Annotated in this window: 52 protein-coding genes, 21 tRNA genes, 3 rRNA genes and 1 riboswitch; of the genes, 10 read left to right on the top strand and 66 right to left on the bottom strand. The window is 44.1% G+C overall.

Annotated features, from left to right (window positions below):
* The 13 genes from DYI25_RS21910 to DYI25_RS21850 form a co-directional block, all read right to left on the bottom strand.
* A 16S ribosomal RNA gene (locus DYI25_RS21910) occupies positions 1-85 on the bottom strand; the annotation flags it as partial.
* A 120-nt stretch (positions 86-205) separates the two neighbouring features.
* A tRNA-Gly gene (locus DYI25_RS21905) sits at positions 206-279 on the bottom strand.
* A gap of 20 nt (positions 280-299) precedes the next feature.
* Positions 300-376 (bottom strand) — tRNA-Pro (locus DYI25_RS21900).
* Between the two features lie 17 nt (positions 377-393).
* Positions 394-470: transfer RNA gene (locus DYI25_RS21895), tRNA-Arg, on the bottom strand.
* A 63-nt stretch (positions 471-533) separates the two neighbouring features.
* Positions 534-619 (bottom strand) — tRNA-Leu (locus DYI25_RS21890).
* Between the two features lie 58 nt (positions 620-677).
* A tRNA-Leu gene (locus DYI25_RS21885) sits at positions 678-762 on the bottom strand.
* Between the two features lie 67 nt (positions 763-829).
* Positions 830-905: transfer RNA gene (locus DYI25_RS21880), tRNA-Lys, on the bottom strand.
* A gap of 5 nt (positions 906-910) precedes the next feature.
* Positions 911-985 (bottom strand) — tRNA-Gln (locus DYI25_RS21875).
* A 6-nt stretch (positions 986-991) separates the two neighbouring features.
* Positions 992-1,067 (bottom strand) — tRNA-Asp (locus DYI25_RS21870).
* A 29-nt stretch (positions 1,068-1,096) separates the two neighbouring features.
* Positions 1,097-1,171, bottom strand: a tRNA-Glu gene (locus tag DYI25_RS21865).
* A gap of 15 nt (positions 1,172-1,186) precedes the next feature.
* Positions 1,187-1,277, bottom strand: a tRNA-Ser gene (locus tag DYI25_RS21860).
* A 16-nt stretch (positions 1,278-1,293) separates the two neighbouring features.
* Positions 1,294-1,368, bottom strand: a tRNA-Asn gene (locus DYI25_RS21855).
* Between the two features lie 119 nt (positions 1,369-1,487).
* Positions 1,488-1,961: a SprT family protein gene (locus tag DYI25_RS21850; RefSeq protein ID WP_213372843.1), complete on the bottom strand. Its 474-nt coding sequence runs from the start codon at positions 1,959-1,961 to the stop codon at positions 1,488-1,490.
* 95 nt (positions 1,962-2,056) lie between these two features.
* Between DYI25_RS21850 and cmpA the strand changes: the two genes are divergently transcribed.
* Positions 2,057-2,176 (top strand): cortex morphogenetic protein CmpA, encoded by a 120-nt coding sequence (gene cmpA / locus DYI25_RS21845; protein WP_213372841.1) that lies wholly within the window; start codon positions 2,057-2,059, stop codon positions 2,174-2,176.
* Positions 2,177-2,207: 31 nt separating this feature from the next.
* On the opposite strand, the gene DYI25_RS21840 is transcribed toward cmpA, so the two are convergent.
* The 14 genes from DYI25_RS21840 to acpS all read right to left on the bottom strand — a co-directional run bounded on the left by DYI25_RS21840 (position 2,208) and on the right by acpS (position 14,587).
* Positions 2,208-4,376 (bottom strand): Tex family protein, encoded by a 2,169-nt coding sequence (locus DYI25_RS21840; RefSeq protein WP_213372854.1) that lies wholly within the window; start codon positions 4,374-4,376, stop codon positions 2,208-2,210.
* Between the two features lie 212 nt (positions 4,377-4,588).
* Entirely contained in the window at positions 4,589-5,188 is a 600-nt protein-coding gene (locus tag DYI25_RS21835) for a PP2C family serine/threonine-protein phosphatase (RefSeq protein WP_213372839.1), read from the bottom strand.
* Positions 5,185-5,979, bottom strand: coding sequence for an RNA polymerase sigma factor SigB (gene sigB, locus DYI25_RS21830; protein WP_213372837.1), 795 nt, complete (start codon positions 5,977-5,979; stop codon positions 5,185-5,187). The genes DYI25_RS21835 and sigB overlap by 4 nt, the downstream gene beginning before the upstream one ends.
* Positions 5,957-6,430, bottom strand: coding sequence for an anti-sigma B factor RsbW (gene rsbW / locus DYI25_RS21825; protein ID WP_213372835.1), 474 nt, complete (start codon positions 6,428-6,430; stop codon positions 5,957-5,959). Before rsbW ends, sigB begins: the two co-directional genes overlap by 23 nt.
* A complete protein-coding gene (locus tag DYI25_RS21820) occupies positions 6,427-6,759 on the bottom strand; it encodes an anti-sigma factor antagonist (protein ID WP_213372833.1) in 333 nt (110 codons plus the stop codon). The genes rsbW and DYI25_RS21820 overlap by 4 nt, the downstream gene beginning before the upstream one ends.
* 58 nt (positions 6,760-6,817) lie before the next feature.
* Entirely contained in the window at positions 6,818-7,828 is a 1,011-nt protein-coding gene (locus tag DYI25_RS21815; RefSeq protein ID WP_213372831.1) for a PP2C family protein-serine/threonine phosphatase, read from the bottom strand.
* A gap of 11 nt (positions 7,829-7,839) precedes the next feature.
* Positions 7,840-8,241 carry an anti-sigma regulatory factor gene (locus DYI25_RS21810; RefSeq protein ID WP_041967777.1) on the bottom strand — a complete coding sequence of 134 codons (402 nt, stop codon included), beginning with the start codon at positions 8,239-8,241 and terminating at the stop codon, positions 7,840-7,842.
* A 4-nt stretch (positions 8,242-8,245) separates the two neighbouring features.
* Positions 8,246-8,602: an STAS domain-containing protein gene (locus DYI25_RS21805; RefSeq protein ID WP_041967776.1), complete on the bottom strand. Its 357-nt coding sequence runs from the start codon at positions 8,600-8,602 to the stop codon at positions 8,246-8,248.
* The gene (locus tag DYI25_RS21800; RefSeq protein WP_213372830.1) at positions 8,599-9,432 is read right to left on the bottom strand and encodes an RsbT co-antagonist protein RsbRA; all 834 of its coding nucleotides are present in this window, start codon (positions 9,430-9,432) and stop codon (positions 8,599-8,601) included. The genes DYI25_RS21805 and DYI25_RS21800 overlap by 4 nt, the downstream gene beginning before the upstream one ends.
* A gap of 1,105 nt (positions 9,433-10,537) precedes the next feature.
* Entirely contained in the window at positions 10,538-10,888 is a 351-nt protein-coding gene (ndoA, locus tag DYI25_RS21795; protein WP_041967053.1) for a type II toxin-antitoxin system endoribonuclease NdoA, read from the bottom strand.
* A gap of 4 nt (positions 10,889-10,892) precedes the next feature.
* Entirely contained in the window at positions 10,893-11,174 is a 282-nt protein-coding gene (locus DYI25_RS21790; RefSeq protein ID WP_031308192.1) for a CopG family ribbon-helix-helix protein, read from the bottom strand.
* A 375-nt stretch (positions 11,175-11,549) separates the two neighbouring features.
* Positions 11,550-12,707: an alanine racemase gene (gene alr / locus DYI25_RS21785; RefSeq protein WP_425374547.1), complete on the bottom strand. Its 1,158-nt coding sequence runs from the start codon at positions 12,705-12,707 to the stop codon at positions 11,550-11,552.
* Positions 12,708-13,028: 321 nt separating this feature from the next.
* Complete coding sequence (locus tag DYI25_RS21780) at positions 13,029-14,042, bottom strand: LolA family protein (RefSeq protein WP_213372828.1); 1,014 nt, start codon at positions 14,040-14,042, stop codon at positions 13,029-13,031.
* A 191-nt stretch (positions 14,043-14,233) separates the two neighbouring features.
* Positions 14,234-14,587 (bottom strand): holo-ACP synthase, encoded by a 354-nt coding sequence (gene acpS / locus DYI25_RS21775; RefSeq protein WP_213372827.1) that lies wholly within the window; start codon positions 14,585-14,587, stop codon positions 14,234-14,236.
* Between the two features lie 145 nt (positions 14,588-14,732).
* Here acpS and DYI25_RS21770 point away from each other — a divergent pair, with 145 nt between their 5' ends.
* On the top strand, positions 14,733-15,317 hold the full coding sequence (locus tag DYI25_RS21770) for a rhomboid family intramembrane serine protease (protein ID WP_213372826.1): 585 nt from the start codon (positions 14,733-14,735) through the stop codon (positions 15,315-15,317).
* Positions 15,318-15,451: 134 nt separating this feature from the next.
* Here the strand turns inward: DYI25_RS21770 and DYI25_RS21765 are convergent, their stop codons facing one another.
* From DYI25_RS21765 to DYI25_RS21725, 9 genes are all read right to left on the bottom strand, one after another.
* Complete coding sequence (locus DYI25_RS21765) at positions 15,452-16,900, bottom strand: PH domain-containing protein (protein WP_213372825.1); 1,449 nt, start codon at positions 16,898-16,900, stop codon at positions 15,452-15,454.
* The gene (locus DYI25_RS21760; protein ID WP_213372824.1) at positions 16,893-17,375 is read right to left on the bottom strand and encodes a PH domain-containing protein; all 483 of its coding nucleotides are present in this window, start codon (positions 17,373-17,375) and stop codon (positions 16,893-16,895) included. Before DYI25_RS21760 ends, DYI25_RS21765 begins: the two co-directional genes overlap by 8 nt.
* A 100-nt stretch (positions 17,376-17,475) precedes the next feature.
* Complete coding sequence (gene uvsE / locus DYI25_RS21755; protein WP_213372822.1) at positions 17,476-18,441, bottom strand: UV DNA damage repair endonuclease UvsE; 966 nt, start codon at positions 18,439-18,441, stop codon at positions 17,476-17,478.
* A 369-nt stretch (positions 18,442-18,810) separates the two neighbouring features.
* Positions 18,811-20,292, bottom strand: a complete 1,482-nt coding sequence (locus DYI25_RS21750; RefSeq protein WP_274609550.1) for a DEAD/DEAH box helicase — start codon at positions 20,290-20,292, stop codon at positions 18,811-18,813.
* 326 nt (positions 20,293-20,618) lie between these two features.
* Complete coding sequence (locus DYI25_RS21745; RefSeq protein ID WP_213372820.1) at positions 20,619-21,329, bottom strand: alpha/beta hydrolase; 711 nt, start codon at positions 21,327-21,329, stop codon at positions 20,619-20,621.
* A 146-nt stretch (positions 21,330-21,475) separates the two neighbouring features.
* Positions 21,476-22,855 carry a UDP-N-acetylmuramoyl-tripeptide--D-alanyl-D-alanine ligase gene (locus DYI25_RS21740; protein WP_213372818.1) on the bottom strand — a complete coding sequence of 460 codons (1,380 nt, stop codon included), beginning with the start codon at positions 22,853-22,855 and terminating at the stop codon, positions 21,476-21,478.
* Positions 22,856-22,927: 72 nt separating this feature from the next.
* Positions 22,928-24,010, bottom strand: a complete 1,083-nt coding sequence (locus DYI25_RS21735; RefSeq protein ID WP_213372817.1) for a D-alanine--D-alanine ligase — start codon at positions 24,008-24,010, stop codon at positions 22,928-22,930.
* Positions 24,011-24,417: 407 nt separating this feature from the next.
* Positions 24,418-24,837: a universal stress protein gene (locus DYI25_RS21730; RefSeq protein WP_213372816.1), complete on the bottom strand. Its 420-nt coding sequence runs from the start codon at positions 24,835-24,837 to the stop codon at positions 24,418-24,420.
* A 90-nt stretch (positions 24,838-24,927) separates the two neighbouring features.
* The gene (locus DYI25_RS21725; protein WP_213372815.1) at positions 24,928-26,400 is read right to left on the bottom strand and encodes a SulP family inorganic anion transporter; all 1,473 of its coding nucleotides are present in this window, start codon (positions 26,398-26,400) and stop codon (positions 24,928-24,930) included.
* A gap of 268 nt (positions 26,401-26,668) precedes the next feature.
* Here DYI25_RS21725 and DYI25_RS21720 point away from each other — a divergent pair, with 268 nt between their 5' ends.
* Positions 26,669-27,943: an MFS transporter gene (locus DYI25_RS21720; protein ID WP_249745627.1), complete on the top strand. Its 1,275-nt coding sequence runs from the start codon at positions 26,669-26,671 to the stop codon at positions 27,941-27,943.
* Between the two features lie 615 nt (positions 27,944-28,558).
* On the opposite strand, the gene DYI25_RS21715 is transcribed toward DYI25_RS21720, so the two are convergent.
* From DYI25_RS21715 to DYI25_RS21695, 5 genes are all read right to left on the bottom strand, one after another.
* Positions 28,559-28,942, bottom strand: a complete 384-nt coding sequence (locus DYI25_RS21715; RefSeq protein ID WP_213372850.1) for a VOC family protein — start codon at positions 28,940-28,942, stop codon at positions 28,559-28,561.
* Between the two features lie 48 nt (positions 28,943-28,990).
* On the bottom strand, positions 28,991-30,436 hold the full coding sequence (locus DYI25_RS21710) for an ATP-binding cassette domain-containing protein (protein ID WP_213372813.1): 1,446 nt from the start codon (positions 30,434-30,436) through the stop codon (positions 28,991-28,993).
* Positions 30,433-31,494 (bottom strand): FecCD family ABC transporter permease, encoded by a 1,062-nt coding sequence (locus DYI25_RS21705; protein ID WP_249745626.1) that lies wholly within the window; start codon positions 31,492-31,494, stop codon positions 30,433-30,435. Before DYI25_RS21705 ends, DYI25_RS21710 begins: the two co-directional genes overlap by 4 nt.
* A complete protein-coding gene (locus DYI25_RS21700; RefSeq protein ID WP_213372812.1) occupies positions 31,460-32,416 on the bottom strand; it encodes an ABC transporter substrate-binding protein in 957 nt (318 codons plus the stop codon). The genes DYI25_RS21705 and DYI25_RS21700 overlap by 35 nt, the downstream gene beginning before the upstream one ends.
* 131 nt (positions 32,417-32,547) lie before the next feature.
* Positions 32,548-32,727: riboswitch (cobalamin riboswitch) on the bottom strand.
* Positions 32,728-32,985: 258 nt separating this feature from the next.
* Positions 32,986-33,762: a hypothetical protein gene (locus tag DYI25_RS21695; RefSeq protein ID WP_213372811.1), complete on the bottom strand. Its 777-nt coding sequence runs from the start codon at positions 33,760-33,762 to the stop codon at positions 32,986-32,988.
* A gap of 299 nt (positions 33,763-34,061) precedes the next feature.
* On the opposite strand from DYI25_RS21695, the gene DYI25_RS21690 reads away from it, so the two are divergent.
* Positions 34,062-35,249 carry an FtsW/RodA/SpoVE family cell cycle protein gene (locus DYI25_RS21690; RefSeq protein WP_213372810.1) on the top strand — a complete coding sequence of 396 codons (1,188 nt, stop codon included), beginning with the start codon at positions 34,062-34,064 and terminating at the stop codon, positions 35,247-35,249.
* Positions 35,246-36,103, top strand: a complete 858-nt coding sequence (locus tag DYI25_RS21685; protein ID WP_213372808.1) for a GNAT family N-acetyltransferase — start codon at positions 35,246-35,248, stop codon at positions 36,101-36,103. The genes DYI25_RS21690 and DYI25_RS21685 overlap by 4 nt, the downstream gene beginning before the upstream one ends.
* Before the next feature lie 21 nt (positions 36,104-36,124).
* On the opposite strand, the gene DYI25_RS21680 is transcribed toward DYI25_RS21685, so the two are convergent.
* Positions 36,125-36,988, bottom strand: coding sequence for a sulfite exporter TauE/SafE family protein (locus DYI25_RS21680; RefSeq protein ID WP_213372806.1), 864 nt, complete (start codon positions 36,986-36,988; stop codon positions 36,125-36,127).
* Positions 36,989-37,220: 232 nt separating this feature from the next.
* Here DYI25_RS21680 and DYI25_RS21675 point away from each other — a divergent pair, with 232 nt between their 5' ends.
* Both DYI25_RS21675 and DYI25_RS21670 read left to right on the top strand, forming a co-directional pair.
* A complete protein-coding gene (locus tag DYI25_RS21675; protein ID WP_213372804.1) occupies positions 37,221-37,799 on the top strand; it encodes a YqaA family protein in 579 nt (192 codons plus the stop codon).
* Between the two features lie 303 nt (positions 37,800-38,102).
* Positions 38,103-39,794: a mechanosensitive ion channel gene (locus DYI25_RS21670; RefSeq protein WP_213372801.1), complete on the top strand. Its 1,692-nt coding sequence runs from the start codon at positions 38,103-38,105 to the stop codon at positions 39,792-39,794.
* A gap of 383 nt (positions 39,795-40,177) precedes the next feature.
* Here the strand turns inward: DYI25_RS21670 and DYI25_RS21665 are convergent, their stop codons facing one another.
* From DYI25_RS21665 to DYI25_RS21650, 4 genes are all read right to left on the bottom strand, one after another.
* Entirely contained in the window at positions 40,178-40,819 is a 642-nt protein-coding gene (locus DYI25_RS21665) for an L-fuculose-phosphate aldolase (protein ID WP_213372799.1), read from the bottom strand.
* Positions 40,820-40,865: 46 nt separating this feature from the next.
* Entirely contained in the window at positions 40,866-42,086 is a 1,221-nt protein-coding gene (mtnK, locus tag DYI25_RS21660) for an S-methyl-5-thioribose kinase (RefSeq protein ID WP_213372797.1), read from the bottom strand.
* A 458-nt stretch (positions 42,087-42,544) separates the two neighbouring features.
* The gene (locus tag DYI25_RS21655) at positions 42,545-43,780 is read right to left on the bottom strand and encodes an ATP-binding protein (protein ID WP_213372795.1); all 1,236 of its coding nucleotides are present in this window, start codon (positions 43,778-43,780) and stop codon (positions 42,545-42,547) included.
* A 392-nt stretch (positions 43,781-44,172) separates the two neighbouring features.
* The gene (locus DYI25_RS21650; RefSeq protein ID WP_023626356.1) at positions 44,173-44,373 is read right to left on the bottom strand and encodes a cold-shock protein; all 201 of its coding nucleotides are present in this window, start codon (positions 44,371-44,373) and stop codon (positions 44,173-44,175) included.
* Positions 44,374-44,644: 271 nt separating this feature from the next.
* Here DYI25_RS21650 and DYI25_RS21645 point away from each other — a divergent pair, with 271 nt between their 5' ends.
* A complete protein-coding gene (locus DYI25_RS21645; RefSeq protein ID WP_213372793.1) occupies positions 44,645-44,818 on the top strand; it encodes a hypothetical protein in 174 nt (57 codons plus the stop codon).
* A gap of 38 nt (positions 44,819-44,856) precedes the next feature.
* Here DYI25_RS21645 and DYI25_RS22840 read toward each other — a convergent pair whose 3' ends face one another.
* Positions 44,857-45,000 carry an MMPL family transporter gene (locus DYI25_RS22840; RefSeq protein WP_425374546.1) on the bottom strand — a complete coding sequence of 48 codons (144 nt, stop codon included), beginning with the start codon at positions 44,998-45,000 and terminating at the stop codon, positions 44,857-44,859.
* A gap of 280 nt (positions 45,001-45,280) precedes the next feature.
* Between DYI25_RS22840 and DYI25_RS21635 the strand changes: the two genes are divergently transcribed.
* Positions 45,281-46,345 carry a M14 family zinc carboxypeptidase gene (locus DYI25_RS21635; RefSeq protein ID WP_213372789.1) on the top strand — a complete coding sequence of 355 codons (1,065 nt, stop codon included), beginning with the start codon at positions 45,281-45,283 and terminating at the stop codon, positions 46,343-46,345.
* 275 nt (positions 46,346-46,620) lie between these two features.
* Here DYI25_RS21635 and glmS read toward each other — a convergent pair whose 3' ends face one another.
* From glmS to sigW, 6 genes are all read right to left on the bottom strand, one after another.
* On the bottom strand, positions 46,621-48,423 hold the full coding sequence (gene glmS / locus DYI25_RS21630; protein ID WP_213372788.1) for a glutamine--fructose-6-phosphate transaminase (isomerizing): 1,803 nt from the start codon (positions 48,421-48,423) through the stop codon (positions 46,621-46,623).
* A 660-nt stretch (positions 48,424-49,083) separates the two neighbouring features.
* Positions 49,084-50,433: a phosphoglucosamine mutase gene (gene glmM, locus DYI25_RS21625; protein ID WP_213372787.1), complete on the bottom strand. Its 1,350-nt coding sequence runs from the start codon at positions 50,431-50,433 to the stop codon at positions 49,084-49,086.
* Between the two features lie 37 nt (positions 50,434-50,470).
* Positions 50,471-51,703 carry a CdaR family protein gene (locus tag DYI25_RS21620; protein ID WP_213372786.1) on the bottom strand — a complete coding sequence of 411 codons (1,233 nt, stop codon included), beginning with the start codon at positions 51,701-51,703 and terminating at the stop codon, positions 50,471-50,473.
* Positions 51,696-52,523, bottom strand: coding sequence for a diadenylate cyclase CdaA (gene cdaA, locus DYI25_RS21615; RefSeq protein ID WP_213372785.1), 828 nt, complete (start codon positions 52,521-52,523; stop codon positions 51,696-51,698). Before cdaA ends, DYI25_RS21620 begins: the two co-directional genes overlap by 8 nt.
* 245 nt (positions 52,524-52,768) lie before the next feature.
* Positions 52,769-53,422, bottom strand: coding sequence for an anti-sigma factor family protein (locus DYI25_RS21610; protein WP_213372784.1), 654 nt, complete (start codon positions 53,420-53,422; stop codon positions 52,769-52,771).
* 16 nt (positions 53,423-53,438) lie between these two features.
* A complete protein-coding gene (gene sigW, locus DYI25_RS21605; RefSeq protein ID WP_144481378.1) occupies positions 53,439-54,002 on the bottom strand; it encodes an RNA polymerase sigma factor SigW in 564 nt (187 codons plus the stop codon).
* Positions 54,003-54,212: 210 nt separating this feature from the next.
* Here sigW and DYI25_RS21600 point away from each other — a divergent pair, with 210 nt between their 5' ends.
* On the top strand, positions 54,213-54,419 hold the full coding sequence (locus DYI25_RS21600) for an aspartyl-phosphate phosphatase Spo0E family protein (RefSeq protein ID WP_249745625.1): 207 nt from the start codon (positions 54,213-54,215) through the stop codon (positions 54,417-54,419).
* Positions 54,420-54,502: 83 nt separating this feature from the next.
* On the opposite strand, the gene rocF is transcribed toward DYI25_RS21600, so the two are convergent.
* The 13 genes from rocF to DYI25_RS21535 form a co-directional block, all read right to left on the bottom strand.
* The gene (gene rocF, locus DYI25_RS21595; protein WP_213372783.1) at positions 54,503-55,399 is read right to left on the bottom strand and encodes an arginase; all 897 of its coding nucleotides are present in this window, start codon (positions 55,397-55,399) and stop codon (positions 54,503-54,505) included.
* Between the two features lie 608 nt (positions 55,400-56,007).
* Positions 56,008-56,083, bottom strand: a tRNA-Ala gene (locus DYI25_RS21590).
* Between the two features lie 3 nt (positions 56,084-56,086).
* Positions 56,087-56,161 (bottom strand) — tRNA-Gly (locus tag DYI25_RS21585).
* A 72-nt stretch (positions 56,162-56,233) separates the two neighbouring features.
* A tRNA-Lys gene (locus tag DYI25_RS21580) sits at positions 56,234-56,306 on the bottom strand.
* 5 nt (positions 56,307-56,311) lie between these two features.
* Positions 56,312-56,386, bottom strand: a tRNA-Gln gene (locus tag DYI25_RS21575).
* 54 nt (positions 56,387-56,440) lie between these two features.
* Positions 56,441-56,525 (bottom strand) — tRNA-Tyr (locus tag DYI25_RS21570).
* Between the two features lie 94 nt (positions 56,526-56,619).
* Positions 56,620-56,695, bottom strand: a tRNA-Thr gene (locus DYI25_RS21565).
* Between the two features lie 38 nt (positions 56,696-56,733).
* Positions 56,734-56,809 (bottom strand) — tRNA-Val (locus tag DYI25_RS21560).
* A gap of 29 nt (positions 56,810-56,838) precedes the next feature.
* Positions 56,839-56,913, bottom strand: a tRNA-Glu gene (locus tag DYI25_RS21555).
* An 18-nt stretch (positions 56,914-56,931) separates the two neighbouring features.
* Positions 56,932-57,004, bottom strand: a tRNA-Thr gene (locus DYI25_RS21550).
* Positions 57,005-57,046: 42 nt separating this feature from the next.
* Positions 57,047-57,121, bottom strand: a tRNA-Asn gene (locus tag DYI25_RS21545).
* An 80-nt stretch (positions 57,122-57,201) separates the two neighbouring features.
* A 5S ribosomal RNA gene (gene rrf / locus DYI25_RS21540) occupies positions 57,202-57,317 on the bottom strand.
* A 144-nt stretch (positions 57,318-57,461) separates the two neighbouring features.
* Positions 57,462-57,586 (bottom strand): 23S ribosomal RNA (locus DYI25_RS21535); the annotation flags it as partial.

Below are 57,586 nucleotides of genomic sequence, written 5' to 3'. Positions count from 1 at the left end.
GCAAGCTAATGAAGATCCGCTCGACTTGCATGTATTAGGCACGCCGCCAGCGTTCGTCCTGAGCCAGGATCAAACTCTCCAAGAAAGAGTTATGAGTTAGCTCATAAAGTTAAAACGTTGGCTCATGTTCTTCTATTAAATAGAAGACATGATAATTTATTGTTTGTTGACGCTTGTTTGTTTAGTTTTCAAAGAACAATCATACTGGAGCGGGTGATGGGAATCGAACCCACTACATCAGCTTGGAAGGCTGAGGTTTTACCAGTAAACTACACCCGCATATAAAGTTGGTTGCTGAATGGTCGGGAAGACAGGATTCGAACCTGCGACCCCTTGGTCCCAAACCAAGTGCTCTACCAAGCTGAGCTACTCCCCGTTATTAGAGAAAAATAATGGCGCGCCCGAAAGGAGTCGAACCCATAACCTTCTGATCCGTAGTCAGACGCTCTATCCAATTGAGCTACGGGCGCATTTAGTTTCAATAGCAACTTTTATATATTATCACATCCGTTACTGGATGTCAATAACTTTTTTGGTGCGGCCGAGAGGACTTGAACCTCCACGGGGTTGCCCCCACTAGGCCCTCAACCTAGCGCGTCTGCCATTCCGCCACGACCGCATAACATGACAGGATTATACATTAACTGATTGAAGTTCATTAATCAACAGGTAATTAATGGTGCGGGTGAAGGGAGTCGAACCCCCACGCCTTGCGGCGCCAGATCCTAAGTCTGGTGCGTCTGCCAATTCCGCCACACCCGCATATTAAAATTTCGATTTCGCTGTTGCGAAATTAAGGATGATTATTTTCGCTAGCGCGAAAAAATCTTGGTGAGCCATGAAGGACTCGAACCTTCGACCCTCTGATTAAAAGTCAGATGCTCTACCGACTGAGCTAATGGCTCAAAAATGGCTGGGCTAGCTGGATTCGAACCAACGCATGACGGAGTCAAAGTCCGTTGCCTTACCGCTTGGCTATAGCCCAATAAAATGGCGGTCCCGACCGGGATCGAACCGGCGATCTCCTGCGTGACAGGCAGGCATGTTAACCGCTACACCACGGGACCAAATAAGATGATGTTTTGTTTTTTTGAAATGGTGACCCCTACGGGATTCGAACCCGTGTTACCGCCGTGAAAGGGCGGTGTCTTAACCGCTTGACCAAGGGGCCATATTAAAAAGGTTCTGGCGGAGAAGGAGGGATTTGAACCCTCGCGCCGCTTACGCGACCTACACCCTTAGCAGGGGCGCCTCTTCAGCCTCTTGAGTACTTCCCCATACCTCTAAAATTAATGGCTCCGCAGGTAGGATTCGAACCTACGACCGCTCGGTTAACAGCCGAGTGCTCTACCACTGAGCTACTGCGGAATAAGCAAATTTTTAATGTCGTTGTCTTGTCGACTCTTACTATTATAGGGAGGTGCCTAGTAAAAGTCAAGGGTGTTTTTGATAAGTTTTTTATTTCTTTATAAAATGCCTACAAAAGTTTATTCTACAGTCATTTCTTTTACTTTCACCAGCTTTCCTCGGCATTTTCCACACACGTATTTTGAGGTATTTATAGATCTTTTGCGGCGATAAGTCAACTTACAGCTGCTGCACTGATAAAAAACGAATTTCTGTTTCGACCTTCTTTTCTTTTTCTCTGGAAGTGCAGAACAAAATCTCGGGGCATCTACCTTCTTTAACAAGTCTCTAAAATCTTTATCCCGATGCTTGTACCCTTTTCCTTCTATATGAAGATGGTAATGGCATAGTTCATGCTTAATGATCCCGACGAGCTCTTCTTCACCCAGCTGCTCAAAATACTTTTTATTAATTTCAATGTTGTGGCTGCTCAGCATATAGCGCCCGCCAGTTGTCCGGAGCCTTGGATTGAAAAACGCCTTATGCCTGAATGGCTTATGGAAGTATTCATTGGAAATCATCACTACAAGATTGTGCAATTCTTGATCAGTCATCTGTAAAACGCCCGCCTTTTATAGAAACATGACAACCCATTATAGCATATATTAATGTTACCTTTTAACGCATTATCTTAAGGAGGTATTGCTCTATGCCTGTCTGGTTTCAGAATCAAATGAAACGAGCCTTCTATGAGAAAAATAGATATCAGATCAAACTTTTAAACCAGTGTTGGTACTTTTATAGAAATAAGCAAGGTATGAACGAATAAAGACTGCAGGAACTCCTGCAGTCTTTTTTCATTATGCCTGCTCAGGCTTAAGCATCGTCAAGGCGACTCGGCCTTTTTTCTGGTCGACACTATCCACCCAGACAGTGACTACGTCACCAACAGATACGATATCCAGCGGGTGTTTAACGAACCGGTTGCTTAGCTTTGAGATATGGACAAGTCCATCCTGCTTTACACCGATATCGACGAAAGCGCCGAAGTCAACCACGTTCCGCACAGTACCCTGAAGCTCCATTCCATTTTTCAGATCCTCAAGCTTCAATACATCCTTTTTCAATAGTGGTGATGGAAGCTCGTCACGCGGATCCCTTTCAGGCCTTACGAGTGCATCGATGATATCTTTCAATGTAAGTTTCCCGATTCCTAATTCATCTGCAGTCTGTTCGATGTTGATTTTAGCTAACGCGTCCTTTAATGCTGGAGTTCCTAAGTCCTTTGTTTTGAATCCCAGGCTATCAAGAAGTTGCTTTACCTCACCGTAACTTTCTGGGTGGATGCCGGTACGGTCAAGAGGTTCCTTCCCATCGATGACACGCAGGAATCCAATTGCCTGTTCATATGTCTTGGCTCCGAGACGCGGAATTTTTTTCAGTTGGGTCCTGCTAGTGAACTTCCCTTCTTCTTCACGTTTCTTAACTATATTATTGGCTACTGTTTTAGAAAGGCCAGATACGTACTGTAATAATGAAGAAGAAGCTGTATTTACATTGACACCGACCTGGTTAACTGCCGTCTCAACAACGAATGTCAGAGAATCAGATAGTTTTTTCTGGCTGACATCATGCTGGTACTGGCCGACACCGACGGATTTCGGATCTATTTTAACGAGTTCAGCTAGCGGGTCCTGCAAACGGCGGGCAATCGAAACTGCACTTCTTTCTTCTACCTGGAAATTAGGGAATTCTTCGCGGGCAAGATCGGATGCTGAATAAACACTCGCACCTGCTTCATTGACAATGAGATAGTAAATCTCTTTATCCATCTCTTTCAGGATGTCTGACACAAATTGTTCTGTTTCCCTGGAAGCAGTTCCGTTGCCGATTGCAACCATTTCTACGTCATAGTGTTTCAGGACTTTAATGAATTTTTCCTTCGCCTCAGTATTTTTTGTCCCGGAGGTATGTGGGTAAATCACACCGATTGATAAGACTTTCCCCGTTTCATCTACAGCGGCCAACTTACACCCTGTTCTGAATGCCGGGTCAACACCCAGGACGACCTTCCCTTTTAACGGCGGCTGCAAAAGCAGCTTTCTAAGGTTTTCCGAGAAGATGTGAATCGCTTGCTCTTCGGCTTTTTCTGTCAGTTCATTCCTGATTTCGCGTTCGATTGACGGCTGGATCAGTCGCTTATATGCGTCCTCGATAGCCTCCGTTACTGCTGTGGCAGTGACAGAGTGATTTTTAGAAATCCACTTGCGCTGCAAGTAGCTCATAATGATATCCGTTTTTGGTTTAATAGAAACTCTTAACAAGTCTTCTTTTTCCCCACGGTTGAGCGCCAGAATCCGGTGCGGCACCACTTTATTGACTGGCTCGGAATACTCATAATACATCTCATAAACATTCTTCTCATCCTGCTCTTCATTTTTCACTGAAGATTCGATTGAGCCAGTTTTGTAGGTTTCATTCCGAATCCACTTGCGGCTGTCTGCATCATCGGAAATAACTTCCGCGATGATGTCTTTCGCACCGGCAATCGCATCTTCTATAGATTCGACACCTTTTTCTTCTGATAAAAACTCCTTGGCTTTTTCTTCGAGACTTCCGTTTACAGGTAACTCCAGCATCCACTGTGCAAGCGGCTCTAGGCCCTTCTCTTTTGCAACAGTCGCTTTCGTTCTTCTTTTTTGTTTGTATGGTCGGTATAAGTCTTCTACTTCCTGTAGCTTGATTGCTTTTTCAATGTTCGTCTTCAGTTCGTCAGTCAGCTTTCCTTGTTCTTCGATGAGCCTGATGACTTCCTCTTTACGCTGCTCTAAATTCTGTATGTATTGCCATCTTTCAACGATGTCGCGGATTTGCACTTCGTCAAGCGCACCAGTCATTTCCTTTCGGTAACGGGCTATGAACGGTACAGTGTTACCTTCATCAATTAATGAAATGACACTTTGCACTTGTTTAGCTGTTAACGATTGCTCTTTGGCAATGATTTTTACATATTGATCTTGCTTATCCATTGTTTGAGTCAAGAGACAATCCTCCATAATCTATATTGATATTACTTGTCACTTTAATAGTGTACCAAAATCAGCAGAAGGTTTACAGCGAGCATAAGACTTCAGCTCTCCTGTTATGCAGCGATTTATGTAGTATAGTCATACATTTAGCTGGAATCCAACTATTCCTTATGGATAGTAGCCTCTATATAAAACAAAAAGAAGCCCACCGGCTAAAGTAGACTTCCCACAATAAAAGTTGCATCATCCATTGAGTTTGCATATTCGTTTTTGATTTGTTCTGCGATGGCAGCAACTGAGCGATACCCCTTCAATATCGTTTTAGCGCCATGGATATTGTCAAAACCGTCTGAGTAAATCAGGAATTTTGATTCTGGCTCATAAACGAATCTCTGAGTGTGAAATACCTGCGGCTTCCCTGATAGATAGCCTGTGACTGGCAAAGGGTATGTCAGCTTGCCATTTGAGGCGTAGAGGAAGAAGCGGATATTTCCGACACAGCTGTATACAAATTCGCGGGTTTCGAAGTAGACTTTGAAGATCGAGACAGCAGCCCCTCGTTTTTGCACCAAAATATTGTTGCAGTATTTCATGAGCGTATCTACGTCTTCGTGATGGTGTTGCTCTACTACTGAAACGACTGCCGCAGAAGCTTCGTGGGCGTATTGCCCTGACCCTAATCCATCAGCAAGTACACAGACAAAATACTCATCAGTAGCTGTATAATAATAACTGTCACCGCACTCTATTTTACCTTCTTTGATTGTCTGGTAAGCATAAAGTTCTATTTTGTCTTTGAACTGTTGGATCATGTAATGAACTCCGAGTTGTTGTTTTCCGCATGGATCGCTTCTTGGAGCTTTTTTATTGCCCTTCTTTGAAGTCGTGATACATGCATCTGTGAAATGCCAAGCTTGTCACCAGCCTCTTTTTGGCTGAGGTTATCAAGATAGGTATATTGGATAATTAACTTTTCGCGTTCGTTCAATACATGCAGTACTTTTTCGAGCACCATTCTCTGATTGATTTTTTCATAGCCATCATCAATGTTTCCGACTATATCCAACAGGGTGACTGTTCCTCCGTCAGAATCGGCTTCAATAGAATGGTCAACGGATAACGCCTGGTAGCTTTTCCCCATCTCCATAGCTTCCAATACTTCTTCTTCAGAAACCTGGAGTGCTTCCGCGATTTCATCTACTCGAGGAGACCGGTGCAGCTGGGTGGTCAAATCTTCGACAGTCGTCTTGATTTTGGGACCAAGCTCCTTTATCCTGCGCGGCACGTGTACGCTCCACGTTTTATCTCTTAAGAATCTTTTGATTTCTCCAATGATGGTCGGCACGGCAAATGCCTCAAAGCTTTTCCCAAATGTTTCATCATAGCGTCGGATTGCGCCTAAAAGACCAATCATCCCAACCTGGAAGATATCCTCGTGGAATGATCTCCCTTTGGAATACTTTCTGGCAATTGTTTCGACAAGGTTTTGATAATGAAGAACCAGCTCATTTTGGGCGTCTGCATCCTCATGCTGCTGGTAGGCTTTGATTAATTCATTAATCTCTTCTTTTGGCCTCTGCTTAGGTTGAGATCGTCTCTGCATCTCTCTCCACCTGCTCTCCTTCTCGGTACTTGGTCATAAAGACCGTGACGCCCTCTTTGTGATGAATACGAACCTCGTCCATCAAGGTTTCGATCAGATACAGTCCCAAGCCTCCTTCGCGAAGGAATTCCACAGAACTATTCTGGTCATAAGGCCCAAGCCCCTGACGCGCTGAATGGAAATCAAAGCTCTGGCCATTATCTGCAACCATAACTTCAAGCTTGTCTTCATACAATCCGAAACCGATGATGACTTCGCCGTTCTCATTGTTTTTATATGCGTGCTGTACAGCGTTGGTACAAGCTTCGCTGGTAGCAATTTTTAAATCTTCAATTTCGTCGTATGAAAAACCCATGCGGCTTGCAATACCAGAGAGGGTCAAACGAATGACACCCACGAATTCCGGTTTAGCCGGGATTTTCATTTCAATATAGTCAAATGACTCGTTCATTGCACTCCACCCTCAATCTGGCTGTTTATATCGATAATATCGGCCAAGCCGGTGATTTCGAAAAGTCTCTGCAAACGTTCGGACACCCCTACGATTTTAAATTCACCGTCATGCGCACGGACGTTTTTAAATACTCCTACAAATACTCCAAGCCCTGTACTATCCATATAATTGACCTCTGAAAGGTCGACAACCATCGTTACGCCCTCTTTTTCAGACAAAGGGAAAAGCTTTTCACGAAGCTGTGGAGCTGTATATGCATCAATTTCGCCGCTTACTTTAACCGCTAGCTTTGATTCTGTTTCTTTAACATCTATCGAAATATTCATAAATGACCCACCCTTTACAATTCAATTGCTCTTTTGATTTACCCGGTTCTGAATCCGTTTAAACATCTCTTTTCAAAATGATTAAGGTAAAATCATCTCGCAATTGGAAATGCTGAAGTTTTTCAAGTTCCCTAAAGATATTATTGACAATTTCCTGAGCATTTAAGTGAATATATTTATTTATATACCCGATTAATGTTTCCTTTTCGATGAAACCTTCTTCTGTCCTGCATTCTGTTACTCCGTCAGACATCAGGATCACCATATCCCCAGGAAGTATTTCTTTTTCATACTGGGTATACTTCGTCCGCTTGTCCACTCCTAGCAGTAAGCCTCTAGCGACCAACTCCGAGAATTCCTTCTTTTTGGAATCGTAATAGAAGCCAGGCTCATGCCCTGCGGATGAATAATAGAAGATATTGTTGGAAGGATTGAACATTCCGTAGAACATCGTAATGAACATGCTTGGGTCAACGTTCTGCTCAACGACTCTATTCAGGTTTTCCAGGATGCTGCTTGGATCAAGCCGGTTTTCCGGCAGGCTGTCCATCGCATATTTGATCATCGACATACACAGTGCTGCAGGTATCCCTTTTCCGATTACATCCGCAATCGCAACACTTATATTGTTGTTTTCATCCTGGACAAAATGGAAGTAATCACCGTTCATATGTTTAGCTGGAACACTTATCGCCCCGATATCAATTCCAGGCACAGCCGGGATTTTCGTACCGAGCAAGGTTTGCTGAACATTGGCGGCAATCTCCATTTCGGACCTTAATTCCTCCTGCTGATGTCTTAAGCTTTGGTGCTCTCGATAAGCAATGCCATAGCCAATCATCACCTCAAGGAGGATATCAAAGGAATGCATAATATCTTCCGGAAGTTCGGGATACATCTCAAGAAGCAAGCTTTTATGCACGCTGATGATTTCCTCCGGTGCGATTTTGTGTTCAATCGACTTTCGGCTGAACTTCTGCCCTGCATACAATGCTTGTTCTGATTGCTCTTTTATATAATTGTCAAGAATATCCCGATACTTTGATTCCATCATTTCTCGGAAATCCATACTTTTTCCCCCTAACGGAGCCATTTAGTTGCTTTGATTTGTGTTCCTTGTCCGGGAGTTGAGTCTATGTCGAATTCATCCATAAGACGCTTCACTCCGGGAAGGCCTGCTCCTAGTCCTCCTGATGTTGAAAAGCCATCTTCCATGACTTGGCGTATTTCTTTTATACCTGGGCCGCTGTCCACTGCGTTGATTCGCAATCCCGCTTTACCGCCGTCATATAATTTATCGATGCAAATCTGCCCCTTGCCGGCGTACAAGTAGATATTTCTGGCCAATTCACTGATGGCGGTGGTGATTCGCGCCTGGTCAACTGTTCCAAAACCAAGCTCCTTCGCAACATTCCGTCCAAGCTGGCGCGCTGCGACGATGTCCCATTCGTTAATGATCGTAACGCAGGATTGGATGTCCATTCAGCTATTCCCCCAATTCCTGTTGTAATTTCTCCAAACCTTTTTCTAAATCTAATGCAGTTAGGACATCATCAAGGCCGATACCTAATTCAATTAGCGTTATGGCAACAGCAGGCTGGATTCCGGTAATGACCACTATCGCACCCATGAGCTTGGACATATTGATAACATCCCCAAGGACCTTGGCGATAAATGAGTCGATGAAGTCGATGGAGGTTAAATCAATGACGACTCCATTGGCACTTGTCTCATGAATCTTGTGGAGCAAGTCCTCTTGAAATTGAAGAGCAGTCTGGTCATCAAGCTCCCATTGAATGGAGACTAAAAGACAATCATCCAGTTTTAGGATAGGTATTCTCACTTTGCTCCCTCCAATGACACGATTTTTTTATTTGTCAGCTCAAGAGCTGCTTCGATTCCTTTTTTTAAGTTATTCTTCGTTGTGAACTGATTCAAGTCAATGCCCAGATTCACGATGGTCTGCGCAATTTCAGGACGAATCCCTACAAGCATGCACTTGGCACCGATGAGCCTAACGGCATCAGCTGCCTGGATGATATGGTGAGCAACCATCGTATCTACGACAGGTACCCCTGTAATATCAATCAAGACGACCTCGGAACGGTGTTTCACCGCACCCTTAAGAAGGTTCTCCATAATTTGCTTTGCACGCTCAGTATCAATCGTACCGACTAATGGCATTACGGTGATTCCCTCAAATACAGGGATGAGTGGAGCCGAAAGCTCTTGCAAGGCAATTTTCTGAAGGGAAACCGTTCTTTCCCACGTGGATGAATATACGCTGACAATTTCATTGTTCATCGGTGTCGACCAGCGATCAAATTCATAAACCATATCCATCTGATTTTCAGGAGTAACGACTCCCTCCTTTTGCATGCCCTCAAACACAATCAGATTGAAGGTATGAAGCCCCTTGGTTACGAACGTCAACGGCCAGCCAAGCCTGACGACCTTTTCAGCAAAATCAGTCAGCCTTTCATTATACTCTTCGTTCGATCCCTTAAAATTCGAGATGATCAGATCTATGAATTCCTTGCTCGTAGATTGAAAAACCCGATCCGAGACAAGGCGGATCACCCGGTCATCTGCTTCTTCCTTTGTCCTATCTATCCATTGGTCCAGGATCTCCTGCTTATGAGCCTGGATATAATTTGAAATTGTTCTATTCATTCCATCCTCCCCATTCTATCACAACAAAATTTTACATTACCCTTTTCCGGCCATTTGTAAACCAATCTTAAAACTGTAAAAAAACATTCATAAAAGCCTGATTATTTATATCTCCATTTAATGATAACAGTTTCCTTTCGTCAAATAAAATCAACTTATCGACAGGATTCAACGGATATTGCATTACTTATATGTCTATTATTCCTTTTTTCTTGGATTCAATTTTATGGAGGGAAAAACACTTGAGTGGGAAATGGTTCTTGACGGAGTCGAATGGTTCAGCTCGAGGACCAGGCTGGTTGCAGACAATTTCCGTTTCCACTTCAAAAGTGTCCGAACCGGGACCTGCTTCTGACAACTTTCCTCGTTTTCCCTTTAAACCTTTCCGAACTTGAGCTTACTTTTGACAGCTTTTCTGCCCTTTCCTGTCAAACCTGTCTTAATTCTGAGCTTTTCTTGACAGCTTCTCCGCTTTTCCTGTCAAACCTGTCTTAATCTTTAGCTTTTCTTGACAGCTTTTCCGCTTTCACCGCCAAACCCGTCTTAATTCCGAGCTTTTCTTGACAGCTTTTCCGCTTTCACCGCCAATCCTGTCTTAATTCCGAGCTTTTCTTGACAGCTTTTCCGCTTTCACCGCCAAACCCGTCTTAATTCCGAGCTTTTCTTGACAGCTTCTCCGCTTCCCCGGCCAAACCTGTCTTAATTCCGAGCTTTTCTTGACAGCTTCTCCGCTTTCACCGCCAAACATGTCTTAATTCCGAGCTTTTCTTGACAGCTTTTCCGCTTTCACCGCCAATCCTGTCTTAATTCTGAGCTTTTCTTGACAGTTTTTCCGCTCTTCCGGTCAAACCTGTCTTAATTTCGAGTTGTTCTTGACAGCTTTTCCGCTTTTCCTGCCAAACCCACGCCTTTCTTCTGACTGTCTGTCCTCTTTAACTTCTGTAATCAGCACAAACTTCCCGCCAACTAAAAAAGAGACAAGCCGCTAAGCTTGCCTCTCACACAGGAAAACATCCGTTTTTTATTTTATAGTTATGTATAAGGCCTGTTGGCAGGCCTTGTGTTCGGTTACAAAAAAACGCTCTTTTAAAGAGCGTGCTGTTCATCAGAATTCAATAAGACCTAAACTTACCTGAAGGGCTTCATCCACTTTTTCCATCATTTCGTCATCGAGATGGGTAATTTTATCTGTTAGGCGCTGTTTGTCAATTGTGCGTATTTGCTCCAACAAGATAACCGAGTCTCGTTCAAAACCGTACCGCTTCGCATCAATTTCTACATGAGTGGGAAGCTTGGCTTTTTGGATCTGTGCTGTGATCGCTGCGATAATGACTGTGGGACTAAACCGATTCCCGATGTCGTTTTGGATGACCAGGACAGGGCGAACTCCGCCTTGCTCCGAACCAACAACTGGGGATAGGTCCGCAAAATAGACGTCACCACGTTTGACAATCAAAGGATTATCCTCCGCTGACTAGACGTTCAACTGTGTGTTCTGCCTCGTATTCTGCTTGAAATGCTTCAGATGCAATGGTCAGATTAATTTTGGCCATTTCCATATAGCCACGTCTCATGGATTCACGAATTTGTCTCTTTTTCTTCTCACGCAAAAACATTTTTGTTGCCTGATAAATAAATTCGCTGCGGTTTACGTTCTCTTGCTTAACAAATCCATCTAGTTCACTTAAAAGATGCTGCGGTAACTTTACCAAAATCTCAGTTGTTGCGCTGGATTCAGACACAAACATACACCTCCACCATCATCACTACATACCATTATTAAGTTCGTTATCTCTCTACCATTACTAATATTATCACTATTTATGCCAGATGCAAAGGTAAATCAGCAATTCTTCTGTATTATCCGCCAAAAAATTAATATTTTATGCATGGTTTTAGCGGGATTGAACAGGTTTGTTAATTATTGGATGTGTTTTATAACAAGGCCCTTTTCGTAAATTTTTGTTACTTTCACAACGAAAGTAACAACCGGCACCTGGCTTTTACGAGTAACCCATGCAATTCTAGTTCAGTAGTCTCCTCGAAAGGAGCCCCATCCCTTTAAAAATGCGGACGCAAGTACATGTTCGAAAAGCAACATTCCAAGCGACAACAGCCTATAACAGCGAATTGTTTAAATCGACTACTTTGCCATCCTGCCTGTACAACCTTGGAACTCTTGATGAGATGATACATGGGACTTCGTAGTTGATTGTTTCTAGCTTGCTTGCAATCTCATTGATGGAGATTGTCTCTTCTCCCTGGCTGCCAATCAACGTAGCAATTGTCCCGACTGAGACTTCATTCGGAAGCCTTACCATGCATTGGTCCATGCAAATCCGTCCTATGATCGGGGATCTTTTGCCATCGACCAGCACTTCCTGGCCCTGTAATCTGCGTATCCATCCATCAGCATACCCAATCGGAAGCGTCCCTACCCAAATTTCTTCAGGCGCTTCATATGTTGCGCCGTAGCTGACCTTTTCCCCTTTTTCCAGCTTCTTCACATGCACGAGACTCGAGTGAAGCGTGAATGCCTCTTGCAAATCAACCGGTAACTCAGGTGCAATCTCCATTGATGGAGCAAGTCCGTACATTGCGATCCCTACTCTTACAGCATTGAACTGTGCATCTGCGTGCATGAGGGCTGCGGCACTATTGCTGCTGTGGACGACCGGCGGCTGCTTTTCCATTGAACTCAGCATTTCCCTGAATAAGGCGAGCTGCTTGTTAAAATACGCATCATCCAGTTCATCTGCTGTCGCGTAGTGGGTGTAGATTCCGTGAAGCTGCAATCTCGCATCTTCTTCAATTAATCTTTCTACTGCCTTCAATTCCTCTACTGACCGAATCCCGATTCGGCCCATTCCGGTATCTATTTTTATATGAAGCATAAGGGTGGAATCCTTTTTCAATACATCCTGCGCTTTTGCCAGCCATTCTTTCTGGAAAACAGTCAGAATAATCCCTTCTTCAGCAGCGATGTTCACATCTTCGGGTCTGCTTGCACCGAGCACGAGAATAGGAGCCGTAATCCCCTTTTTCCTTAACGCGAGTGCTTCATCCATGAACGCAACCGCAAGCATAGATGCTCCCGCTTCCAAGGCCGCCTCGGCAACTTGCGAATCCCCGTGTCCATAGGCATTGGCTTTCACAACTGCAATAAACTCAACATCCTCAGGCAGATGACCCTTGATCTCTTTTACATTCTTTTTTACTCGATCCAGATCAACTTCTGCCCATGTATCACGGTAAAAAAATCCTTGCTCCTCCAACGAAAACTCCACTTCCTTCAATCCGAACATTATTTATATTGTTTTATTATCAAACCGAAAGAACTCAATGTCAAATGGATAATATTTGCGTGGAATTGAGGAGGACAACCAAGGGCCATAATTGGTGAATTTGAGTGTGAAAACGCACAGGAATTTAGTGGTATCTCCGATTCCTTTCCGACATGACTTTGATGATGGACAGGAGTTTGGTGGTTTCACTGTTTTGTGTCCGTCATTAACCTTCTGCTGTCCTTAAAGTCTAATTTGTTTCAACTCAATAAAAAAACAGGCCCAGGTTTCGCTGAGCCTGCTTTCAGAATCTTATTTTTCCATATCGGCCAGGACCGATTTTGCTACCATTTCCAGTTCTTCTGGTGATAGGTCTGTTGAAGCCAGCATATAATCGACTCCGAGGTGGGTCCACGAAACAGAAGTTTCGTTCATGGCACCGATTGTGAATCCTAGGTCGACAGGCTTTCCAGTCATGTTGATCGCAGATGACATTGCAGGCATTGCGTCTGCTTTTTCCTGGATCAGCGTGAATGATTTTTCGCCGTCATACGTGAGCACCACGCGCTTTCCGTTCTCTGTCGTGATTTCCTTTTCATCAATCAATGTCACGCCAGGGATTTCTGCGACTGGATATTTCACGGTAAATTCCTGGTCTTCCACATCTGCCATTACCGGCACCTCAAGCTGTGCACCTGTCATGTTTTTCTTCATATCAAACGCATCTTTGTCAAAGCTTGCGTCGAATTTCACGTCGGAGAATTCAACCGTCACGAGAGCATTGCGGTCAGGATCCATCACCTTCACACTGACCGGCGCCAGGTTCTTCTTGTTCAGCTTGATTTCCTGGATTGGCAGCATCTTGTTGTTCTGGTATCTTGTTTTTGTTTCGAACACGTAATGCTCCTTGGTCGCCGAGAATTTCGCTTGCTTATCCTCGAGAATATCCATGATTAAAGATTCGTAAAGGTACGCCTGGCTGCTGTTTTTTGGCCAGTCACTCTGGAATTTGAAGCTTTTGTTAAGGGCAGGCGTCAGAACAAAAACTCCTTCATCATTCCTGAGGATCATCTGGCTTTGGTCCTTCTGGGCATTCTTTAGGTTCACACGGTAAAATGATGGATCTTTATGCCAAATCTCCACATCGTACACTTGCGGCTCTGTACCCATTTGCAATGTCATCTTTGCCTTAGCCTTGTAACTCTTCAGATCTTCGAGCGTTCCATCCAACTCTTTAACCACAGATTCCTGTGATTTTGTACCGCAGGCAGCCAGAGCAAAAATAACCATGAGCCCGGCGAGAAGCAGCAATAACCTTTTCTTCATTCTTCCAACCCCTTTTAGTCTCATTTAAACGTGTAAAGGGAAAGAAAGGACAGGAATAAGACACCGGCTGCAAAATTGCTTGAGTGGTCTTCGTGCAGCCATGTTCTCGCCGCCCTAGCCTTGTCTCCCTTACTGCATTATGAATATATGAGACAACCTGGGCGAATATGCCCCCGGGACCCGACAAGCATTTAAATTTTTTCGATTACCACCTGCGCAATTGCATATTGCTCACTGTGGGAAATAGAGAGGTGAACTCCCTCCATAAAAGGCTTTGTGACGATTGGTCGGCCGTGCGGATCTGTTTCGACTTCAATATCCATGAAGGACAATTCTTTTCCGATGCCAGTCCCTTTCGCCTTTGAAAAAGCCTCCTTCGCCGCCCAGCGACCTGCAAGGAATTCAATTCCTCTCCGCTCATTATATTGTTTGAAAACTTCTATTTCTTTTTCCGTTAAAACTCGCTCCGGAAAACGCGGCTGTGATTCCACCAGCTTGCGGATCCGGCCAATTTCCACGATATCAATTCCCGTTCCGATAATCATTTTTCCAGCTCCCTTCTAAAAAAGATGAATGCCGCATAGAAAATAGTGTACAACTTTCGCCGTTTAGGGCTATCCTGTAAATTAGGACTCTTACCTAATTCACAAATATCCAAGCCTCAAAATAATGAGGACCCAGGAGGTTTCCATGTTTACTAGAACTGAAAGCTTGCGTGACTTCATTAGGCTTTACCCGGTTATTTCAATCATTATTACCATCCATATCTTATTATACTTAATGACGGCATTACCATTTTTCCCTGGCAGATATGTATTCGAGCTCCTGGCCGGAGTGAACCTGTACATTGTCAATGGCGACTACTGGCGGCTAGTGACTCCGATTTTCATGCATGCGGGTTTTGCGCATATGCTGTTCAACAGCTTTTCACTCGTCTTGTTCGGCCCAGCACTCGAGCAGCTGCTTGGCAAAACAAAATTCATCCTAGTGTATCTTGTTACAGGAATCGCCGCAAACATCGCTACACTGATCCTCGAGCCGCTGACATACACACATGTTGGCTCAAGCGGAGCAATCTTCGGCCTGTTCGGTTTCTATATATCTATTATTATGTTCCGAAAAGCCATGATGTCCCGTGAAAACTCTCAGACGATCATGACCATCGCCATCATTGCCGTGATCATGACATTCGTCCAGTCGAACATCAATATTACCGCACATATTTTTGGTATGGTCGCAGGCTTCCTGACCGGTGCCGCAACTTATAGAAGATAATACGATTGTAAAAAAGCGCCTAGGGGGCGCTTTTTTTTGGGGACAGGAGTGAATTTCACTTCGAAAAATGCACAGCTCCAGCTCCTAGCCCCTCGAGTCGCTTGTCGGGGCTGACCAAGGCACTTGCGCTTTTCTTATTCAGCGGTTTCATGTGAGTACCAATGGTACATCATGTCGACATGCTCTTTCTCAAGGTCAATAACTTTGCCTCCAGCACCGCCATGCCCGGACTTGACAATTGCCTCGACGGTTGCCAGTTTCTTTTTCCGCTGAAAAAAGCTTTCTTTGACGCTGAAGGACTGGACTTTATTTTTCCTCATATATACTGTGTTCTTGACAATATTGCGGTATCGGAAGGTCAGCATCCCCTGATCGAGGCTCCAGCCTGCATCCTTATAATTCAGGTATGACCATAAAGCCGATAACACCAGCAGGAGCAGTGCGCCATAGCCCCATGGTCTCAAAAGCCAGATTGCCGCTATGATGATTGGCAGCGTAAATAGCCAGCCTTTCAATAAATATCTGCTGTATGCCCGCCCAGGTGCAGGCGAAATATTTACCCGGAAGTGGTACTCACTCAAATGCGGTTTGAGCAGGCCGGGGATTTTTCTTTTTTTCACGATTGGCAGGATGAGGACCTTCGAGCTTTCCTGGTCAAGTGCCGAGCCTCCCGCACTTTCTACATATGCCGAAGCATAGCCTAGCGGCTGCCTGATGAGGTTCTCGCTGATGCGGACAGCCTGGATTCTACTAAGCGGAATCGTAAACTGGCGCTTTTCCAGCAATCCACGTGTAATGACTAGATCATTATCCACTTTTCTTACGGTAAAATTAGCGTATTTCAGCATCGTGCCAAACAGTGCGATGATCCACGCAAGCAGGAATCCAAGAAAAACCACAACACTGATAAAAACAAAACCATTTTGGACAAAGTGCTCGACTCCATCAAAAATCTGTTCATAAGGAATGAACTCTTCAAATTGGAATACGAACGCAAGCACCGCGGAAATGACCACACCGACTCCGCCTGATGTAGTCGCAAGCATCAATAGTTCTGAAACAGATATTTTATATAAAAGGTCATCCGATGATTCAGTCTCTTCATCCCCTTGCACGCTTTGTCCCGACTTTTTGATGGAGACCAGATAGTCATGGATTTCTTGTGCATCCTGCTTCGTAATCGCCGTAAGGACTGCCTCTCCATCCTGGAGGCCCATCCCGCCGGAGCCAGCCGTCTCTACCTTCACCTTCACAAGGCCGAACAGCCTCTGTAAAATTCCTTCTGACAAATCAAGGCTTTGGATCCGGTCGAACGGAATATATCGCTTTTTCCTGACGATCAGTCCGTATTCAATTCGCAGTTCGCCTTGCTCAATGCGATATGTAAACCTGTACCAAGCCAACACCCCGTATACTAAAACCAGCAGAACAACTCCAATCGAGCCAAAGAAGTAAAACAGGTCCCAATCCGTTCCCCTGCTCCCGAAAACAACGAAGATCAGGAAAGGGATAATCATTTCCTTCAGCTGGCGAAGCGCATTGACGACAGCAGCAATCGGATGCAATCTTTTAGGATCAGACATCTTCATCCGCCACCCTTGCAAGTCTTGATATGGATATCCTCAAATTCTCGGCTTCCTCCATATCAAGCGCAGGTATTTCATGGATGGTCGCAGCTGTCGATACTGTCACAGTGGATAATTGGTATTTTCGCAGCAAAGGCCCTTGCTGTGTATCAACATGCTGGACACGGATCATCGGAATGAGCGTCCTTTTTATGATGAATACTCCGTATTGAAGCTCAATTTCCTGCTCTCTTACTTCATAGCGCCAGCGTTTCCAGCGCAAGGTCGGCAATAATATGATAAATAAATAGCTATATACAGCAGCCACAGCAATGGCTGCGAAAATAATCCAGTCAGGAAAATCAAATAATATCGTAATGGCGATCAGACCGCCCGCTAATGCCCAAACCACCAGGGAATAAAGGCTAGCGGAAATTTTCCAGACAGTCAATGCCTTCTCGGAAATCCGCTTTTGCGGCTCAGAAATCGTCATAAGGTTACCTCCCATTTTTCCAATTAATAGCACCTTCCTAAGTATACAATAACATCACATGAGTATGGCACTAAATTGGGAGGAAAAGAAATATCCCTATTTATTTTAATATGAAGCTGCTGCCGTCAATGGTCTCAATTTCCGGCATTTGCTTTAAATCCTCAGCTAGCTTGAACAGAGCGAGATCTTTCTTTTTCGCTTCGATCATACAGTGGATTTCGGGGACAGATCCTTTTATTCCATTAAGAAAATCCATGAACATTTCAGCATCTACATAATCAGCGTGCGCCCGGAACTCTTTTTCCGAACGAGGACTTGAAATATGCATTTTCACTGACAGCTTTGAGTGCTCCCATGTCCCGACAATCCGATCCCATTGCTCTTGCCAATTTATGTTTTCATGATGGGCCAAGTGATGATGATAATCGAAAACAAGCGGAATTCCAAGCTTCTCACAAAGGTAGAGCGTATCGTGCAGCGTGAACGATGTATCATCATTTTCTAGGATGATCATGTTCTGCAGCCTTGTTGAAACGAGTCCCCAATTATGGATGAATTGCTCAAGCGCTTTTTCCCGATTTTCATAAACGCCTCCGACATGGAGGACACATCTATGCTCAGGGTCGATCTCCATCCCCTTCAATAATGCATGATGCATCGAAAGGGTCTTGATTGAATTGTTCAGTGTCTCGGTTTTCAGTGTATTCAGCAGGACAAAATGGTCCGGGTGAAAATCAACACGCATCGGATTTTCTTGTAAAAAATCCGCTATACCCTTTAACGGTTCTTTTAACGCGCGCATAAACTTCCAGTCCGAAAGCTCTTCATGGTTGGCAAGGGGAATCAGCCTCGAGCTAAGCCGGAAAAAGTGAATCTCGTTTGCTTTGCTGTGCCTTAAAAGACGCAGGCAGTTTTCAAGATTGGATATCGCGATTCTTTCCAGCTTATTGATGGCCGCGTCCCTGTCTTTGATTCCCTGGAATTGCTTGAATGTCATCGTCTGTGAAGGCGAGGCATTCTTCAGTTCCTCGCTCATTGCCACATAGCCAAGCCTGACAATCGTCATTACAGCCACCCCCGTTTTTATTGGTAGTATGCCCAGGTTCGAGGGATGGAGACTGGTAAAATTAATGCTTATATGAGGTTGGTCGATATATTGCGGAATTTGGTCGAATTATCTTGAAATGTGGTCGGATTATTCTGGAATTTGGTCGAATTATCCTAAAAGGTGGTCGAATTATTCTGAAATGTGGTCGGATAACCTTGAAATGTGGTTGAATTATCTATAGATGTTGTCTATATCCAATCAGTGGTTATGAAATAACTGGTTGGATAGATAAAATTTCAAGTTGGGATTCATTTATTTGGTCATTCAATTGAAAGAAGCACATAAAAAACCCCGGTTTAGTTAAAAACCGGGGTTTTGATGTTTATTTTAGCGTGATGATCTTGATTTGTAGCTGCCGCCTTCTCTGCTGCCGCCGCCGCCTGTGCGTTTAGTGCCAGAGCGTGGCTTATAAGGCTTTTTATTGCGTCCATCGCCGCCTCTGTTATCATACCTTCTGCGGTCTCCTTGAGGCTTTTTGTCTCTTCTGTTTGGAAGAGGCTTTTCCTCAGTAAGCTTAACAGGAGTTGTATCAGGCTCTTTAGTCAGCATTTTCAATACGGAAGCAACGACTGTTTGAGCATCATGATTTTTTAATAGCTCATCTGCAGCCTGGCGGTAGTATTGAAGGTTGTTTGACTCAATTGTTTGTGTAATCTTGTCAACAACTGCTCTTTGCTGGCCTTCAAGCGCTTGGTCCAAGGTTGGAGCAGTCATTTTTTCCATGCGGCGTTTAGTCGTTTTTTCCACTACATGAAGGTAAGAAGTCTCTCTCTGTGTGACAAACGTAATCGCCATACCCTCTTTACCTGCACGGCCAGTACGTCCGATACGGTGTACATAGCTTTCAGGGTCTTGTGGGATATCGAAGTTATACACATGAGTTACACCGGAAATATCAAGTCCACGAGCTGCAACATCTGTCGCAACAAGCACGTCGATTGAACCTTCCTTGAACTTTCTAAGAACTGACATACGCTTCGCCTGCGTTAGGTCTCCGTGGATTCCTTCAGCAGTGTAACCGCGCAGGTTCAATGCTTCAGCGAGCTCATCAACACGGCGCTTCGTACGGCCGAAGATGATTGCCAATTCCGGAGATTGGATATCAAGAAGTCGTGTAAGAACATCAAACTTGTTCTTTTCCTGTACTTCAACATAGTATTGCTCGATCAAAGGAACTGTCATTTCCTTCGCTTTTACACGAACAACTTCCGGGTCCTTCATAAAGCGCTCAGCGATCTTGCGGATTGGTCCTGGCATTGTTGCCGAGAACAATAGTGTCTGGCGTTCGCTAGGGATTTTCGCAAGGATTGATTCGATATCTTCGATGAATCCCATGTTCAGCATTTCATCTGCTTCGTCAAGGATGACTGTTTCAACACTGTCAAGACGGATTGTCTTTCTGTTAATGTGGTCAAGAAGTCGTCCTGGCGTTCCGACGATGATGTGAGGTCCTTTTTTCAATGCGCGGATCTGGCGGTTGATATCCTGGCCACCGTAGATTGCAAGAACGCCCACTCTCTTGCCAGCACCGATTTTGTATAATTCCTCGGAAACCTGGATTGCCAATTCACGAGTTGGCGCGATGATGATTCCCTGGATATTATGATTTTCCTTCTTGATTTTTTCCACTAGAGGAATACCGAAAGCAGCAGTCTTACCAGTACCTGTCTGCGCCTGGCCAATCACGTCTTTATTCTGAAGGCTGATTGGAATCGTCTCTGCTTGAATTGGAGTTGCTTCCTCGAAACCCATATTCTTTACAGCTTTTAATGTTGCGGGGCTAATGCCCATGTCTTGGAACATTGTCAACTTTGCTCATTCTCCTTTATGTTCACATTTATCCCGCATCGGCAATTACCGATGCTTCGTTATTTAAGTGGCTGTTTAAGGATCCAAACCATTTCTGATTCTGGTTAGTTTATCGTACCTTTACGGCAAAATAGGTGTTAGCACCTTGTGTTTTAAGCAGGGCTGAATCAGCAATAATAACACGCTGAAGCACAGAACCTGAAATATTAGCAAAAAAAGACATTCTCCAACACGGGAGTATGTCCGCTTAAAGGATTTTCTCAGTTAGACACTCAATATTCATGATACCATCTTTAGGAAGGAAAAGCAATTTTTGAAGAATTGCTTCAGCTTCTGATTCCTTCTCTCGGTTTGGAGGTCAAAAAATCATATACCTCGTTAAATAAGTGTTCTTTTTCATCACAGTGACAGATCAGATGTTTGGAGTTCTTATAAAAAATCAGCCGTTTTTCTTCAGCGCCAATATTTTCATATAAGTAATGGGCGCTTTTCGGGGGGACGATGCCGTCACTCTCGCCTTGAGCGATCAATGTAGGCACCTTCACTTCGTTGAGAATAGGCTTGATTTTGCTCACAAGCCTGCGAAACTGCAAGGTAGCGGTCATGGGTGTTTCTTTGATTTTTCTTGTGTAACGCTTGAATAACTCATTTTCTTTTAATTTTCCTTTTACCGTGTCCCTCATCATTTCCTTGATGTCAGAGGCAAGCTGTTTCGGATTTACATAATAAGCAGCCGCACTGAGCAGGACAAGCTTGTCAACTCGGTAATTAGAGGCGAGATAGCTGGCAATCAGCCCGCCCATCGAAAATCCGACAACAAACACGGTGTCACACTCTTTCAATAGCGCCTTCAGTTCATTCTCTGCATGGTCAAGCCATTCATTATGTTTAATCCCTTTTAATCTGAGCTCATCGCCATGGCCAGGCAGGGTAGGAACTACTATTTTCCAATCAGTCCTCTTCTTCAATGACTGGGCAAGTGGTTCCACTTCGAACGGTGACCCTGTAAAACCATGTATTAATAGACAACCTATCATAACCAATCACCCATTAGTTTTTCTCGTATTTAATCTTTCCCCATTTTAAATCATTTAACCCGAATTTTCATGGATATAGCCTTTTGTAATCATACTGTTAAATGCAACAAGATGCCCTGGCAGGCAGGACATCTTGTTGAGGACTTTTATTGCTGCAATGCATGGACAACTTCTTCTAGCGCCATGCCGCGTGATGCTTTTACGAGGACGATTGTTTCGCCTGTTACGTATTTCTTCAGTTCGTTGCTCAGTTGCTGTTTATCCTGGAAGGAAAATGCCCTGTCGTCCCCAAGAATTTCTTTTGCTCCTTTGGCAATTGATTCACTCAGCTTGCCGTATGTGAATACATAATCAACCTTACCGGCATCGACGGAAGAACCAACCTTGTAATGATATTCTTCCTCAAGAGGCCCAAGCTCTAGCATGTCACCGAGTACAAGGATTTTCCGGGTGTAGCCTGACAGATTGGCAACGAGGTCGATTGCAGCCTTCATGGATGTCGGACTCGCATTGTAGGCATCATTGATGATCTTTTCACCATTAGCACCTTCGGAAAGCTCCATCCTCATATTCGTCAACTTCAAGCTCGCGAAGCCGTCATTCATTTTTTCAAAAGGAACGCCCAGGAACTCTGCCGCAAGCATCGCTGCCAGTGCATTCAGGATATTATGGTTTCCGAGTACCGGCAGATAGAACGTCTCATCTCCAGCGTTCGTCGTAAACTTGTTTCCATTTTCCACCGGCTCGATGCTGACCGGATAAAAGTCGTTATTCTGGCTCGCCCCGAACGTTTTGAGCTCACCCTTACCTGTATAATCCTTCAGTCGTTCCTGTAGAAGGGGTTCGTCTCCATGGAAAATGATCAGTCCGTTTTCCTGGAGACCGCTGATAATTTCAAGCTTCGCATCAGCAATCGCTTCCCTGGATCCTAGGTCGAGCAGGTGCGATTCTCCGATATTTGTGATGATTACAGCATCCGGCCGGCCCATTTTCGTTAAAAATTCAATCTCGCCCTTGCTGCTCATACCCATCTCAAGCACAGCAATCTCTGTATCTTCGCGCAAACGAAGAAGCGTGAGCGGAAGGCCCAGGTGGTTATTGAAGTTACCTTCAGTTTTTTGCACCTTGTATTTTTGCGCCAGCAGATTCGCTGTCATGTCTTTCGTCGTCGTTTTTCCGTTGCTGCCGGTAATACCGACAACCTTGATATCCAGCGAGTTTCGGTAGCTTCTTGCCAGCTCCTGCAAAGCAGTTGTTGTGTCTTCCACGATGATGATCGGCAAATTCTCCGGAGGGTTTGGGACATCCTTTTGCCATAATGCTGCCGAAGCTCCGCCATTCTGGATGACATCTTCGACGAATTTATGACCGTCCGTCCTTTCCCCTTTAAAAGGGATAAATAGATTGCCTGCTTCAATTTTACGAGTGTCGATTGAAACGCCTTTGACGATGACATCGGCAAATTGGCTTACATCATTCAACGCGCCTGCCATTTTGGCGATTTCTGAAAATGGTTTTTGAATCATGCTTTTATCCTCCTGAAATAAAGGAACACGGCCATGCCACTGGCTGCCGTGTCTCCCTGGATGAATTATATGTTAAAAAGTATACTTGATCTTCTGTTTTTCAGCGTGGCGTTCGATTCCAAGGTTCACCAGTTTCTCAATTAACTGCGGGTATTCGACGCCTGTATGCTTCCACAATAGCGGGAACATGCTGAATGGCGTGAAGCCAGGCATTGTATTGACTTCATTGATCAGCAACTGGCCATCCTTTGTCAGGAAAAAGTCTGCACGAACAAGGCCTGAGCAATCAAGCGCCTTGAATGCTGTGATGGCCATTTCCTTAAGGTCAGCATATTGCTGCTCAGTGATTTCAGCAGGGATGATCATAGCTGTATCTCCATCTTCGTACTTCGCTTTGTAATCGTAGAAATCCTTTTTCGGGACGATTTCACCAACTACCGAACACTCAGGCTCATCGTTGCCCAGTACGCCGATTTCGATTTCACGTGCAACGACACCCTGTTCAATGATGATTTTACGGTCGAATTGGAACGCCTCTTTGAACGCTTCTTCAAGCTCCTGCTTGTTCGACGCCTTGCTGATTCCTACGCTGGATCCAAGGTTTGCAGGCTTTACAAAGCAAGGATAGCCAAGTCTTTCTTCAACGAGGCCATATACTTTTTCACTGTCCTTTTCCCACTCGCTGCGAAGGGCGGACACATAATCAACCTGAGGCAGACCCGCCTGTGCGAAAACATTTTTCATGACGATTTTATCCATGCCTGCAGCTGAAGCAAGGACACCATTTCCTACGTATGGCAGGTTCAATAATTCTAGCAAGCCTTGAACCGTTCCATCTTCCCCGTTCGGTCCGTGAAGCAACGGGAAGATGACATCAAGAGTCTGGCTGGATTCCCCTGCTCCTGCCTGGAATAATGCCGGTGTGAATGAAGGAGTAGGCAGATTCGAGTGATCAGAAAACTCAAGAGCCTTTACATTCTCTGCAGGAGCGCCCAGCTGAGGACCCTTGACCCACTCTCCTTCCTCCGTTATGTATATAGGATAAATCTCGAATTTTTCAAAATCCAATGCTTTCGTTACAGCCAAAGCTGTCTGCATCGATACTTTATGTTCAGCCGATTTGCCACCATACAGCAGCCCGATTCTTGTCTTCATAAAAATAGACCTCCAATAAAATTCAATCCGTTTATTATTTTACCACTTTATTTTTTAATTAAGGAATTGTTATCAATATTTAATATTCGCTCTCCAGCTATACTATTTCCTGTTTTAGCAGCATGAAACCTGCCAGGGAGTTAAAAGTTAATATAGCAAGCAATAATTCAGCCCTTTTCAGGCACTCAACCCGATGAAAGCGCCTAATTTACCATATGAAAAATTCAATAAATCTGTGAATGACCAAACCCCTTAACAACTTAAGGTTATCCGTGTATCCTCCACCCAATTAATCACTTACAAGGGAAGACGTCATGAGGAGATTCGGTTTACTGCGAAAACAATATGCAATTAACCAAATATCTTTTATAGACAAAGAAAAACGCTCAGGTATCCCTGAACGCTGGTTATTTTACAATCAAAACCGGTGCTTTCACCCGCTTAGCAACTTTGTGACTGACGCTGCCAAGGACCATTTCCTGGAGGCCATTCAAACCGCGGCTTCCGACGACGACGACATCAAATTGATTTTTGTTGGCATAATCGACAATTGCTGGCCCTGGTTCTCCGAGCAATTTTTCATACCTGAAGTTCAAACTCTCTTCTTCAAGCAAGTTAGTTACTGGCTGGAGCCTGATTTTTCTTTTTTCCTCGACGACCGTACGATCCGCATTATGAAGAACGTCCTCTTTAGATGTTTGTCCATCGACTACATATACCACTGTTATCTCACTATCGCCGCTAAGCTTCGCTAATTCTACCGCTTTTTTTGCCGCACGCACTGAATGGTCAGACCCATCAGAGGCTAACAAGATTCTTTTAAACATGCGATTCCTCCTGAATTTATTTCCATTATCTTATATATAAAGAAAGCACGCTGATTCGTCAACGTGCTTTCCCGAAATATATTTTACGTTTTAATGTCCGGACAGCTTGGCGCCTTCCTGTTTGTGAACGGCTAGCTTGTCAATCAAGTGAGAGCTTGGATCATTCAGGCCGTGCAAACGGACCACTGTTCCATTCGCTCTTAATTTGATGACAATTTTATCGATGGCCGCTACCGCTGAATCATCCCAGACATGAGAATGGGTCAGGTCGATGACGACTTCTTTTGCTGTTTCTTTCAAATCGAAGGATTCAATCAAATCCGTTACAGACGCGAAGAAAACTTGTCCTGTTACAAAATACGTACGGCGATTGTTTGCGACATCAAAAGTTGATGTGACTTTCACCTTGGAAATTTTCGCTACGAAGAAAATCGCGCTCAAGATGATTCCGGCAAATACACCTTTTGATAGGTCATGCGTGAACACTGTTGTAACAGTTGTGACAACCATGACGATTGAGTCTGTAACAGGAGTCTTTGCCATGCCTTTGATTGATGACCAGTCGAAGGTTCCGATCGATACCATGATCATGACGCCAACCAGGGCAGCCATTGGGATTTGAACCACAATATTACCTAAAACAATAATCAGGAACATCAAGAAAGTACCTGCAACAAGAGCAGACAATCTGCCTCGTCCGCCCGATTTAACGTTAATTACGGACTGGCCGATCATTGCGCAGCCTGCCATACCGCCGAATAATCCAGCAACGATATTTGCAATCCCCTGGCCGCGACTTTCTTTGTTTTTATCACTAGAAGTATCTGTCATATCATCGACGATCGAAGCTGTCAGCAATGATTCTAGCAAGCCGACAATCGCCAAAGCCAATGAGTACGGGAAAATAATTTTTAATGTTTCAAGGTTAAAAGGTACATTCGGAATCAAGAATGTTGGCAATGCTGAAGTCAGATTCCCCATATCGCCAACTGTTCTTACACCACTCTTTGTCATCAGCGCAATCACTGTAATGACGATGATCGCTACAAGCGGGGACGGAACAGCTTTGGTAATACGCGGGAAAAGATAAATGATTGCAAGCGCGCCCGCTACCATTGCATACATTACCCATGTTGCGTCTACAAACTGCTCTAGCTGTGCCATGAAAATCAAAATTGCAAGTGCGTTAACGAAGCCAATCATAACGGAACGCGGAATGAACTTCATGAACCTTGCCAATTTAAACACACCAAACAGAATCTGCAGGAGACCTGTCAAAATCGTAGCTGCCATTAAATATTGCAAACCATGGTCAGCAACAAGCGTCACCATCAACAGCGCCATCGCACCGGTCGCTGCTGAAATCATGCCAGGACGGCCGCCGACAATCGCGATTGTCACAGCAATTGCGAATGAAGCGTAAAGTCCTACCATCGGGTCAACACCAGCAATAATCGAAAAAGCGATCGCTTCAGGAATCAAAGCAAGCGCAACGACGATTCCTGCAAGGATATCTCCTTTAACGTTGCCAAACCATTGTTCTTTAATTGTATTAGTATTCAAGTAAACACCCCTTAATATTATTTTGTGGCTTCCTACTCTCAAGCAAGCCGGGTCCGATAAAAACAGGAATTATCATAACATATTTATTAAAACTAGCAACTACCATTGTAAGCGCTGTATATTGTCCTTTTCTTCAAATATCGACTGATATCTTCGTTTTTTACATAGATACGGTAAAAACCTTTAAATGTAAAATTGCCAATCTAACTTTGGTTCATGCAAGCTTTCAACAATGGAATTTTGTTATGATGTTCTGGGAGGTTTTGGTATGAATACATCGGGTTTATCCGCACCATTCAAGACGAATTTTTATTACGGCTGGGTCATCGTTTTCATCGCTGGTCTTGGCGTGTTTTTTTCAGGCCCAGGACAAACATACTCTGTATCCGTATTCATTGACTCTTACATAAAAGATTTCGGCTGGAGCCGCTCACATGTATCGGCGGTCTATTCACTTGCGACCCTTGCTGCCGGAATCTGTATGTTCTTTGTCGGCCGCTTCGTTGATAAATGGGGACAAAGAAAGATGTCAGTTATCGTCGGTATCGGGCTGGCCTTCGCCAGCTTCTGGAACAGCATGGTCGTCAACACCGCGATGCTGTTCATCGGCTTTTTCCTGATCCGTGTCCTCGGCCAGGGTTCGATGAGCCTGATTCCAAACACACTCGTACCACAGTGGTTCATCACGAAACGCGGGAAGGCAATGAGCCTGATGGCCATTGGCGGGTTTGCCAGTTCAGCGGCGCTTCCTCCACTGAATGCCTGGCTTGTCGCCACTTGGGGCTGGAGCTTCTCATGGAAGGTATGGGGCATCTTGCTTTTGGTGGTCTTTGTTCCACTGGCCTACTTATTGATCAGAAACAAACCGGAGGATATTGGAGAATATCCAGATGGTGTTAAACGCAATTGGACAAATGACCATGCTGATCCAAACAGAACAAGCAAGCACTTTGAAGAGGTGAACTGGACAGTCCAGGAAGCGGTCAAAACACGCGCATACTGGCTTTTGCTTTTTTGCGTCGGGATACCATCACTCGTCAATACCGGACTTACTTTTCACCTAATCTCGATTTTTAAGACAAATGGCATTTCTCCAGGAATTGCCGCACTTGTGTTAAGCTTGATGGCTTTGATCGGTTTTCCGGTCACATTGATCGCTGGGCCTCTTCTCGACCGGGTAAAAGTGCAGTATGTGCTTGCCGGCATTTTTGCAGGGGAAATCATTTTTATCCTCGTGCTGCTGGCAGCTGATCGTACAGCAATCGCGATCATTTTTGGAGTACTGTGGGGAATCAGCGGGGGATTTGAGCGGATTACATTGAACTACGTCTGGCCGAGTTTTTTCGGACGGCAATCGCTTGGCAGTATAAAAGGTTCGGCGATGACCGTAACCGTGCTCGGCTCAGCATTAGGGCCGTTGCCATTTGGGCTTGCCTTTGACCTTTTTGGCGGGTATGAGGAAATTCTGCTGTTTTCGATCATTTTGCCGGTTTTAGGTATAACAGCATCACTACTTGCTAAAAAACCAGTGAAGGAAGGATAGCGCTTAGAGTAAGTACTAGGTAGGCATTGTAAGTTTATTTGCCCTGCTCGTGACCGTCATTCCGATTTCTCACGCATTTCGGGCACATGTTGGTCTTACTTGTGACCGTCATTCCGATTTCCCACGCGTTTCGGGCACATGTTGGTCTTACTTGTGACCGTCATTCCGATTTCCCACGCGTTTCGGGCACATGTTGGTCTTACTTGTGACCGTCATTCCGATTTCCCACGTATTTCGGGCACATGTTGGTCTTACTTGTGACCGTCATTCCGATTTCTCACGCATTTCGGGCACATGTTGGTCTTACTTGTGACCGTCATTCCGATTTCTCACGCATTTCGGGCACATGTTGGTCTTACTTGTGACCGTCATTCCGATTTCTCATGCATTTCGGGCACATGTTGGTCTTACTTGTGACCGTCATTCCGGTTTCCCAGCATTTCGGGCACATGTTGGTCTTACTTGTGACCGTCATTCCGGTTTCTCACGCGATTCGGGCACATATTGGTCTTTTCCAATGACCGAAATTCTATATTCTTTCGCATTATTAGGCAATTCATTTTTCCTCTTCAAATAAAAAAAGTCCTGCAACTTAACAAGCTGCAGGACTTTTTTTCACCCAATCGGAGTACAGATTTCTATGTAGTGCCCATCCGGGTCGGCTGCATAGGCTACGACCTGGCCCCATGGTTTTTCGGTTGGCTCGAGCAGGATTGGAACTCCGGCTGACATCAGTTTCTCCACAGCTCCAGCAACATCCTCTGTTACGAATCCAAGCTCGAAGGTTTGTTCATTCCTGATTCCATCCGGGATCGGGAGCTTTGTAATTTCGCGGCCGCTTTCTCTCGTATTAATCGACAGTACTGTGCTGCCAGTTTCGTACTCGATATAGGTCCCAAATTCATTCCGGAGTTTAAGGCCGAGCAGCTCACCGTAAAAATGCTTTGTTTTTTCCAAATCGGTAACATATAAAATGACATAACCCATTTTTAAATCCATCATCTTCACCTCTTAAACATAAGTTCGAGATGGTTTGTCGAGTTTCCTTCATTTATATCCAAACGCGGGTTTACTTGCTCTGTAATTCAATATCGCTTCCTTTGTGCAAGTATAAATCCCCTCGCTGATCAGCTTCCCGAGCGGTGTTGCAGTGCCTGCATAGGCAATCGCCTCGCCCTGCTGGGTTGCGGCGATGCAGATGCTGTCCGTGGAAATGCCAGCTAACTGTCCAGCATTGCTCATCCCGCTTCCCTCCAGCTCATGCAAGACGCTTATTTTCGCTTCTGCTGCGGTCATTGCGCTCTGGATAAAAGCCTCCTCGGAAATCCTGCCATTAATGAACAGCCATGTATTGATATTCCTCGGGCTGTCCCGATGAGTGTTACCAGCGGAGACAATGATAAAAATCGACATACCGTCTGCCTCAAAAAGCTGGTATGATGCTGTCTCAGCGGGAACAGCTGTCATCATCCCTACCGTCTCGCTTGGCAGGAAGCCATTTTCCTGCAAATACTCAGCCATTTCCACCTTATGATCGCTGCAATCATACTCCATTGGTACAACCCGGTGTACGAACGAACTGTGCCAGCCGATCCCGGCACCTGTGATTCCGGATGACATCGTCCTCAATTTTACCGGTGACTGCAAGACGATCCTGTCTTGCCCTACATCGAGAAATCTGGCGTCAATTTTAAAATCAGCATCATGACTGCTGTCCGCTTCGGGAACCAGCAGCAATTGAGGCTTGGCGATTTCCGGATGCGGATGGTTTTTAATCTGGGTTTTATAGACTCTTTTAATTCTTTCTTCCTTTAAAACCTCCACAGGAGTGTCGATAATCAAAACTTCACCGTTTTCCATCAACAGCAGCCTGTCACAATATAATGAAGCCAGGTTCAAATCATGAAAAATAGAGACGATTGTCAGTTCCTCTTCTGCCGCCCACTTTTTCAACAGATCAAGCAGTTCTTTTTGGAAACTTAGGTCGAGATGGTTCGTCGGCTCATCAAGCAGGAGGACCCTCGGCTGCTGTGCCAGTGCCTGCGCGAGAAAGACCCTCTGTTTTTCACCGCCTGACAGTTCAACGATTGATTTTTCCTGGAGGTGTGTAACGCCTGTCTGCTCCATCACCTTCTGGACTATCCGCTCATCCTCACCTCGCCAGCTATTGAACCAGCCCTTCTGGTGTGCATAACGCCCAAGCGAAACCGTTTCTTTTACGGTATAAGGAAAAGCCTGGTCCGAATGCTGAGGAAGGACTGCCATCAGCCGGGCAAGCTGCTTTGGCGAATATAGGTCCAACGGACGGCAGTCGAGGTCGATGGAACCCTGCGAGAAATCCAGAGCCCCGCTGATCATTTTTAACAACGTGGTCTTCCCGCTGCCATTCGGGCCAAGGATTCCAAACAACTCCCCTTTGCCAACCTCAAAATTGATGCCTTTCAGGACTTCGCCGCCTGCATATCCTCCTGTCAAATCGTTTACTTTGATCATCGGCCAGCACTTCTTTCCCTGCGATTTCTCATTAAAATTAGCGCAAAAACCGGAGCTCCGATTAATGCTGTGATCACGCCGATCGGCAGTTCTGAAGGCGCGATGATTGTCCGTGATATTAGGTCTGCCAGAATCAGGAAGCCGCTGCCGATCAACACCGATAGCGGCAATAAATGACGATGGTCCGGACCCCAGAGGATCCTTGTCAGGTGAGGAATGACGAGACCAACAAAGCCGATTGTCCCTGATACCGCAACAGCTGAGCCTGTTAAAAGAGATCCGGACAATAAAATCAGCAGCTTGCGGCGCTCTACATTGACACCAAGGTGCTGTGCCCGTTCCTCGCCGAAGGACATTGCATTCAGCTCTCTTGTATTGGCAAGCAAAATTACCAAACCAATAATAAAGAAAGGAAAGATAATTTTAATGTACTCCCAGCCGCGCATCGACACGCTGCCAAGCAGCCAGCCGATGATTTGCCGCAGTTCTTCCCCGGATAAGGCGATCATTAGTGAAATGAACGATCCAAGAAATGAACTTAAAATAATTCCAGTCAATATAATCGTCTCAACCCTAAGCAGCCTGTCGACTCTCCGGGCAAAAAAGAGAACAAACAACACGGTTGCGAATGCGAACAGAATGCTCAGCACGGGCAAGGTGAATGCCCCAACTAGCGGCAATGAGATTCCGAAAAACAACGTGACGACCGCACCGATGGAGGCGCCTGAAGAAATCCCAAGTGTATACGGGTCTGCCAGCGGGTTGCGGAGCAATCCCTGGAATGCCGCACCGGCAATTGCCAGGGACGCGCCAACAAGTCCCGCCAGCAACACGCGCGGCAGCCTGATATCCAAAACAATGCTTTCATGCATCGGATCGATTCCCTGTCCCTGAAAGCGGAAAATCTCAGTACCAATGATTTCAATAATAGCGGGTACAGGGATCGAAACCGTTCCGATTGATATGCCCAGCAGCATCGAAATGATCAAAAAAGCTGCCGCAATCAAATATGCTATTCCTTTATTATTTAAAAACGTCCGGGTAAATGGTTTTGGCAAGCTCCTCTGCTCCTTCAGCGAGTCTTGGGCCTGAGCGGGTTACGAGGTCGGAGTGGACATCATATACCTGCTGGTCCTTGACCGCTTTGACATTATTCCAGCCCTGTCTTGCAAGCACCTGTTCAATTGGCTTTTCTGTATAATAACCATAGGTTGTCACAACGACATCAGGATTACGCTCGACGATTGCTTCTGGGTCGACCTTTGCCCATCCATCCATATCACCAGCAGCATTTTTCGCACCAATCAATTCAAGCATTTCATTGATAAAAGTATTTTTGCCGGCTGTATAGATTTCCGGTGCCGGGGATACTTCTACAAACACCGTTTTCTGCTCTTCAGGTTTAATCGCTTCAGCTTGCTTTTTCAGTTCTGCAAAACTATTTTTCATATTCTTTACAAGTTCAGCCGCCTTTTCCGGCTCACCAATTGCCTGGCCAATCATCTCGATTGATTCATACACCTTTTCAAACGACTGCGCATCGTTCACAACGACAACATTAATTCCCGCATCCTTCAACTGCTGAAGGCCTGCCTTTGCAGTATCCGCAGTAGACTCGTGGGCAAGGACAAGGTCCGGATTCAGCGAGATCATTTTCTCAATATTGAATTCCATTCCGCCGATTTTTTCCTTTGACATGGCTTCCTCTGGATAGTTGTCGAAATCCGTGACACCGACAATTGCTTCTCCGTTCTCGAGTGCATAGACAATTTCCGTGTTGCTCGGAATCAGGGAAATAATCTTTTCGGGCTTTTCTTCGATGACAACTTCTTCATCAAGCGCATCTTTTACAGTGACCGGGAAACCCGACTTTTGTTCCTGCGCGGTTTTTTCGCCATCATTCTTTTCAAGCTGTGCTTCAGTACTGCAGCCAACCAGGATCATTGCAGCCGCAATAATCAACAATAATAATTTTTTCATTTGCTTTTCCTCCAATTTTTTCGATAAATAAAAAACATCTCCACCTGAAGGGGAGATGTCCGAGTAAGCAAATGTTCTTTATCATCATAAAAGACATAGAGCCTGTCGGCACCTCCCTATCCTCGTAGGTTTGCTGGTGCAATGTACAGGCAGGTCTCCTGGCTCATGGTCAATGCTCGCTGCGCCTTCCCATACATTTGTACAGTGGCCGTTGCAGCTTGCTCCCATTTACAGTGGCGGGACCGCGTTGGATTTTCACCAACTTCCCTATTAAGTCTTTTTTAAAAGACACCCGTTCATTTCGATATGTATTTTTCCGCTAAATTCAATTATACACGATTTGCCAAAAATTGCTCCAAAGTTTTTGCTTTTTCGACTTTATTGGGGGCTCTTTTCTCATACTTTGTTGCTATTGACTACAAAATAGGATTGTATTACCTAAGTTTCTTTACAAAATTAACGCTTATTATGAGAAAAGAGCTTGCAAACTTAGTACCGACTTACAAAATGACTTTTATCACGTTAAAATCGGCTTTAGGATTTTAACAACAATCTTTACGAAAACAGCTTTATTTGGCAAGCAGACTCCATTCTTTCACCTTTTTATCAAAGACAAGCCTGCCATCCGGATTGCTGCGGCTTGCTTCTTTATATTCATCATGCATGTCATCCATGTTGGCAAAGTCCCCGATGATCCAGATTGGAATTTCAATTCTGTTGCGGTTTTGCTGGATGTTTTTCAACGAAAAAACCGCTCCTTCCTTCAACGCCAGTGTCAATGACTTCAGAATTTCCTTGCTGACGGCTGGATAGGACTTCTTTTTCCTGATCCCCAGCAGTGTTTTTTCAGGCTTCATTTCCCCGAGCTTGCCAGAAAGAACAGTCCCGAGCATCCGGAAAAAATCATTGAAGTTGCGGTAATATATTTTGTTAAACCACCCATCCTCATGAGAAAGGTAAACAAAACGATTATTGAGCTGGTTGTAGAATGGCAGCTTCAAATGGTGCTTGATGTGCCCGAGATAAAGGATCTCGGCAATCTCCTGTGCCGAAAGCACATTAAGTGCTTCCACTTCCTCAAAATCAATCCAGCAAAAATCTCCGTATGCATGGACATTGGCGGCGACCAACTTTTCAACTCCGTCTTCAGGTACATACTCAAATAGGGTATGTCTGTTGAATTCACCATCCTCATATTGATGCTTCAACAGCAGCAAATGGTTAAGTGAATCAGACAATGACCTTGCGAACTCATGGAATTCCATGCCATGCGAGAGCACGTATTGGTCCCGCTCGTTCAGATGGACATATAGTAAATCCCTGCTATAAGGATGGTTCTTTTTCAAAGGGCAAAACCTCCCGGAAAAATTCTCAGCTGCAAAGTTGCCAGCGACATTCTGAATCCGTACAAATAACGCTCCTTTCATTCTAACAAAAACCAGTGAAAATATCTTATTCTGACTCTTCAAAACCACAATTATTATCGGTCTTACCCGGCATAAGAATCCCTATCCACAAAGAAACTATTCCACCTTTTCATTCGTCTATTTTTTATACAGGAAAATGTTCCCTAAGTAGGGATTGTAAGGATAATTCAACTCTGCTAGCATAAAATTGTAAAAACGATTCGGACAGGGTGTAGCAAATGGAAAAGCATATTAAAAAATTTGATAGGTTTGATTGGACATTGACGCTCCTTTTATTGTTGTTTTTTCTGACAAGCTGCTTCGCGATATACAGCGCCCAGAGAACAGGCCAATATGTTGGACAGAACTTTTTATACAAGCAAATCTTTTGGTATGTCGTTGGGTCGGGGATCATTGGAGTTGTGATGATGTTCGACAGCGAACAGTACCGCAAGCTCAGCTGGTATTTGTACGGTTTTGGAGTCTTCCTGCTCGTCTTCCTGTTTTTCGCTCCTGCCAGCATAGCTGAGGAAAGGAATGGCGCCAAAAGCTGGTTTTTCATCGAGCCATTCGGTTCCATCCAGCCTTCGGAATTCATGAAAGTCTTTCTGATTCTTGCCCTTAGCAGCACGATCTATGCCCACCATAAAAAACATACAATAAAGTCACTTCAAACTGACTTCCTGCTTTTCATTAAGCTTGGCTTCATAACCGCATTGCCACTTGGAATGATTATGCTGCAGCCTGACCTGGGAACCTCTCTCGTCGTGCTGGCGATTTTCACCGGAATCATCCTTGTTTCAGGTATCACCTGGAAAATCATCCTTCCGCTCTACGGCGGAGGTGCGGCACTTGGAACCGGTATATTGTATCTCGTCATCTGGAAGCCGGAAATCCTTAAAGAATACTTGGGTGTAAAAACATATCAGTTCGGGCGTATTTATGCGTGGCTTGACCCTGATAGCTACCCCGAATATGGATACCATCTATTAAAATCGCTCAGTGCAATAGGTTCCGGAATGCTGACTGGAAAAGGCTTGAACGGCAGCGAAGTCTATATACCCGAAAGCCATACTGACTTCATTTTCAGTGTAATTGGCGAAGAATTTGGCTTTGTAGGCGGCAGCTTCGTCATCAGCCTGTACTTCCTGTTAATCTACCATTTAACTAAAACCGCACTGGATACGAATGACCCTTTTAATACCTATATCAGTGCCGGCGTCATCAGCATGATTACCTTCCACGTCTTCCAGAATATCGGGATGACGATCCAGCTGCTGCCGATTACCGGGATCCCGCTGCCATTCATCAGCTACGGCGGCAGCTCGCTTATGGGCAATATGCTCGCGATGGGGTTGATTTACGGAATCAGGTTCCATCATAAAACCTATATGTTTGCATCGAAAGACAGGAGTTTTGATATATGAAGCTAGTAAGCCATTACCATGGAAATGAAACTTTGAGAAAAAGCTTCATGCAGCTGGCCTTTGATATTTTCGGAATTGATTTTGAAAGCTGGCATGAACTTGGATATTGGGGAGAGCGATACATTCCGTTCTCCTATGCAGATGGCGACCGGATCGTAGCTAATGTATCGGTCAACGAGCTCGATTTTATTATTGAAGGAAAAAGCTTTAAAGCCCTGCAGATTGGCACCGTCATGACCCATCTTGAATACCGGAACAAGGGCCTGTCAGCAAGTCTGATGAACCATGTTTTGGATATGTACGAAGGAAAGTATGATTTTATGTACTTGTTCGCGAATGCCAGTGTGCTCGACTTTTATCCGAAGTTCGGTTTTGAAGAATTGGAGGAGTATCAATATTCCACAAGGATATCTGCTGGCCAGGGCGGATTTGATTTGAGGAAACTTAAGTTGGCAGATGACCTGCACCTTATTGAAAAAATAGTGTACGGGAGAGTACCGATTTCAAAAACCTTTTCGACCAATAATTCGTTCGGGATTACAATGTACCATATCCTGAATATTTTCACCGACCATCTCTACTATCATGCAGAAGAAGACGCAGTCGTTATTTTTACGAAGGAAAACGGGGCAGTCCAGCTGTACGATATAATCAGCACTGCGCCTGTCAATATAAAGAACATAATTGATTGCCTTGGAGACATAGATAAAATCGAATTCCACTTCACACCAGATGACAGTAACCTCCAATATCAGTGCGTTCCGTTTAAAAGAGATGGAGCATTATTTGTAAAAAAGGGAGCCGGACTGGAGTTTCCTCGTTTTGTGAAGCACCCTTTCTTATCAGAGGCTTAAATAGAAAAAAGGCTGAGATGCTCAGCCTTTTTTCAATATCCTGTTTGTCTTTATTTTTAGGATTGATCTCGCGAAGAAATACAGTATAAAAATGCCCATGATCCAGAGTCCCGTTTTATTCAGGTCAAACAACTTTAGCAAGGCCCCTGCCAGCGTCGCAAGATAAAGCAGGCCAAGCATGGCGTTCATTTCCTTATTTTCAAAATAACCAGTCATTCTCGCGCCGAATTGGGAGCCGACAAGCGTACCAGCAACCAGCATCAGACCAATGAAGTAATCGATATCCGTATTGACCGCATAGGAGATGAACCCTGCTGAAACGATCAGCAGTACAGCAAATAAACTTGTGCCGACTGCCTTTTTCGGATTGAAGCCTAGCGATGTAATGATAAGCGGAACGATGATGAACCCGCCGCCCACCCCTAGCGTTGCCGAGACAAAGCCACCAACAAAACCAACGGCCAATAGCTTTGGCATTGAAAAAGAAGTTGGGGCAGGATTATTGTCTTCTGTCTTTTTGCCCTGGCGAATCATTTTTACCGCAAAATAAAACAGCAGTATAATATAGAGGAATGGAATGACGACTTCATCCAAGCCCCGCGCTTCAAGAGCATACACAAGCGGCCTTGCCAGCTGCGTCGCAACAATACCGCTTGCCCCCATGATCACCCCCTCTTTCCAGAGGATATTTTTCAGGCGGATATGCGCTGTAATACCCGAAATGGATGTACCCATTGTGAAAAACAAACTTGTCGTGATTGCCTCAAGCGGCGAAAAGCCTATTAACAGTAAAATAGGCGTAAGGATAAAGCCGCCGCCCACCCCGAAAAATCCAGACAGGACACTGATCAAGCCGCCCAGCAGCAAATAAAGTATGTATTCCATAGACAACTCCCTCTTTTAAAACCGTTCTTTAATTAGATTACCACTTTTAACCTACATTTACAGAATGGGTGACCTTTCTTTAACATATGGCTACCGATAAAAGTAACCATGAAATTCCGCAGTTAATCTCCCATTACTGAAATAGTTGGCTCTAGCTGAATTAATAATGGTATACTTCTTATTAGGCTGAATTGGCCTCTACTATAATTTAATTCAAAGGAGATACTGCTTCATGTCTGAATGGATCCACGCGATTGAAGAATGGCTGCTTGAATTTGGTTCTTGGGGATTATTCTTCGTGTCTTTCCTGGAATCTTCCTTTTTCCCGATTCCTCCCGATGTTTTGATGATCCCAATGGGTATTGCCAATCCTGACAAAGCACTCTGGTATGCCTTCATCACAACAGCAGGTTCTGTACTCGGTGCCTTGCTAGGCTGGTATATCGGTAAAAAAGTCGGCCGTCCAATCCTCCGATATTTTATAAAGGAAGAGAAAATTGTCCTGGTCGAACGCTATTTCGAAAAATACGGTGCAATGGCCATCCTGATTGCCGGCTTTACACCTATCCCATATAAAGTCTTCACGATTTTTTCCGGAATCTCCAACGTCAAGATTCCGACGCTCATTATCTGGTCAATCATAGGCCGCGGCTTGCGCTTCTTCCTTGAAGCAGCCATCATCGTCGCACTAGGCGACAAAGCCATGCCATTCATCGAAGAAAACTTCGCGATGCTGACAATCGTCCTTGGAGTCGTCGTCATTGCTGGGTATTTGATTTATGCATATTTAAAGAGATCGAAAAAAGCATAACAAGAAAAAACCGGGCTGATTGCCCGGCTTTTTCTTGTTTATTGACCCTCTTGAATTGATTCCACTTCAATCTGAACAACCATTCCCTCTACTCTTTCTTTATCTCTATAGTTTAAAAACTCAACATCTCCTTAAGCCGATGTTCTCTACCTTGTTTACATAGACAATAACCGGGTAGATTAAAGTATGCTTGCTAGCTAACTAAGGATTTTTACTTGCTTAGGGCTGCACAAGTTCTTGGACTTATCCATACGTATCTCGCAGCCCGCTTTGAAAGTCCAATTCAAATAAGGAGTGAGAAGTTTGAACAATAATTTTTACAATGGCTGGGAAAGCATTCTTGGCAAACTGCCAAATGTGCTGATCGCGCTGGCAGTCCTTCTTGTCGGATGGCTTATCGCAAAACTAATCGAAAAAGCAGTTTACAAGGGACTGCAGAAAACAAGCCTTGATAACAAGCTTTTTTCAAACGTAAACAATAACAAGTACTCAGCCGAGAAAATCATCAGTAAGATTGTCTATATTTTGATTCTAGTATTTGTCTTCATCATGTTCCTGAATATCTTAGATTTATATGTATTGACGGAGCCGCTCGTCGGAATGTTCTCAACGATTGCCGCAGCGATTCCTAACATCTTGAAAGCAGGATTGATTCTATTATTTGCCTGGCTGATTGCTTCAGGCTTGAAATTCCTGATCCAGAAAGGCGGCAAGACACTCGGTGTCCACGAAAAATTAAGCAGGTATAAGCTTACGGACGACAACCAGCAAACAACGAACGCTGTAGATACTGTGGCGAACATGGTCTTCTATCTAGTATTGCTAATGGCGTTGCCGGCCGTATTGTCCGCATTGAACCTGCATGGTGTTTCAGAGCCTTTTGAAAACATGATCGAGGGAATCCTTTCGTTCATTCCTAAGCTTTTTGCAGCAGCGCTGATTCTTTTAGTCGGTTACTTTGTCGCTAAAATCGTCCGTGATATCCTGACGAACTTTTTACAAAGCATAGGCACGGAAAAACTAGTCCAGCGTTTCGGACTATCCCGTTTATTTGAAGGCACGAGCCTTTCACGAGTAATTGGCACAATTGCTTTCGTATTGATCTTGATCCCGACGGTCATCGCTGCTCTAGAGCGCCTTGATGTGGAGGGAATCTCTGAACCAGCCATCGCGATGCTGAATGACATCCTGACGATGATTCCAAATATCGTTGTGGCAATCATTCTTGTCATGATTGGCCTGTGGCTTGGAAAATGGCTGAAGAACTTCACAACTGACTTATTAAGAAGAATTGGTTTCGACTCTTATTTTAAAGGGGTAAGTGTAGGTGGCGCAGCAAAGCGTCCTAACTCAATAAGCTTATCGGAAATTGTCGGCTATATCGTCCAGGTCATCGTTGTCCTGCTATTTGTAGCCGAGGCATTGAACGTAGTAAACCTTGATTTCTTCGTCGACCTGGCAAGGGGCGTAATTGCTTATCTGCCACATGTTATCGCAGCGATTGTCATTCTTGGTGTCGGCCTATGGCTCGGCGGTCTTGCCAAGAAAGTATTCAGCAGCATACTACAGGGTGATTCTTCAAATGTGCTGGCAACTGTCGCAAAATATGCGATCATCACAATTGCTGTGTTCATGGCCCTTGACCAGCTTGGAGTAGCACCAGCAATCGTGAACGCAGCATTCATCCTGACACTCGGCGGATTGGCGCTAGCGTTCGGACTGGCATTTGGTCTAGGCGGCAAGAACTTCGCATCGAAATACCTTGCCAAATTCGATGATAAAATTGAAAAAACCAGCATTGATAAAGAGGCGGTTCAACAGCAGAAAATGAAAAAGAACAACCCGGTCAATCCGAACCCGGCAACACCGCCAGACCTGAATAACCTGAACCAGAATCCAAACCCGGGTACTGGCCCAAGCATGAACAATCCGAACCAGCACGGAAACAATAACCCTATGGATCCACACAACGATAATAATCCGATGAATCCTTAGTAAACAAAACACAGCTGCCAACCAAGGCAGCTGTGTTTTTATGTACTAACTAAAATTATCAATGAAAAAAACCACGAGAAACACGATGAAGGCATAAAAACTAAGATGCAGAATCACAGTAGTGAAAAAATCCTTCAGTTTATCAAATGAAAAAGGTTCACTCTTCCTTGTCCTTGCTCTCATAGCCAGCCTGTCCCCCTCTAGTAAAACTATCCATTAAGTCCATTTTTTTCTTTATATAATCATAGCATAATCTAGAGATTTTGTGATTCACTTTTCTGAAATATAGATTAAAGGATGAAACGATTGGGTTTTATATTTTTCCGTATTTTAAGATAATCAAAATTTCCCTGCTAAAAAGAAAAACCCTCTCAAAAAGAGGGTCATCTTTGGCCGTAACTCTCGAATTTCTTCGATAAGCGTACCATTTCTTCATCAGAAAGCTCGGTTGGTTCACCGATCGCTTTCGCCTGATAATAAATCTGGGCGCTGAACTCTATTTCTTCAGCGACTGTAAATGCTGTTTCGATGTTATGGGCGCCGGCAATCATACCGTGGTTAGCCAACAGCACAGCCCTTCTATCCACCATGCCTTCAAAAGCCTTTTCGGCAAGCTCCTTCGTTCCAAATGTTGCATAAGGAGCACACCTTACATTCATACCGGCAAACGCCACCAAATATGTGATTGGCGGAATGTCCCAGCCAAGTGTCGCAATCGTTTTGGCATATGGCGAGTGGGTGTGGACAAGCGCATTAAGATCATCGCGACGCTGGTAAAAAATCAAATGCATATCAAGCTCGCTCGACGGCTTTTTGCTGCCATCGACGATTTCGCCATCCAAATTAATGATCACTACATCTTCAGGTCTCGTTTCGAAATAATCGATCCCGCTCGGACTTATGGCAACCAGCTGCTTTTCTCGATTGAAGATGCTTATATTTCCACCCGTGCCTTTTGTCAGGCCGCTTGTCATGATTTTCTTGCCGTATTCTACGACTTTCATCCGTTCTTCCAGAAGCAACATATAATGCGCCTCTCTTTCTCTAAAAATCTGGATAGGGAACGTCCTATTATCGCATATTATGGCTTGAAGCTGAATTCTTTAATACTTTTAAAAATTGGTCGCCTGTTTTGTAGCTTCCTGAATTCAAAACAAACTGCTTCGCTGCTGACAGGCAAATTCTCTCTGCCGTAACGCGTTGCTCGCTATCAGAAATTGTCGTCATATCCTTAACCTTCGCCAGGCCGGCAATACGGCGAATCATTTCCATGCCAGTTACCGATGCAGTATCCTGAAGAACAGAATCCAGATACCAGCGTTCGAAGCCCTGCTCCATTGCCATGATATCAGTGGCATTTTCCTTCCAGCATGCCAGGAATTTATCCGCAAAAAGATTTACCGTATCTTTAATCGTTTCCTCAAGCCAGGAAACATAATTCTCATCAGCGTTTGTAACATGCGCCCGCGACCAGGCGAACATCAGGTTAGCAACTACGTTTCCAACGTCATAGCCCATCGGTCCGTAAAACGCGAATTCAGGATCGATCACTTTTGTAGAATCTTCTTTTACAAAAACAGAACCTGAATGCAAATCACCATGCACAAGCGCCTGGGCATTGGTCATGAAAGCGAATTTCAGCTTCGCAGCTTCAAAGCGTAATTTGTCATCACCATATATATTTTCTTCTATCCATTCCTTATTAGCCGGGAACAGGTCATTTCGGTTGTTATGATCCGTGAAAGGTTCAGAGTATACGAGGTCCTCGGAAATTTCGCATAATTCAGGGTTGATATAATCCTGGACAAGTGCCTTCTTCGCTTTATGCTCCATGACAACATCAGAAGTAAGCAGAAGCGTATTGACCATGAAAGTTGTCAGGTCATCCGCAAGCTTCGGAAAAATACGGCCTTCATTAAGCGCAGTACGGAGGATTGTATGGTCAGAAAGATCTTCCATCACGCAGCAATTCATCACACCATCAAACAGGTATACATCAGGGACCAAACCTGATGCTAGCTCACCCTCAAGCTTGAGCACATTGGACTCAATCCTGATCCGATTAGTAGAAAGCTTGAACTCATCGGAAATCCTCGCAGTATCACCAGCCTGTTTAACAATCAATGACTTTCCCGATTGCTCTTCAATCACCCTGAAAACGTAATTCAAATTGCCATCCCCAATTTCGGTACAGCTCAATTCAGCATCTTTATCAAAAAAATCGGTCTTTTCTTTTACATATGAAATGACCTCATCAGCATTCATTAAAAAATAATTATTAAAATCAGCCATGGTGTACTTCCCCTTCCCAGTAAAAACAATATTAAAAATCTTTCAAAAATTATTATAGCTTAAGATTGTATTTCGACACACTAAAAATAACTTCCAACAAGAAAAGCGGAGGCGACTGCTTAACTCCGACAAGCGCTGGAGGGCCTGACAGTGAAGTCGGTCTTTGACTTCATTGGCAGGAGCGAAGCGTCTCGAGGAGTTAGGAGCCGTAGCTAGACAACAAGAAATGCAGAGGCGACTGCTCAACTCCGACAAACGCTGGATTTATGCCCCCTCCGGATTAAGCTATGAATTCTACCCTCTATAAAAAAAGAAGAACGTCAGCCGCCTTCCCTTTCAAATACAATCTCTTTTTCTAGCATCTGTTTGTCTTGAGAGGCTCTTGTATCTGACACTTATCTCCTTTTAGCCACCCTGTTTGTCCGATAAAGCTCTTCAACAATCGGAAACGTATTCAATTACTCACATGGCAGCAGAATCGTAAAGGTGGTGCCTTTTCCTTCTTCACTTTCGACATTGATTCTTCCTCTCATCTTTTGGATAATATCAAAGGAAATCATCATTCCGAGTCCTGTTCCTTTTTCCTTCGTTGAATAATAAGGGTGACCGAGCCTATCGATCTGCTCTTTATTCATGCCGCTGCCCTCATCCCGGAATTGGATTCTTATATGATCTTTTTCGACCTTGGCGATGATGTAGATGCTTCCGCCCGAAGGCATTGCTTCAATGCCGTTTTTCAGGATGTTGATGAAAACCTGTCTGATTTCATGGGCATCCCCTTTGACGGAAAGGTTCTTATCAATCGCCTCTACCAATTCTGTATTGGCGAGATGAGAATATGATCTCATGAAAGCAATTGTTTCTTTTAAAAGTTCACTTAGGTCCACTTTTGCCATGCTGCCTGTATTTGGCTTCGCCAAAGATAGGAAGTTATCAATGATTGTTTGGGTACGGTCAAGCTCCTGAAGGGAAATCGTGATGAAGAGATTCTGGTTATCATTCAAATTCCTTTCTCCCTGAAGAACCTGCATGAAGCCTCTGATGGTGGTCATTGGATTGCGGATTTCATGGGCAACCGATGCTGCTAGCTGGCTGATGGCTGAAAATTTCTCAGCCTTATGAAGCTCATGCATCATTTTCCGCTGTAAGTTGGTCATTTCAATGATATAAATGGTTACCGATAGCGCCATGAAAGAGACGAGTGAAAATACAAGCAAATATAGATAGTCCTCTGCTTTGCCAGCGTTAATCATTGCCATAAGTCTTGTCGATGTGACCAGGCCATAAACAAAAAGGCTGAGCGCGATTTTTCTGTTAACCGTTGTATTTTTATATACTTTTTCAATCGAAAAAAATAGTATTAATATGACCACATAATTGACGGCCGTGACGGAGAGCTTGTCAACTTCCACAAATCCTTGCAATAACAGCAGGACAGCCACAAGCAAAAAGCTATCAGCTCTGCTTAGATAAAAAAAGGCAATAAAGACAGGAATCAACTTTAAGTCGAATTCCATGCCGCCATGGAATCTTACAGGCAAAGCCATTGTCATCAATAACGCCGCTAAAATAGCCATTTTAAAGACTTGTTTCTTATATACAGAACGCTTCTGCATCCATAGAAAGTTATACATGAAACCGAGTGACAATATAATTGAAAAATGCAGGATCAAATCTTTTATAAACTCTACCATTGTATCCCCCGAGATTCTCAAGATTATGAATATATGCCTACATTTTTATTATCCACTCCCCATATTGATACTTCAATGGAAAATTCAGATATTTTCGATAAAATTCTATATTTTTGTCTATTATCAAAGGTTGCTGTCGCAATTTTAAAATATTTTTTTGTAGATTACTGAACGGAGGGTAATAATGTTATGTATGCAAGCAACATATTTTATTATCCGAAAAACTTTTTTACAGCACCTGTAAAACTTATGCTATAATAAAAGCAACCATTGCTTTACCGCATTAAACCCCACTCAATTGAGCGGGGTTTTTTTATTTTCACAAACAATTTTTGGACATAAAAAAACAAGCTCTGATGACTCAGAGCTTGTTTGTATGGGCTAAATCGTTATTATAGTTTTGTAACGTTAGCTGCTTGTGGTCCACGAGCGCCTTGCTCAACGTCGAAAGAAACTTCTTGGCCTTCTTCAAGAGTCTTGAAGCCTTCGCCTTGGATAGCTGAGAAGTGTACGAATACGTCTTCTCCACCTTCACGTTCGATGAATCCGAAACCTTTTTCTGCGTTAAACCATTTTACTTTACCGTTTTCCATTTTTGTTGCCTCCTAGTGTGATATCCACACAATTTGTTACTATTCTTGTCTCAGTGATATCCAGGCGAATCAAGCAGTGCATGTTCTTTCCTTGCATACCGAACAAAAATAATTCTTCCTAAGAATAACAGAATTGAAAGGATAGTGCAAGCTTAAAGAGATTTTCCAAAAATAGGTTTTCATAAATAGACATCCAAATGCCCATAATGGATTAACAAAAGTGAATCCGAAAATGTGGTATAATTAAGAGAACATGAAAGGGCGTGGCTAATTGAAAAGCGCAAGCAACCTTTATAAAACCGGCCAAACGGTCAATATCAAAGAAACCGGCGAAACAGTGACAATCATGAAATCCCAATACGTGAAAAACATGAAAAGATATTCATACACTGTGAAAGAATACCCAAGTACATTTTATTTTGAAGAAGAATTAGAGAAAATTTAATGTATCACCTCAAAGAGCGTGCCAGTGGGTACGCTTTTTTAGTTTTCCGATTGCATTTTTTGCGGCCAGAGGCTGAATTTTCCCAACTTGAATATAACTGCTGGTATCAGAATGGTACGAATCAAGAATTTATCAATTAACATGCCGACCGCGCCGGTGAAACCGAACCTGAACAGCTCCATGATTCGGCTGGCTGTAGATGTTCGGATCATCAACCTCTACAATTAAGATTGCTGCCCTCACTGTGTCTCCTTACTCAGTTCTATTACGGTGATTCCTGTCCACTCCGCCAAACTAATTACTTTTTGCCTATCAAAACCCATTTTCACACTTTTAAACTCTATCAATTTTACTTATTTCGAAACTCGAAATTTGTCAGAAAAATAGGTAACATACTCTATTAATTATTTTTTAAAAATTCAGTAATATGTATGGTGAATCTAGTTTATAGGAGGAATGACGATGAATTTGAAAAAGAAGGTTCTATCCGTTTCTTTATCCAGCATGATGGCTCTTGGTGCGGTGACTGCGGTAGCCCTTCCCGCTGGTGCAGTAGGAAATGGTCCGAGTGCCGGAAATGGATCCGTACAAACATCGATTTTGCATACATATGAAAGTTTAGTAGATTACCTGAAGACTCAAGATGCCAAACAGGAGGCAATGGAACTGGAAGTAATCGGTCAGACCGTCAAAGGCCGCGATATTCACATGGCAAAGTATATTTCTAACCCGGAAAATCCAACAGTATTGTTCCTGACGCAGCAGCACGGGAACGAGCAGCTGACAACTGAGGGGGCGCTTGAATTCATTAAACACTTAGGCACTGGTAAAACAAGTGGAGTGCTTGATAATGTGAACATCCTTGTGATTCCGATGTTGAACGCGGATGGAGCTATGGGCGATGTCGACTTCTCACTCGAAGATTACCATGCTGATGGTGACCGCCACCTTACCCGCTACAACGCAAACTATATGGATTTGAATCGTGAGCATGACAAAGAAACAAGCGAGATGGAACCAGAAGCACGCGCGCTTCACGAAAATGTTTTTGCCAAATATGATATCGATTACATGATCGACCTTCATCACCAGGGCACGCTCAGTGAAACAGAAGGTGAACTCGTTTCTGGATCGATCCTTTACCCAACGAATGAAAATGTAAAGCCAGATGTGCTTGAAGGCTCTAAGAAACTTGGTGCAGTTGTATACAATGCGCTTGAGAATAAGGGCTGGGGCCATATCGGCAAATATCGCGGCGGCACCGGTGAAAACATCGGCCGAAACGGAGCGGCTGTCCGCTATGACATTTCGACTCTATTATTCGAGATGCGCGGCATGTCCGATCATTACATCGAATCATATGCACTAGGCCAGAAGAGCAACGGCTACCTGATCAGGCAAACAATCACCACTTTGGATGCGACAGTCAGAGCCATTGCTGATGACTCTATCGAAACAATGGATACTAGCTTCTGGGATACCCTTCCTTACCAGACGAACAGACAGGGCGAAGAGGCGGACGAATAAAATTCTTTTATCTATATGACCCTTTGTTTAGATTAGTGAAAAATAACATTTTCAAAAAAGCCTGCCGGTCGAGGATCGGCAGGCTTTTTCCCATAAAATGTTCACTGGATATTGGGTCTTCTTTACATGAAAATATAAGTTGAAAGGATGTGGACCTTTTTCACGCAATGCAGAAGTTCCTTTTACCGTCTCAGCGCTATTTTCGCTTTTTCGGTGCTCTATTACAAACAAAAACCCAGCCAGCATCAAATGCTGACTGGGTTCCAACGCAAATTTTATTCAACCGTAACAGATTTAGCCAGGTTACGCGGCTTATCGACGTCACAGTCGCGGTGCAGCGCTGCGTAGTATGAGATCAACTGCAGCGGGATTACTGAGATAAGAGGTGTTAATAGGCTGTGCACTTCTGGGATGACGAAACGGTCTTCGTCTGTTTCCAGTCCACTCATGGAAATGATACACGGGTTTGCTCCGCGGGCAGCGACTTCTTTGACGTTTCCACGGATGCTTAAGTTTACAAAGTCTTGAGTTGCAAGGGCAATAACTGGTGTACCTTCTTCGATCAAGGCGATTGTTCCGTGCTTCAGCTCTCCGCCGGCGAACCCTTCAGCCTGGATGTAGGAAATTTCCTTCAGCTTCAATGCGCCTTCAAGGCCTACGTAGAAGTCAATTCCGCGTCCGATGAAGAATGCGTTTCTTGTGACAGTCAGGTATTCGCGCGCAATGCTTTCGAATTCTTCCTTGTCGTCGCAAAGAGCTTCCATAGCTGTTGCCACGATTCCTAATTCCTGTACAAGATCAAAGTCTACTTCGTGGCCAATTCCGCGAGCTGTTACTTCTGCCAAAATCGCCAGGACAGCAAGCTGTGCTGTATAAGCTTTTGTAGAAGCGACCGCGATTTCAGGACCAGCATGAAGAAGAAGAGTATAATCTGCTTCACGGGAAAGCGTTGAACCAGGTACGTTCGTAATCGTCAATGCTTTGTAGCCCATTTCCTTCACCTGAACAAGAACCTGGCGACTGTCCGCAGTTTCTCCGCTCTGGGAAATGAAGATGAACAATGGCTTTTCAGATAGAAGCGGCATGTTATAGCCGAACTCACTTGAGATATGGACTTCAACAGGAATCTTCGCCAATTTTTCGATGAACTGCTTACCTACAAGGCCTGCATGATAGGAAGTACCCGCAGCGATAACGTAGATGCGGTCTGCATCTTTCATAGCCTTCACGATGTCAGAATCGATTTCAAGCTCGCCTTCGCCATCCTGGTAGTTCTGGACGATTTTACGCATCACAAGCGGCTGCTCGTCGATTTCTTTGAGCATGTAGTGTGGGTATGTTCCCTTTTCAATGTCGCTTGCATCAATCTCTGCGGTGTAAGGAGCGCGTGAAACAACTTCTCCTTTAAGGTTTTTGATTGTTACATCGTTCTTAGTGACAATGACCATTTCCTTATCCATCAGTTCAACATACTGGTTAGTTACCTGAATCATTGCCATCGCGTCACTAGCGACAACATTGAAGCCATCGCCAAGGCCGACAAGAAGCGGGCTCTTGTTTTTCGCCACAAAAATGGTATCTTCGTTTTGCTCATCTATCAGGGCAAGTGCATATGAACCATGTAAAAGTGTCAGCGTTTTGCGGAACGCTTCTTCTAAGCTCAGACCTTCTTTTACGAACAGTTCGATCAACTGAACGATAATTTCAGTGTCTGTTTCACTTTTCATTTCGACATTCTGCAAATACTCGCGCTTCAATAGATCGTAGTTCTCGATGACACCATTGTGAACAAGAGTCAGTCTGCCAGTTGTGCTCTGGTGAGGGTGAGCGTTCACTTTGCTAGGAGGACCGTGAGTAGCCCAACGAGTATGTCCAATACCAGCGTTCGCCATTACATCAAGGTCTACTGCGTTGCGAAGGTCCGCGATGCGTCCTTTTTCCTTAAAAACGTGAACTCCCTTTTCGTTCATGACTGCGATTCCCGCAGAGTCATAGCCCCTGTACTCAAGCTTTTCAAGGCCTTTTAATAAAATCTCTTTTGAGTCATTATTTCCAATATATCCAACGATTCCACACATAACTTCTTTCCTCCTGTACGACAGGGGGCAAGAAGCCTCTTTTAATAGGGGCAGCTTGCCCCCTTATCTCATATAATTGTTTTGAGGTCTAACCCTCGCTAGTTTTAGCATCCCCATCTCTTTGTGCATTAAGTTGCCTTAACGTTTTAAAGATGGAATTCGCGGCTGTGCTTTCAGCCGGGAGGCATCCGCCGAAAATTCGATAAACCTCCACCTCGTCAACTAACCCATATATACGGTCAAGGATTAGTCCTGGCGCTTTAGTTTTCCCTTGATCAACCACTGCCCACCTTTCTATAAGATTGTTCTAAGGCTTTTGCTGCAAAATCAGCCTTATTTACAAAAACAGGATTATCATACATGATACTTATGCATCCGTCAATAAAAACAGCAGTTTCCGCATAGATTGTTGCTTTTGGAACATGTATTTACATCCATATTCTTACCTGTATCGGGCTCTTTTCGAGGAAGCTTTTAAATTAGATATACAATAATACTCTGTGAGAACACAACAATATTACGAAAAGAGCTTAGAAAACAAAGGAAAACTGCCTTCCCAAGTATTTACCCTATACAGGGAGGCTAGAAACTCCCTTCATAAATAAATATGCATAAGGGCTCTTCTATGTGCCGAAGCCCTTATGCATATAATCTTTTTTCCTATTCCTTTAATCCCATTTCTTCTTCAACAACGACAGCAATTTGTCTTACATATTCTTCGCAAAGCTCTGCTGTTGCTGCTTCTGCCATGACACGTACCAATGGCTCAGTACCAGACGGACGAACAAGGATACGGCCGTTACCGTTCATTTCTGCTTCAACCTGTTCGATCACTGCTTTTACCTTCTCGTTATCTGTTACATGATACTTATCAGTCACTCGGATATTCACGAGAACCTGAGGGTATTTCTTCATTTCCCCTGCCAGTTCAGAAAGCGGCTTGTTTGTTGCTTTCATGATATTGGCAAGTTGCAAGCCAGTAAGCAGGCCATCACCCGTTGTGTTGTAGTCAAGGAAGATGATATGGCCGGATTGCTCGCCGCCAAGATTATAGCCGTTCTTCTTCATCTCTTCAACAACATAGCGGTCTCCAACAGCTGTTTGGACGCTTTGCACTCCGTTTTCCTCAAGACCTTTGTAGAAACCAAGGTTGCTCATAACAGTTGAAACGACCGTTCCCTTCTTGAGCTGTCCTCGCTCCTTCATGAACTTTCCGCAAATGTACATGATCTGGTCGCCATCAACGATATTCCCTTTTTCATCAATCGCAATCAAGCGGTCTCCATCTCCGTCAAAAGCAAGACCTAAATCTGCACCCTTATCCTTCACGAATTCAGCAAGTGCTTCCGGATGTGTCGAACCCACACCGTCATTAATATTCAAGCCATTGGGCGATGCTCCCATTGTGGAAGTATCAGCATCAAGGTCAGCAAACAAATGTGTAGCCAATGATGAGGTTGCCCCATGTGCGCAGTCAAGCGCGATATGCAGTCCAGTGAATTCTTCATCAACTGATTGCTTAAGATATTGAAGATACTTTTGGCCGCCTTCGAAGTAATCATTTACCTGCCCAAGATTAGCGCCTACAGGACGAGGAAGCTCATCCACTTCCATATCCATCAATTGTTCGATTTCATTCTCTTGATCGTCAGATAGCTTATATCCATCCGGGCCAAAGAATTTGATGCCATTATCCGCTACCGGATTGTGCGATGCAGAAATCATGACTCCGGCCTGTGCGCCAAGAGCCTTGGTCAAATACGCTACCCCTGGAGTAGAGATGACGCCGAGCCTCATCACTTCCGCTCCGATTGATAATAGACCGGCAACTAGCGCTCCTTCAAGCATATGTCCAGATATACGTGTGTCCCTTCCAATCAAAACCTTAGGGCGTTCATGCTCCTTTGTGAGGACATAGCCTCCAAAGCGGCCTAGCTTGAAAGCTAATTCTGGCGTTAATTCGCTATTCGCAACACCGCGTACTCCGTCTGTACCGAAATATTTACCCATTCTCAAAATCTCTCCTTGTATGAAAAATTGCAGTCAATTACGCATCTTTTTTCGCAACCGATATACTGGCTTTTTCTTTAGCCAATTTCCACGTTATATTTCGAGGTGCTGTCACCTTCATGTCAACTTCATGATTTCCTTCTTCCAGTTTCGACACATCGATCAAGATCTTGAAATCATCGGGTGAAAGGGCCGAAACAATATCACTCGGCCCATTAACGGTCAGATTCGTCAGGCCGTTTGCAGGATCAAGAAAATCGACTTCATAGCCCTCATCCATCCCATCGATTTCAATTGGAACGTTTGAAATACTTTTCTCGGAAGCCTTTGTGACTTTCACGGCCACTTTTACTGTTTCAGGAGAAACCTTGACAATTCCTTCACTAATAATGACTGGGAGGGTGATTTCCGTATCCTCCTCAATCTTGCTGACATCCACTTCGACCCTGACATTATCAATTTTCTCGAGAACGCCTGGTTCAGCGATGATCTCAGCTTCCTTCGTTTCCAACGTTATTGAATCGATTGTTACTCCACTTAGAGGAGTGCCTTTCCGGACAATATCAATCGGGACTTTTTTGCTTGAGCTTTTAATCGGGATTGTTACCTCCACAATCCCAGGTACCACAACGACATCAAGCTTGTTCATATCTTTATCCAGAGCAAGTACACTTGCTTCTCGTGTGATGGTGTCTGATATTTTTCCGGATGAATTGACAGTTGCCTTCACATAAGTGATTTTGTCAACAACATCTTTGCCACCTGTTATTTGCACTTTATTGGGCTTTACTATTGGCTTTTCAGCTATATAGCCTTCCTCGACTATATTTCCGCTGAATTCAGCGTCTATCCTAAATTCCTTCGTTACCTTCTCCTGGATGGAGACATTTGCATAACCAGGTTCGATGGTCACAGTCAGGCGGTCTGAAACATCTTTAATTGTAATCGGGACTCGCTGATTCCCTAGTTCGGCATCTGTCAGATCGACAAACACTTCGAAATTCCGTAGAGTCTTCACCTGCTGAACAATGTTCTTGGGCCCCTGCAGCGTGACAGTAACAGTTTCGGGAACACCGGATACGACCAAAGTGTCAGTATCATAAACCCTTTTTACTGGGACGTCATCAATCGTCTCCACCTTTTCATCTGATGGCACATTCACATCACCAGGCTTATCCGGATCGTTTTTAGGTACAGATCCAAAGAGCAGGACGGCAAGGACCAGGGCAACTACTTTTATGAACCAGGGATTATCCATCCATTTATCCATTTTTCTTCCCCCTCCAATTCCAGCGGGTAGAAGCTGCCTGCTTGATTCTTGATGGCGAGATTAGCTCGGCTGTTAGCAGTTCCCTTAGCGTTTCCCCGCTCAAGTCCCTGTAAAGTTCGCCATTCCGTGTAACCGATACACTCCCTGTTTCTTCAGAAACGACGATCGTGATACTGTCGGTTACTTCACTGATTCCGAGAGCAGCCCTGTGCCTAGTGCCCAGCTCTTTCGAAATGAACGGACTTTCCGACAGCGGCAAATAACAAGCAGCCGCGGCCACGATGTTTTTCTGTATGACTACAGCTCCATCATGAAGCGGTGTATTCGGTATAAAAAGATTAATCAACAGTTCAGAGGAGATTCTGGATTGAAGCTGGATGCCTGTTTCTATGTAATCACTCATTCCTGTTTCTCTTTCAATTGAGATCAATGCTCCGATCCGGCGCTTAGCCATATAATCGGTTGCCTTGATAATGGCCTCCACCATCTTCTCTTCGTCTTCCTCTTCCTGCAGCCCAGATCTGGAAAAAAGCCGTCCTCTGCCGAGCTGTTCAAGTGCCCGCCGCAATTCGGGCTGGAAGATGATGATAATGGCCAGGAATCCCCAGGTTAGTACTTGCTCCATCATCCAGCTAAGAGTATTCAATCCGAAGAAATCACTGACAAACTTTACGATCAGGATGACAAAAATCCCTTTTAAAAGCTGGACAGCCTTCGTCCCTCGAATTATCGCAATCAGCTTATAAATGACGAACCAAACCAGGAGAATGTCAACAATATTAGCTAGATATTCTAAAAAATCGAAATCCGCAAACGACATTGCACTTCCTCCAGTAGTTTAGTAAGACTGTTTCAGAAAGTTGCAAACCTTCCTGAATGTTCAATCAGCCTTTTAGTATTTTTAAAAAAGCGGAAGATGACCAATGCACTTCAGCCTATAATCAAAGATAACTTTTTTATTATAACATAAGCATTGTTCAAATTAATAATATGTCATCTGCAGAGTCCTTGTCTGCTGACTATCATTTAATCCTTTTTAAAATGGCCCTTAAAAAACAGCCATTCCTATTGGAATGACTGTTCCTTTTCGTCGTTCTCAAAAAGATCTGCCGTGCTTTTAGCTGTCTTTTTAATATGGTACCAAATCCACTCGAACACTTCATTGACCTCGGTTATTTCACCGGTGACATTGCCAGCTGCTGCCAGGTATTTCTCACCGTTAATCAACTCACCGTTGATCACTGTGACATTACCCTGGACCTCGCCTTCAATTTTCACCTTGCCATTCCTGACAACGACATCACCCTTGACGACTTCCCCTTCAGGCACGATTACTGTATCATTTTCGACAATCAGATTAGGCTGCTTTGATACTGAAAACTGGTGTTCTTCGTTCCATGTTGAAAAGATGCTGCCAGTCATTAACGCCAGGAATAGTGAGGCAGCTGTTAACAGCGGGTGGCTCCTGAACCACCGCTGAATTTCCGTCTTCTTCTTTTCCTTTGGCAGGCCCGCCATTACCTTCGAAGTAAAGTCATCTGATGCCTGGATGTGAGAAGTGCTCTGCACAAGAGCTATTGCTTTATTCAGCTCCCTGAAGTATTCCTGGCAATCTGAACAGCTTTGCAGATGCTCTCTTAAAATCTTTTCATGTTCTTCGGAGATTTCTTCATCTAAGTATTCATGCATATAGTCAATAATTTGTTCGGAACATTTCATATTCTTTCACCTCACCTTATACGTGTCGCAGCTGCTGCCTTAAGGCTTCTCTCCCCCGATGGATCCTCGTCTTCACTGTGCCTAGCGGCAAATCCAGTATTTCACTGATCTCATTCAGGCTAAGTTCTTCAATATACTTTAATACGATTACCGACCTGTATTTATCGGGTAGTTTTGAAATTTCTTTTTGGATCGTATCCTGCAATTCGATGCTTTCAACCTCATCCTCTGGCAAAGGAGTTTCTGATGGGACTTGGGAATACATTGTCAGACCCTCTGTTCCAGGTACTTCCGCATCAAGAAAATAATCTGGTTTCTTTTTGCGGATCCGGTCAATACATAGGTTTGTGGCAATTCTATACAGCCATGTTGAAAACTTCAAGTTTTGATTGAAGCTGTTAATATTGATATATGCACGGATAAAAGCCTCCTGTGCAATATCTTCTGCCTCGTGCCTATTCCCGAGCATACGGTAGCAAAGTTGGAAAACCTTGTCCTTGTATACCTCAACTATCTCACCATAGGCATTCTGGTCTCCCTTGATTACCTGTTTTATTCTGTGTTTTACGATTGTCTCCATTATTTTACCTCCGCGCTTCATGCGGCTAATCGATATACGAATCGATTCCGTAAAAGGTTTCGTTTTTTTTATAAAAACTTTATTTATGTATGAAATTGACAAAATCATCTACCAACTGACTTATTTTGCGAAAAAAGTCTAAAAAACACGATAAGTTAATATTAACAAATCTTTACCAGTTTGGTTTAAAAAGTTTTTTTAGGGGTATAAATGGACTATATTTCAGTGAAAGCGAGGATCCAATCAATGTGTGCAGAAACGTTGTTGAAGGATATTGAAAATTGCCGTAAAGAGATGGTTGAATTAGCCGCAAAAACCTCGCTGTCTAATCAACGTGTTGTAGACATCAGTTCTAAACTCGACCATTTATTAAATAAATATTATCACTTATCTTCCAAAAAGACATTTCTATATTAATAATAAGAGAGCAGCAGCCAGACTTGGCCGCTGCTCCTATTTTTTTCTCACTAATATAGGTCTATTCTAAAACTACTTAAACATTACAAAAGTTTCTCTCCAAATAAAGACCCCATCAACGCTACTGCCGCGACAGCCGTCTTGTTCTTTTCATCAAGGATTGGATTCACTTCGACGAATTCAGCTGAAGTGATGATTTTTGCTTCAGCCAGCATCTCCATCGCCAGGTGACTCTCACGGTAACTGATGCCTCCAGTTACCGGCGTACCGACACCAGGAGCATCTGTAGGATCCAGCCCATCCAGATCAAGTGAAAGATGGACGCCATCTGTCTTATCTTTAAGATAGTTGACTGTTTCCTCAATGACCGTAGCCATACCGAGCCGATCAACTTCATGCATGGTGAACACCTTGATGCCTAGTTCCTTGATCAGGTCTTTTTCACCATCATCCAAAGCACGAGCCCCGATAATGACAATGTTTTCTGGTTTTACCTTTGGTGTATACCCGCCTAACTGTGTCAGCATTTCATGTCCTAAACCTAAGCTGGCAGCAAGCGGCATTCCGTGGATATTTCCAGATGGTGAAGTATCTGCTGTATTTAAGTCTCCATGTGCATCATACCAAATGACACCCAGGTTTTTATAATGCTTAGATACACCCGCCAATGTTCCAATCGCAATGCTATGGTCGCCCCCTAAAACAAGCGGGAATGATCCTGATTCAATAATTTTGTCTACCTCATCAGCAAGCAAGCTATTTTTTTCTGCCACGAGCTCCAGGTTGCGTAGATTGCTGTTAGGATCAATCCTTACCTCTGGTCTGCCGACCGCTATATCTCCCAGATCCTCTATCTCATCAAATAACACTCTTAATCTTTCATTTATCCCAGCATAACGGATTGCGCTTGGGCCCATGTCAACTCCCCTTCTCATCTGGCCCAGATCCATCGGCATGCCAATAATCGAAAGTTTCTTCATTTATTTCTCCCCCTTGCTTTATCTCATCTACTCCTTATTTTAAACGCTTTCATTTGAATGACTCAACTGGACAATTTCATGAATATATATACGGTTTGGAATTGAGTGAATTCTCATTATAAGGAGTTCATATCACCTGAGCCAAGGAAAACTTGAACAATTTTGGCGGAGAGTTGCAATCTGCTGCCTGTTTACTCGTTGTTGCACATAGTATTAACGGTAAAAAGTGAATGTTGTCTTGATTACCGAGAATCTTGACAGCTTTGGCCTATTCTCCTAAAAAGCTGTCTAGATAACAGCTTTTTCTTGACAGCTTTGGGCTCCTCAACCTCTATCCTGTCACAATAACTGCACTTTCTTGACAGCTTTAGGCTCCTCAACCTCTATCCTGTCACAATAACTGCATTTTCTTGACAGCTTTGGCCTCTTCTCCTAAAAAGCTGTCAAGATAGCAGGGGTTTTTTGAGCCAACTCCTTCAAGTCTGTATAAACTATGATCTGTTTTGGCAGCTTATAATTTCAAACCTTTCTATGCACTGTGAATGAAAAATAAAAAAAGCCATAAACCCGGTTGGATTTATGACTGAAATGGTATTTATGTAGTGTGATGGTGGAGCCTAGCGGGATCGAACCGCTGACCTCCTGCGTGCAAGGCAGGCGCTCTCCCAGCTGAGCTAAGGCCCCATTTGGAGCGGAAGACGGGATTCGAACCCGCGACCCCAACCTTGGCAAGGTTGTATTCTACCACTGAACTACTTCCGCATAATTTTATTATAATAGATAAAACCCCTAAAAATAAAGGATTAAGTTCATTCTTAGGGGTCTTAACATGAGTGAGCCATGAAGGACTCGAACCTTCGACCCTCTGATTAAAAGTCAGATGCTCTACCGACTGAGCTAATGGCTCGTTAATGGCTGGGCTAGCTGGATTCGAACCAACGCATGACGGAGTCAAAGTCCGTTGCCTTACCGCTTGGCTATAGCCCAATGAAAAAATAAAAAGGACATCAGTTACTTGTCCATTTTTAATATGTATTAAAATGGTGGAGGGGGACGGATTCGAACCGCCGAACCCTGAGGGAGCGGATTTACAGTCCGCCGCGTTTAGCCACTTCGCTACCCCTCCACATATAAGTGCTTCTGTACCTAGATAGATGCTCAAAAACCCTTCGGGATTTCTCGCATGCTTCCGCTGAAGTTATTCAAGGAAGTAAGAAGCATGGTGCCGGCGAGAGGACTTGAACCCCCAACCTACTGATTACAAGTCAGTTGCTCTACCAATTGAGCTACACCGGCATGTTAATGTAGATTATTTTCACTGTGTGAAAGAATCATGGTGGAGGATGACGGGATCGAACCGCCGACCCTCTGCTTGTAAGGCAGATGCTCTCCCAGCTGAGCTAATCCTCCATATTTAAAATTCCAATTCAAAAAGTAAATGGTGACCCCTACGGGATTCGAACCCGTGTTACCGCCGTGAAAGGGCGGTGTCTTAACCGCTTGACCAAGGGGCCATATAATAATATTTTCAGAGCTTCCAAGCGGGCTCGAACCGCTGACCTCTTCCTTACCATGGAAGTGCTCTACCTGCTGAGCTATGGAAGCATTTTGCTGCCAGCTCAAATGACTTTCGTCATTTAGAGATAATGGCTCCGCAGGTAGGATTCGAACCTACGACCGCTCGGTTAACAGCCGAGTGCTCTACCACTGAGCTACTGCGGAATAATGGTAATGTAACATAACTCTTGCAGTTGATCCGATTGCCTCATCTTAGAAGTTGTCCAAGATAATCATGCACCATCGCCCGGCGGCGTCCTACTCTCACAGGGGGAAACCCCCAACTACCATCGGCGCTGAGAAGCTTAACTTCCGTGTTCGGTATGGGAACGGGTGTGACCTTCTCGCCATCGCCACCAGACAATTTTAAAGGACAATATTTATTATACTGCCTTTTATGCATTTTTCAAGAGAAATTTTAGTTATTTTGCTATCGCAAAAAACTTTATTCCCTCAAAACTAGATAATGTTTGTAAGAAGAATTTAGAAGAACGAGTAATCTAATTTGGTTAAGTCCTCGAACGATTAGTATCAGTCAGCTCCACACGTCACCGCGCTTCCACCTCTGACCTATCAACCTGATCATCTTTCAGGGTTCTTACTAGCTTGCGCTATGGGAAATCTCATCTT

Source organism: Mesobacillus boroniphilus, assembly GCF_018424685.1.
GTDB lineage: Bacteria > Bacillota > Bacilli > Bacillales > Cytobacillaceae > Mesobacillus > Mesobacillus boroniphilus_A.
This window is presented reverse-complemented; position numbering and strand designations above follow the sequence as displayed.

Bases quoted from the DNA above. Each gene is read 5' to 3' on its own strand.
- DYI25_RS21850 (WP_213372843.1), bottom strand. From the start codon at position 1,961: ATGACTGATCAAGAATTGCACAATCTTGTAGTGATGATTTCCAATGAA.
- cmpA (WP_213372841.1), top strand. From the start codon at position 2,057: ATGCCTGTCTGGTTTCAGAATCAAATGAAACGAGCCTTCTATGAGAAA.
- DYI25_RS21840 (WP_213372854.1), bottom strand. From the start codon at position 4,376: ATGGATAAGCAAGATCAATATGTAAAAATCATTGCCAAAGAGCAATCG.
- DYI25_RS21835 (WP_213372839.1), bottom strand. From the start codon at position 5,188: ATGATCCAACAGTTCAAAGACAAAATAGAACTTTATGCTTACCAGACA.
- sigB (WP_213372837.1), bottom strand. From the start codon at position 5,979: ATGCAGAGACGATCTCAACCTAAGCAGAGGCCAAAAGAAGAGATTAAT.
- rsbW (WP_213372835.1), bottom strand. From the start codon at position 6,430: ATGAACGAGTCATTTGACTATATTGAAATGAAAATCCCGGCTAAACCG.
- DYI25_RS21820 (WP_213372833.1), bottom strand. From the start codon at position 6,759: ATGAATATTTCGATAGATGTTAAAGAAACAGAATCAAAGCTAGCGGTT.
- DYI25_RS21815 (WP_213372831.1), bottom strand. From the start codon at position 7,828: ATGGATTTCCGAGAAATGATGGAATCAAAGTATCGGGATATTCTTGAC.
- DYI25_RS21810 (WP_041967777.1), bottom strand. From the start codon at position 8,241: ATGGACATCCAATCCTGCGTTACGATCATTAACGAATGGGACATCGTC.
- DYI25_RS21800 (WP_213372830.1), bottom strand. From the start codon at position 9,432: ATGAATAGAACAATTTCAAATTATATCCAGGCTCATAAGCAGGAGATC.
- DYI25_RS21780 (WP_213372828.1), bottom strand. From the start codon at position 14,042: ATGAAGAAAAGGTTATTGCTGCTTCTCGCCGGGCTCATGGTTATTTTT.
- acpS (WP_213372827.1), bottom strand. From the start codon at position 14,587: ATGATTATCGGAACGGGAATTGATATCGTGGAAATTGGCCGGATCCGC.
- DYI25_RS21770 (WP_213372826.1), top strand. From the start codon at position 14,733: ATGTTTACTAGAACTGAAAGCTTGCGTGACTTCATTAGGCTTTACCCG.
- DYI25_RS21765 (WP_213372825.1), bottom strand. From the start codon at position 16,900: ATGTCTGATCCTAAAAGATTGCATCCGATTGCTGCTGTCGTCAATGCG.
- DYI25_RS21760 (WP_213372824.1), bottom strand. From the start codon at position 17,375: ATGACGATTTCTGAGCCGCAAAAGCGGATTTCCGAGAAGGCATTGACT.
- uvsE (WP_213372822.1), bottom strand. From the start codon at position 18,441: ATGACGATTGTCAGGCTTGGCTATGTGGCAATGAGCGAGGAACTGAAG.
- DYI25_RS21745 (WP_213372820.1), bottom strand. From the start codon at position 21,329: ATGATAGGTTGTCTATTAATACATGGTTTTACAGGGTCACCGTTCGAA.
- DYI25_RS21740 (WP_213372818.1), bottom strand. From the start codon at position 22,855: ATGATTCAAAAACCATTTTCAGAAATCGCCAAAATGGCAGGCGCGTTG.
- DYI25_RS21735 (WP_213372817.1), bottom strand. From the start codon at position 24,010: ATGAAGACAAGAATCGGGCTGCTGTATGGTGGCAAATCGGCTGAACAT.
- DYI25_RS21730 (WP_213372816.1), bottom strand. From the start codon at position 24,837: ATGTTTAAAAGAATCTTGTTAGCCTCTGATGGGTCTGACCATTCAGTG.
- DYI25_RS21720 (WP_249745627.1), top strand. From the start codon at position 26,669: ATGAATACATCGGGTTTATCCGCACCATTCAAGACGAATTTTTATTAC.
- DYI25_RS21715 (WP_213372850.1), bottom strand. From the start codon at position 28,942: ATGGATTTAAAAATGGGTTATGTCATTTTATATGTTACCGATTTGGAA.
- DYI25_RS21710 (WP_213372813.1), bottom strand. From the start codon at position 30,436: ATGATCAAAGTAAACGATTTGACAGGAGGATATGCAGGCGGCGAAGTC.
- DYI25_RS21700 (WP_213372812.1), bottom strand. From the start codon at position 32,416: ATGAAAAAATTATTATTGTTGATTATTGCGGCTGCAATGATCCTGGTT.
- DYI25_RS21690 (WP_213372810.1), top strand. From the start codon at position 34,062: ATGGAAAAGCATATTAAAAAATTTGATAGGTTTGATTGGACATTGACG.
- DYI25_RS21685 (WP_213372808.1), top strand. From the start codon at position 35,246: ATGAAGCTAGTAAGCCATTACCATGGAAATGAAACTTTGAGAAAAAGC.
- DYI25_RS21680 (WP_213372806.1), bottom strand. From the start codon at position 36,988: ATGGAATACATACTTTATTTGCTGCTGGGCGGCTTGATCAGTGTCCTG.
- DYI25_RS21675 (WP_213372804.1), top strand. From the start codon at position 37,221: ATGTCTGAATGGATCCACGCGATTGAAGAATGGCTGCTTGAATTTGGT.
- DYI25_RS21665 (WP_213372799.1), bottom strand. From the start codon at position 40,819: ATGTTGCTTCTGGAAGAACGGATGAAAGTCGTAGAATACGGCAAGAAA.
- mtnK (WP_213372797.1), bottom strand. From the start codon at position 42,086: ATGGCTGATTTTAATAATTATTTTTTAATGAATGCTGATGAGGTCATT.
- DYI25_RS21655 (WP_213372795.1), bottom strand. From the start codon at position 43,780: ATGGTAGAGTTTATAAAAGATTTGATCCTGCATTTTTCAATTATATTG.
- DYI25_RS21650 (WP_023626356.1), bottom strand. From the start codon at position 44,373: ATGGAAAACGGTAAAGTAAAATGGTTTAACGCAGAAAAAGGTTTCGGA.
- DYI25_RS22840 (WP_425374546.1), bottom strand. From the start codon at position 45,000: ATGGAGCTGTTCAGGTTCGGTTTCACCGGCGCGGTCGGCATGTTAATT.
- DYI25_RS21635 (WP_213372789.1), top strand. From the start codon at position 45,281: ATGAATTTGAAAAAGAAGGTTCTATCCGTTTCTTTATCCAGCATGATG.
- glmS (WP_213372788.1), bottom strand. From the start codon at position 48,423: ATGTGTGGAATCGTTGGATATATTGGAAATAATGACTCAAAAGAGATT.
- glmM (WP_213372787.1), bottom strand. From the start codon at position 50,433: ATGGGTAAATATTTCGGTACAGACGGAGTACGCGGTGTTGCGAATAGC.
- DYI25_RS21620 (WP_213372786.1), bottom strand. From the start codon at position 51,703: ATGGATAAATGGATGGATAATCCCTGGTTCATAAAAGTAGTTGCCCTG.
- cdaA (WP_213372785.1), bottom strand. From the start codon at position 52,523: ATGTCGTTTGCGGATTTCGATTTTTTAGAATATCTAGCTAATATTGTT.
- DYI25_RS21610 (WP_213372784.1), bottom strand. From the start codon at position 53,422: ATGAAATGTTCCGAACAAATTATTGACTATATGCATGAATACTTAGAT.
- sigW (WP_144481378.1), bottom strand. From the start codon at position 54,002: ATGGAGACAATCGTAAAACACAGAATAAAACAGGTAATCAAGGGAGAC.
- DYI25_RS21600 (WP_249745625.1), top strand. From the start codon at position 54,213: ATGGACTATATTTCAGTGAAAGCGAGGATCCAATCAATGTGTGCAGAA.
- rocF (WP_213372783.1), bottom strand. From the start codon at position 55,399: ATGAAGAAACTTTCGATTATTGGCATGCCGATGGATCTGGGCCAGATG.